Source organism: Streptomyces sp. NPDC002467, assembly GCF_042889825.1.
In the GTDB taxonomy this organism is placed as follows: domain Bacteria; phylum Actinomycetota; class Actinomycetes; order Streptomycetales; family Streptomycetaceae; genus Streptomyces.
The window spans coordinates 552,774-604,982 of sequence record NZ_JBIARJ010000003.1 but is presented as its reverse complement, the minus strand read 5'-3'; the positions used below and the strand labels follow the sequence as shown (position 1 = coordinate 604,982).

The following is a 52,209-nucleotide window of genomic DNA, read 5'->3' as shown; positions in this document are numbered from 1 at the left end:
CCTCTCCGCAGTCCGGTGCCGCTGGCACGAGGCCACCGGCTCCCTCCCCGCACGCCCCCGCCTCGGCGGCCCGCCGTCTCGCTGCCTTCCACTGTCACCAGGGTCCGCCCGGCCGCGCGGACCGACCCTGGGCCGCGCGCACCCGCCCGATCTGGCCGCTGACCACGCCCAACCCCAGCCGAAAGCACTGCGTGCCTCCGTATCCCCTCCGGCCTCCACACGGATCACTACCGCGCCGTCGTCCGGGCGAACGAGCGCAGCGGCGACTCTGCCACCTGGATCCGGTGGTACCGAGCCGGCTGTACACCGGCCCCCACCCGCCATCACCGGTCCGGGAAGGTGGGTGACGCCCGAGGCTACGTCGCACAGAGCGTAGTCGGCTGCGATGTCAGCGGCTCACGCTACCGTCGAGGTGGTACCAGAATGACGTCTGGCCGCGGAGGGGGACACGCGTGGGTGACGTGCAGTGGCCGAACGATCCGATGACTTTCGAGCAGGCGATCGCCGTGCTCCTGAGCTGCATGCATCCGACGCTCCTCCGCGTGGACGGAATCGGCGGCGACGGAGGTCGAGACGCCCAGTTCACCGGCACTGGCGGGCTGCACGTCTTCGAGATGAAGTCCTTCATCGGCAGGATGACGAAGGGCCGACGCGCCAAGGTCGAGAGGTCCTTGACACGCGCTGCTCTGCTCCGGCCCGTCAGCTGGGACGTCGTCGTGCCGATCGATCTCAACCCGGCGGAGTTGGAGTGGTTTGACAGCCTCCAGCCGAAATTCCCCTTCCCTCTCTCATGGCGAGGGGCGACGTGGATCAAGGCTCGGCTTGTCGAGCACCCGGCCGTCCGTCGGTTCTACTTCGCCGACCACCATGCAGAGCTCGGGCACCTGCTCCAGGAGATCGCCCGGAGGAACATCGCCCCGGTCGCCAACGCAGCCGATGCCACCACACGGCTACGACAGCTGTGCGATCGCTTGGCCGAGCTGGACCCGCACTACAACTTCCGAATCACCGCCGGCCCCGGACTGCACACGGGAACAGAAGTCCTCCCTGCCTATCCGGGCGCCGATCGCGACCAGCCGCTCCACATCGCACTCAGCTTCACCGACCCTGACACCCCGGAAGGCCGGCGCGCAGTCTCGGACTTCGAGCGCTGCCGGAGGTACGGCGATCCCATCGATCTGCCTGCGAGCTTCCTGCATCTGTCCGGCCCAGCCTCACTGCTACCGCCGACGAGTTCCGACCGGCTGCGCGTTGAGGCTGTCCCTGAGCCCCGCGACCTCCCCGCCCAGTTGATCGTCACCGACCAGGCAGGCAGACGCCTGGCCGCCCTTGGCCTGGTTATGACGTCCATCCGCTCAGGCACCGATGGAGGAACGCTCACGGGCGCTGACCCGAGCGGAGCCGTCACCTGTCGACTCCGTGTGAACCGCACTACGCGAGAGTCGTCCATCAAGATCGATGTGGAGGTGCCCGAACGCCTGCGCCCTGCGCAGTGGCGGCAGCGCGAGGGCGGCGCATCCGCGGGGAGGGGCAGGGTGGTGATTGCGGCGATGACGCCGACGAGCAGGGGGCCTGCGGCGTCGCCGAGTTCGCAGCCGAGCAGCACGGACGATCATCGACATGTCAGGAGTCGCTTACGCGGACTCCGGCCTCCTCCGGCTCCTGGTGCAACGAGCCATGACTACGGCAAGCCAAGAAAGAGACCTTGACCGCCTGATCCGAGCGCCTCGCCGCCTCTTCTCGATGTCCAGCGGCTCTTCAGCACGACGGCCATGGCGTAACCGAAGCGCTCTCCCGCCTCGGCCCCCACAACCCGGTCCTCCAGGCCGTTCACTCCACGATCACGATCGGCGCACCATCGTGTGCGAGGATGTCCGCGTCCGCCGGGCCACTCGCCGTGTCCTTCCAGACGCGAACGTATTTCACCCTCGGGGTCCATACCCCCAGATCCGCCGTGTCGGCGCCGTAGTCTTGCCAGGTTTGGCCCCGCTCGCCTTCGTTGGCCCACCAGCTGCTTGGCCTGTGCACCCATACGGTGATGGTCGTTACCCAGCGTAGTTCTTGCCGGAACAGATCGTCAGGGTGAGCGGACAAGGTCGGCGCTCGCAGGGATCCAAGTCGGCTCAGGCCCAGATAGGCGAGCGAGTACGCGACCGCCTCCCCGCCTTCGTCCCACTTGTCAGGCGGCACCGTGACAGCGCGGCCCCCGTAGTGCGTCGCGTCGTACAGCGTCGCCTCAATCATCGGGCTGGCGTCGTCTGCCATAGCTCCATTTTCCACCCTGCCCGACTGGCGTACTCCACTGCGGCGGCGCGCCCCTCAGCCCGGCTGAACAGGGTTGATCTCGGTTCGATCGCACTCGCTGATCCGAGGCGGGGCTTTCGGGCGGGGGCACGCGCGGGAGGAGCGGGCATGAGCGCAAGCGAGAAGATCAAGGCCGAGGTCGAACAAGCGATCGGGAAGGCGGTAAGGAAAGCAGCGCATGCCCTGGGCAACGAGAGCACTGCGGCCAAAGGCGCCGCGCTGCAAGGGCCGCTACCTGAAGGAAAAGGGCAAGAACGCTTTCAAACTTTCAAACTCTGACCACGTCAGATCGATCGGCTCGCCGGACGGCGGCTGCCGAGCCGATAGCTGATGCGGGCGCGCACGGCAGGCAGGGCGCGCGAGTGGGCCGTCTAAACGGTGCGGGTGACCGTCACCAGTACGGTGACCGGTTCGGTTGGGGCACGCTCGGCCAAGCGGGCGGTGACTGCAGACCGCACATCCTCGCGAACGCGTCGGGCGACGTCGACGACACGACGGTCGGCGTGCACGATACAGCGCACTTCCACGTGCCACCCTCCTCCCGGAGTCTGCTGGCAACGAATACCGGCCGCCTCGTGGTGCGAGGCGGTGCAAACCGTCATGGGGTGGTAAACGCGGGAGGCTGCTAGTGCCAGCCGGTCGGCGAGCGCAGGCTGGAGCGCCGCAATACCGGGAGCGGCGAGGGCTGCTGCGACTGCCGCCTGCTGGATGTCCTCACGGTGGGATGTGGTCATCGTCCGCTCGGCTCGAGCTGCTCGCCACCCGACGCAAGGGGGAGTTCCAGCACCGCGTTGATTTCCAGGTCGACGACTGTGACGGCCAGACCAAGGGTGTGCTCAGCGGCGTAAAGGACAGCTTGGCGCACCCTTTCAGCGCGTTCTCGCAACGGCTGGTCGAGCGCGGCAGCCACCGTGATGGTGATGGAGTGGCCACCCTCTACGGGGGTCAGGCGGCAGCTGGCAGCTCGGGTGCCGAGTACAGCATCGGCCGCACCGCGCAACACCTTCGCTGCGGCACTCTCGGCGATGCGCAGATTGTGATCGGGGTCGTCCAGCAACAGCATCGCCCCCAGGCGGACCTCCGCCCGGACCGCATTGATGACCCGGATGGCGACGCTGTGGCTGTCAGGCTGTTCCTCGGCCAGCAACGCACGGGTGGCCCGGTCCAGGGCTGCCAGCCCTTCGACAGCCTCTTGGCAGTATGGGCAGCTGCTGCCGTGCGGGTCTGGCGCGTCGGCGAGGTCGCGCGCCTGCTCCCAGGCGCGCCCGAGGGGGCGTCCGCAGGGCAGCAATTCCGCGCCGACCAACCGCTCGGCGTCAGGAATCGGCGGTGCTTCAGTCCCTGCGGCGCCGACGTTCTTGGGCTCGTCGTGGGAGGTGAGGTGCGGGTCGTCTAGCGCCATGGGCGCATCGCCTCCATCAGAACGCGTCGTGCGCGAAAGAGTCTGCCGCGCACTGCTTGTTCACTGCTGCCCACCACATGGGCGATCTCCTCGTAATGCAGGCCGTGGAGCTCCCGCAGGACCCAGCACGCTCGTAGCTCTGGGCGCAGTTCCAACAGCGCTTGCGCCAGGGCAGCTGAAGCCGCGTCCGACTCAGCCACTCGGGGCGGTGAGCTGTCCGCGTCCGCAGCAGCTGGTTCGGAGATGACATCCAGCGGCAGAGGGCGTGGCTGGTGACGCAAGGCATTGAGGCAACGGTTCGTGACAATGCGGTACATCCATGTACCGAACGAGGCTCCGTGGCGGAATTCCGGTAGCCGCCTCCATGCGCTGAGGAAGGAGTCCTGGACGGCGTCCTCGGCATCTGCGCGGTTGCCGAGCAGATGCTGGGCGAGGGCGAGCAAACGGCCACCGTGCCGACGAACCAGGACGGCGAAGGCTTCTTCATCCCCTTCAGAAGCCCGTACCGCCAGGACGCTGTCGTCCAGGTCGTCGGGAGTGTCCCGGTCCGCAGCACCGTCGGCGATCGGCCGCGACGCCTGCCGCAGCGGGAGCTCTGTACCGGGCGCAGGTGGGGGTCTCGTCCGATTGCGCATCCGCCGCTCGCTTTCTGCCGGGAGACGGTCGTCGCGGCCTGCGTACGCACTCCTCGATGGTATGCGGTGGGCGTCCTACGAGCCGGGTGAGGAATCCCCCTGCGACGTGTCTAAAGCATGAGGGCACCGCACCGGCGCCCGGATGGACACCCTGGGGAGGTCCTCATGTCGGACACCATCAACCCCACCGGAGGCGGGAGCACGCCGGGGCGCGGCGGCAAGGCCCTCACGGGCCACACCGGTGCCGGAACAGCTCCAGAGACGCGGGGCCGGACGACCATCGCAGACAGCGTCGTCGAAAAGATCGCAGGAATGGCCACGCGCGAGGTACCGGGCATCCACAGCCTCGGCTCCGGCATGGCGCGCACGATCGGGGCGGTAACGGACAAGGTCCCAGGCGGGCGTCCCAGCGTGAGTCGCGGGGTGAAGGTCGAGGTGGGCGAGCGGCAGGCCGCCATCGATCTCGACGTGGTCGTGGAGTACGGCGTCGCCATCGTGGACATCGCCGCCGACGTACGGACCAGCGTGATCACGGCTGTGGAACGCATGACCGGCCTGGAGGTCGTCGAAGTGAACATCGCCGTCGACGACGTCCACCTGCCCGACGAGGAGGACGACGAGGAAGGCGAGGGCCGCGTGCAGTGACCTCGCAGCCCACGGCGTTCCGCCGACGGGCAAAAAGACGATCGACGTGAAATTCAGGTGAGTGAGATGAGCGCAGCAACCACGGGCCTGCTTGCCGGCATGGCCCTGGGCTTCGCCGCATTCTTCGGCGGCTTCTGGGCGTTTCTGCTCGTGGCGTTCCTGGGCCTGGTCGGCCTGGTGCTCGGCCGCATGTTGCAGGGTGACCTGGATCTCTCCGACTTCACGCGTTCCAAGGACCGGCAGTGACATCGCAGCCTGCCGCTGCTTTGCCCGGCGGAGCAGCAGCCACCCGGCCGGTCCTGCCGGCTGCCGAGCGCGGCGCTACGGTGATCCCGGAAAAGGTGGTGGCCCGTATCGCGGCCCGCGCGGCGTGGGAGGCTCTCGCCACGCAGGCGGACACTTCGTCCGCTCATGTGAAGCTGGCCACTCCGCACGCCTCGGTCACCGTCGGGAGCGGCACGGCCCGGCTGGCGCTGACCCTGGACCTGCCCTACCCGATGGACCTCGCTCGTGCCTCCCGCCAGGTGCAGCAGTACGTCAGCGAGCGGGTCGCTCATTTGACCGGCATGCGCGTCACTGAAGTCACGCTCGCCGTCGAGCACCTGGTCCCCTCCGGCGGCCTGCAAGACCGACGCGTGCAGTGAACCGGTCCGCAGGGACACCGGGAAGGAGAGTCGCCATGAAACGGGACCAATACCCGTCGGCTGAGACGGAGCAGACCACCGCAACAGACGGGGGCACCTCCCGCACGGTGGGGCAGCCGGAAACGCATGCTCCTCCAGGCCCGCGGCCGAAGGTTGGGCGCAGGTGGTCCGAACGCCGGATACCCGCCGCTCTCACCGCTCTGCTCATCGGGGCCGCGGCCGGAACCCTCCTGGTCGACATCGTCAGGGTTCGTGCGGGCCAGCCCGCCGCGGCCTGGCGCACGCGCCTGGCCGACGAACTGGCCACCCGCCCGCTGGACGACATCTGGATACAGATCGGCGCGGCCGTGATCGGCCTTCTCGGACTCTGGCTGATCGTCCTGGCGCTCACCCCCGGCCTGCGACACGAGGTGCCCCTCCAGACCTCCGACGGGCAGATGCACGCCGTGCTGGATCGCGACGCCGCGGCACTCCGTCTGCGGGATGCCGCCATGCGCGTCCCCGGCGTCAGTGCTGCCAGGATCCGCGTCTTCCAGCACCGCGTCGGGGCCCGGGCGGACGTACGTTTCCGTGCCCCCGACGACGTCAGGGCCGATCTCTTGGTCGTTCTGCAGGAGGAACTCGACCGGCTCGCCCTCGCCCGCCCTCCTGGACTTTCCGTACGGGTGCGCCCACGTCGGAAGTGACGTCGCTGAACGACCACGGACGAGCAAGAGACAGGAAACGGCCATGAAAAGGAAATCCGCGGTCAACCGAGTCCTTCTGGCCCTGACAGGCATCGTCCTGCTCGGCTCGGGCATCCTGATTCTGGCGGGCGGCTTCGACGTGTACCGGCGCTGGGAGCTGACGCCGCCCACCGGCTGGCCCATGACCCCTCCCGACGAAGTCCTGCTCGACGCCGCCGATCGCAACAGCTGGACGGATCAAGGATGGTGGTGGCCCGTGGTCATCGCGGTCCTGGTCATCGTCGTCCTGCTCGCCCTGTGGTGGCTGCTGACACAACTGCGCCGCACACACCCCGGCCAGATACCCGTGGGAGGGCCACCCGCTGTGGACGGCGTGGAACTTCGCGAGCGCGCTCTCAGCGACGCTCTGGCCGCCGACGCCCGACAACAGCCCGGCGTCCACAAGGCCCGGGCACGGATGGACGGCTCGGCCAAGCATCCGGAGGCTTATCTCGACCTCACCCTCGCCTCCGACGGCGAGCCCGGTTCCGTCCTCCAAACACTGGGCGACGGCCCGCTTGAACGCGCCCGCCGATCCACCGGGCAGACCCGTCTCCCCGCGACGGTGCGGCTGCGGGTAACTCCGCACAAGGCCCACCGCGCCGACTAAAAGGTCGTCTCAACTGCCTTGAAAGCCAGGCCGACTGCCGTGAGGGTCACGGTGGAGCAACTAGCTAGTGCCAAACCTTCGCCAGAACCGTTGGACCGTGGAGCGCACCTGTGGCATGGCTGTCCGGGTGCCACCGCCTGCACCGTCGATACGAGCGCAAGGCCGACCACTTCCTGGTGGTGCCGGCGTCTGGCCAAGGAGGGGCGGGCTCGTGCCTGTGTCGGCACTCCGCGCTGTTCCCGTCCAGCCACCCGGGAGGCATCCAAATCTTCTAGGGCTCCAGGGGGTATGCCCCCTGGAGCCCTACCGTCCGAGATTTGCTCTCAGCTTTGGGATGTTTCAGTGGTCAGTGCCGTGCGGACGGCGGCTTCGACCCGGGTGGCGGTGTTGGCGTGGCCGCCAGCGTTGGGGTGCACGAGCGTGGCCCGGTTGCCGCCGGAGCAGGTCAGGGTGAGCGGTCCGACGGCGACCTCGCTGGGCCAGTACGAGTCGGCCTCGCCGCAGACTCCCTCCACCCACTTGGTGGCCCAGGGCTGACAGGCGTCGTGGCCGACGCTGGAGGTGGCGGTGTCGACGTACGTGCCGCCGCTCAGCTCCGTGACGGCCTCGATGATCGCGTTGAGGTGGGTGTTCACCTCGCCCAGCCAGGCGATGTCCCCGTGGGTGGCCGAGATCCGCCCGACGCCGTTGACGTCGGCCGCCAGCTCGGTGGTGTCCTGGCGGTCACAGGTGGTGGGGTCCTCCGGGACGATCGTGGGGTATCCGACCGTAATGACCTTGGCGTTGGGCGCCTTCTCGTGCACGGCGCGCAGCATGCCGGCGTACTCCCGGGTGACCCGGTCGTACTTGTCGTAGATCGACTCGGGGTCGAGGAACGGGCCGCCCGCCTCGTAGGAGTCCCGGCAGGGGGTGGCTTCGTCCGGCTGGCCGATGCCGGCGATCAGACAGGACGTGAGGATCTTGCCAAAGGGCAGGCTGTTGCCGCCGACGCCGATCGTGACCACATCGGTGCTCGCGCTCAGCTTGGTCCGGTCCACCTGGGGGGCCACGCTGGGCCAGCCGTCCTCGGGGGCCTGCACCGGGCTGATGGGGGTCTGCCGGGCCGAGGCGATCTCGTTGATGGTGGCGCCGCCGCAGCTGAAGTCGGTCAGCTGCACCAGCCGGCCCGCGGGCGGTTCCGCCGTGAGCCTGCGCTCGACAAGGTTCGGGTACCCGCCCGTCGTGCGGTCGCAGCCGTCACGGTCCGCACTGCCAAGCGCCGGGCGGGGTTCGCCGACGAACACGCCAGCCGTGTACGAGTCGCCGAGTGCCACCCACTCAACAGGTTCCGGCGCCGCCGCAGCACTGGCCGGAATCCCGGCCGCAAGCGACAACGCGGCCAGCGCACCCAAGGCGACCGCCCGAACGGCAGCCCTGCCCCGTGAGGTCCTTGCCGCACCTGCTTGCAGCGTTGACCTCGTCATCTTGATGTCGAACATGCACCTCTCCCAAGGAGGGAACCGAAAGATCAACTACGGAAGGCAGCCAATCAGTCACATTCGGTTACCCACTAGCGGGTGGGTGCACATTCACTCCTCCGATGCCCCAAGTGGCCAAATAGCGGTCAGCGAACGGCCAATTGTGAACCGTCACCTCCCTCTCCGACCTGCACGAGACGCCCCTCCAGCGGCTCAACCATCGGTCGGAGTCACACAGGAAGCGGCCGAGGACCGGCGTGCACGTACGGCTACGAGGCCGTCGACGTCACTGCCGACCTGTCGGCTGTCGCGTTCCAGCCCAACCACCCTCCTGCAGAGAGCGGGTTCGGCCAGCCCACGCCCTCGCGGGGCTGACCTCGGCCTTTCACGCCGTCATGGCGATGCTCGGCCAGGCACAGAACCGCTACGCGGACCCTTCCACCTGGGACCGCCTCCACGCGGAGCACGCCATCCGGTTGCCGAACGACTACCAGACCCTCGTGGACGCGTACGCTCCCATCCAACTCAACGGCCACTTGCCTCTGCATCACCCCACGACCGCATGCTGAAACCTGGGCGATTGGATACAGGACACGGCCCGTGCCTTGGTCCGAGGTTCCCTGGGATGCCCTTGGCCCGGGTACGGACCCTCGCCTGCTTTCGAACTCGCGGAGTTCAACGTCGGTTTAGGGGTACGGCTGAGAGGGCCGACAGAAACGAACGCCGACCCTCCTGAGCGACCAGCCTGGCCCTCATGTCGCGTGCTTCTGCATCGCCCCTACCTTCGGCTGCGGCGAGGGCGGCTTGCTTCATCGGGTTCGGCCTCGTCGTCTTCTTCAGGAACATCCTCCTCGGCATATTCCTCCTCGCCATTGGCGTATTCGTCCTCGGGTTCCTCTTCAGGTTCCTCAGGCCCTTCCTCCTCGGGCTCTTGGCCGTCCTCAAACTCGCCGCCCTCTTCGTCCTCTTCGTACTCCCCTTCCACCTGGTCCTCGTCCTCGTCTTCTGCGTACTCCCCTTCCGCCTCACCCTCGTCTTCGCCGTCCTCGTACTCGCCTTCTTCTTCCAGTGCCTCTTCGTGGGTGACAACAACCTCGCCGTCTCGGATCTCGCCTCGCCAGCCCTCCGGTTCTTCGGTCGTGAGTGAGACGTGCCGCAGAAAGTGCTTGAGGTCCAGGCGCAGGCGGCGGCCTTGGGCGCGCCACAGGTTGCCGGTCTTCTCAAAGAGTCCGGAGGGGTAGTACTCCACTACCACGACGATGCGGGTCAGCGACGGAGCGAGCTCGTGGAAGCTGACGCAGCCGCGGGTGCTTCCCTTCGCGCCTTCGGAACTCCATACGATCCGCTCGTCAGGTATCTGCTCCTGAACTGTGGCCTTCCAGCCGCGCGTCGAGGGCCCGACCTTGAGCTTCCAGTCGCTGGTGGTGTCATCGTTGCGTGAGACGCTGCGAACGCCCTTCGCGAAGCCACTGAAGTCCTCGTATTGCGACCAGTGGTCATACACAGTGCGCAGTGGCAGGCCGACGTCGATGAACTCGACGATGTTGACGACCTTGCCTCCGCTCTTGCGGCCTTTCTTGCCCTTGCCGAAGATTTGGGAGGCGGCGTCGGTCACCTTGTCCTTGAGGCCACTGAGGCCCTGCCCCATCATCGCCTTCACGGGCGAGTCGCCCTGCAGCATCCGCCCCCCGATACCGGCGATGTCAGAGAGTTTCCCGTTGCCTTGCGCCACGTCCGTGAGCTGATCGGTCACTTCCCCCAGCTTGTCCGTCGCCTTGTCTGCAAGCTGCCCGGCTTGGGCTCCCAGGAATGAGGTCAGCTCTTCGAGCAGCTGGTCCATCCCTGACTTCGGTTCTTGCTCGCTGGCGCGTTCCGACTGTGCCATGACCTACCTCCGCGTCGACGGCTTACGGCCTGACGTCTTCTTCGCCGCCGTCTTCCTGTCCGCCGTCTTGCGTGCGGGCGTGCGTGCCGCGGTCTTCTTCGCCGGCGCCGTCTTGCGTGCGGGTGCGCGCGCTGCAGTCTTCTTCTTGGCCGGTGCCGTCTTACGTGCCGGCGGGCGCGCTGCGGACTTCTTCGCCGTCGCCTTCTTGGCCGTCGCCTTCTTGGCCGTCGCCTTCTTGGCTGGCGGCTTCTTGGCAGCGGTCTTGGCAGGCGCGGCTTTCCTGGTCGGCGCGGCCCTCTTGGCGGGTGCGGAACGCGCTGAAGTCTTCTCCGCTGAGCTCTTCTTCGCCGCAGCCTTCTTCGCCGCCGGCCGTTTGGCGGGCGCTGCGGGTTTGGAGGTGCTCGGTCGCCGCGGCCTTCTCGCGGGGGCCTCAGAGCGGGTGCGGGTTGCGGGCCGGGCGCGCCTGCGGGGCGGGGGCTGTTCCTCTTCCTCTTCCTCTTCCTCTTCCTCTTCCTCTTCCTCCGGCTCGTACGCTTCCTCCGGTTCTTCCTCCTCGTCTTCTTCCGGCTCGTACGCTTCCTCCGGTTCTTCTCCCTCCTCGTCCTCCGCTTCCTCCGTCTCCCCGTAGCCGTCCTCGTCTTCGCCCTCGGTTTCGTATTCGTCCTCGTACTCGTAGGGCTCCTCTTCGTCCTCGCTCGAACCGCCACGGGTCAGTTCGAGGGTGCGCTGGTGCAGCGAGTCGGCGAGGTCGCCGAGCTTGCGATTTGCTGCGGCTCCCAGCGCCTTCTTGCCCGCATCCAGGGCCTCGCCCCGCAGCTGGTCGGTGATTTCAGCGAACTGGGGCGTCTCCTTGAGCTTGGTGAGGCCCTGCGTCAGGAGCTGACTCGGCTCGAGGCCGAAGCGGCGGCCGGCGAGGTACGTAGCCACCGAGAATGCGAGGCGGCCCTTCTTGGTGCGCCCCAGTATGTAACCCCCGGCCACGGCGGCCGCGAGCGCGAGTTTGGTCGTGTCCTCCATGAGCTGCATCCCTCCATCTGGACGCTGCGGGCTGTACGTCGCCGCCCAGGAAAACCGGTCCGGGCGCGCGGACTGCGCGGGCTGGTGTTGAGTGCCGGCAGCCGAAGAAACGGCCCCGCTCGGGCGGTCTATACACCGCCTACCCCCGATGCAGGATGTATGTCCCTATATGATGAAATTGTAGTTTTAGCAAGCGGTGTCCCCCAGTGGAGTGACCACATGGCCGCAGCAGAACCCACGCGTCCCAGGAGAGTCCGCCCCCGCCCGTCCGAGGAAGCCGAGGAACGGGAACGGCCGCCGGCCCGCAGCGCTTCCGCCAAACGGCGGTCAGGGGTTCCCGGCGCGTCTGCGGCGATGCGGTCCGCAGCCGGGCAACTGGCCCAACTGCTCGGGAGGGTTCCCGACTCCGTCTCGTCGCTCAAGCCGACCGAGGACGGCTGGGAGGCGCAAGTGGAAGTGGTGGAACTGGAGCGCATCCCCGACACGACCAGCGTGATGGCCAGCTACAAGGTCGCGCTGGATTCGGAGGGACAGCTGATCTCCTACGAACGAACCCGCCGGTACAGCCGAGGCATGATCGACCGGCCGACCTGAAGACAGGCCGCCCGGGAAAGGAGGCGCCATGACCATCGTGCCGCAGGGCGGCAGCAGCATAAGCAGGGGCGGAAGCAGCACAGGTGGCAGCAGCAGCCTCTATGACGTGCTGGAGCTCATTCTCGACCGCGGTCTGGTCATCGACGTATTCGTCCGCATCTCGTTGGTGGGCATCGAAATCATCAAGATCGACGCCCGCATCGTGGTGGCCAGCGTCGACACCTACCTGCGGTTTGCCGAAGCATGCAACCGGCTCGATCTCGAAGCAGGCCGGAAGGCACCCGCTCAGCTCCCCGAGGTCGTCGGAACCATGATGGAAGGCGGCGCCCGCGGCAAGACCAAGGGTGCTATCAGCGGGGCGGTCGAAGCCGTGACCGACTCCCTGTCCAGCCGTTCCGCCAAGCGGGAGGAACCGGAGGAGGAAGAAGTCGAAGAAGAACCTGCCCCCCGGAAGCGGCGCCCCGCCCGCCGCCCGGCACCCCGGGAGAGGGAGTGACCGATGGCGCTCTACGTGTACGCAATCATCGCCAAGGACCATCCCCTCCGCCTCGACGGCATGACCGGGGTGGGTGCCCAGCCCTCACCCGTGCGCGCGGTCACCGCGGGATCCTTGTGCGCAGTGGTCAGCGACATCTCGGAAGAGATCCGGCCCAAGCGCAGAGACCTCCAGGTGCATCAGGAGGTGCTCGAATCGCTCATGGCCGACGCCGTGATCCTGCCGCTGCAGTTCGGTTACCTCGCCTCCGACGATCAGGCCGTCCAGACGGCCCTCGAAGAGAACACGGACAGCTACCTTGCCACTCTCGCGCGACTTGAAGGCTGCGCCGAGTACCACGTGAGGGCATCCCAGGCGGATGAGGACGAGCTGCTGCGCCAGATCCTCCAGGACCTCCCCGAGGCGAGGGAACTCAACGAGCGGATCCGTGCCGGTGCGCAGGACCCGCAGCTGTCCCTCGCGCTCGGGGAACTGGTGGCCCGCGAAGTGCAGGAGCGCCAAGATTCACTGGCAGCGGGACTCGTACAAGCACTGATTCCCTACAGCCGAGAGCACGCCATCCATCCGCCCTCCAGCCCCGACTTCCTCAATCTTTCGCTACTGGTCCCCCATGACCAGACAGAAGACTTCCTGGCAGCGGAGGCCAGCCTCGCACGGCAGATCGAGGGCGGCGTCGACTTCCGGCTCACCGGCCCACTGCCCCCGTACAGCTTTGTTCAGTGACCCTGCGACCTCGGAAACCCAGGACGGAGGACACCAGCCATGGGACTGTTCACACGCCTGTTCACCCTCCCCGTCGCGCCGGTACAGGCCGTCATCTGGGCCGCCCAGCGCGTCGCCGAGAAGGCCGAGGACGAGTACTACGACCCGGCGCCGGTGTGGCGCGAGCTCGCCGACTTGGAGAGGCGCCTGCTGACGGGCGAGATCGACCAGGCCACATTCGACAGTCGGGAGGACGAGCTGATCGACCGGCTCACAGAGATCGCAGAGTTCCGCCGGCAATCTCCCTGACGGGGAAGCGAGGCCGCCATCGTGTCTGAGCCACTACCCGACCGACTCGGTTCCTTCCCGTCCCGAGCCGCCCCGGTGCCGTACGGGCAGAGCACGTCCAGCCTCGCCGACATCCTGGAGAGGGTCCTGGACAAGGGCATCGTCATCGCCGGGGACATTCGCATCAACCTTCTCGACATCGAACTGTTGACGATCAAGCTCCGGATACTGGTCGCCTCCGTGGACAAGGCGAAGGAAATGGGCATCGACTGGTGGGAGCACGACCCCTCGCTCTCGTCGCGTCACACCGGCAGCCCCCTCGAGCAGGAGAACCGCCGACTGCGAGCTGAGTTGGAGGCCCTGCGCCGCGAGCGCCTCGACGGTCAAGAGATCCCGCCGCGCACCACCGATGGGGAACCCGAAAGAGGTACGGGCAGTGGGAGCGAACGGGACCGCCGGCCATGACCACACCCGACGACGCCCTCACCTACGTCTACGCCGCAGTCCCACTCACGGCAGGCCTTAGAGAGACCCTGAAGGGCCTCCGCGGGATCTACGGGTCCCCTGTCCTGCTGGTCACCGCATCCCCTGAATCCAGCGGCACAGCGCCGCCCCTGGCCTTCGCGACCAGCCACGTACCGCGGCGTGACTTCAACGAAAGCGCGCTGAAGAACCACTTCGAGGACTTGGACTGGCTCGAGGATGTCGCCCGCACCCATCACGACGTCGTACAGGAACTCTCCACCCACACCACGGTCCTTCCCCTGCGCATGGCCACCGTCTATCAGGACGACGACCGCGCCGGCCAGGCTCTCGCCGAGCAGCAGGACGCATTCGCCGAAAGACTCGCCCAGCTCACCGCCCACACCGAATTCGGCGTGAAGATCTACCTCGCGCCCACCGGAGCCCATGCCGAGGCCAGACCCGCCACAGACGCCGACACCAATGCTGCCACCACTCCTGGCAAGGCATACCTGCAGCGCCGCAGGGCCCAGCACAACGCCCAGGAAGCCATGTACAGCCAAGCACAAGAGGCCGCCGACATCGTCGGAGCCATCGCCTCCCGATACGCCTCGCAGCACGTGCGACACCCCACCCAGCGCGGCGCCCTGACCGGCCCCGCCGAGAACGTGCTCAACGACGCCTACCTCGTCCCCGACGCGAACGCGGCGCCGTTCCGGGCCGCCATCGAAGAGGCTGTCGGCGTCTTCGACGGCATTCGTGTCGAAGTGACCGGGCCCTGGGCGCCCTACTCCTTCGCCATGCCGCCGGCCGAGCGCCAGTACCCGACCACCGGCGAGGAGCACGGCTCATGACCCTCACAGAGCGCGAAGAGCCGATGCCAGGGCGCCAAGTGGCGCTCGTGGACCTGCTCGACCGGCTACTCAGCGGCGGTGTGGTCATCACCGGCGACATCATTCTGTCCATCGCCGACATCGATCTGGTCCGCATCTCACTGCGCGCTCTCATCGTGTCCGTCAGCTCTGAGAACCGTCCGGTCACCGGCGGCCCAGGCGGCCAAAATGAGTGAAGAGCACCCCACACGGCACCACGACCGGCCGCCGCACCCCGATCCCGGCCTCAAGGACGTCGGCGACTCGATGTCGCAAGCCTTCCGGCTCATTCAGGCACCTCCCACGTCGCACGACACCCCCTCGCACGCGGCTCACCGTATGTACACCGACCGCGACACGGTGGAAGAAGACCTGCTCAAACTCGTCCTCACCCTTGTCGAGCTGCTGCGTCAGCTCATCGAGCGCCAAGCTTTGCGCCGCGTGGATGCAGGAGACCTCACAGATGAACAGGAGGAGGAGCTGGGGGCCACGCTCATGGCGCTACACGACCGGCTGGCCGACCTGTGCGCCCAGCACGGCTATGCGCTGGAGGACCTCAATCTCGACCTCGGCCCACTGGGACCTCTCCTTCCGCGCCGGACCTGACAAGCTCGCAGCTCAAGGCGGGACCTGCGATGCGAGCGATACCCGCTCTTCCCGACCTCGGGCCGTTCGGAGCAGCCCCGTTGGCGACGCGTGCAGCCTTGGGAGACGGTGACAGCAGCGCCGCTCCACCGCGCCGACGGCGCCCGAGACTCGTGCCGATGTACCGGAGCACACCACTAGCAAAGCCGAGGCCCTGACGGCCGGGATGGAGAAGCACCGATGACGAGCCGGCACAACGCCAACGAGTCCTCTTCTCCATCCGGAGAGCCGCCAGAGGCCGAGAGCACACAGAGCGGACCCGGCCAGACTGAGGAGTCGTCGGGTGGAACCGATGGCAAGACCACGGCCAAAGAGAAGGCTGCCGCACTCAAGGAACACACCATCTCCAAAGCCAAGCAGGCGACGGCCCAAGTCCGTGAGAAGGCCGGCCATACGACTGAGCTGGCGAAGAGCAAGACACCCGAGCCGCTCCTGCACACAGCCACCCAGACGGCGGAGCACGTCCGTGATGCCGCATCCCGAGCCGGACACCTCGCTGCCGACAAAACCCCTGACGCGGTCCGTGAAAAGGCAACTCGCGCAGCACACGCAGCGGGATCCAAGTGGACCCCACTGCTTTCGGCGGGGATCGCCCTCCTCGTCTTCCTCCTCATGCGCCGCAGGCGGCGGAACTGCTGAAGCATGAGAGGACTGCAAGGTCTACAAGCGCCCGGCCCGGCCTGCCCGCAGAACGTCGGCCCGGCCGACAGCTCGCTCGCCAGCGGCGCCCAGCGAGTTCCTCCTTGCTGATCGAGGCGATCAGCCAGCGTGAACGACGCTCGGGATACCCCCAGCACCGCGGCGAGCACAGGCAGTGCTCGGACGCAAACACCCGAGTGCTCTCAGAACACGACGACATCGACTCCTGCCCGCTCAGCTGTTCTCGGCACGGAGCGACACGCGCTCTCGGTACTCAACCGACAAGCCACGCACTCCAGCACCGTCACCGCGTTCCTCACCAACAGCCGGCCCCGCGGAGATCAAGTCTCCATGTTGATTCCGTGCGAGCCCGCAGCCAGTCACGCATGAACCTCTGGCACCTGGGGAGAAGTTCAGTGCGCTCTCTCTGTCTGTGAGGGCGCCATGATGGATCGGTACAAAGCTGACGAGCACACGAGGTGGACCATGACCTCGACCCGAGCGGAAAGAAGCCCCGCAGATCCCTCCGCCGAAAGCGCGGACAAGGCGACTCCGTGGAGTGATTTCGACGAGGTCCTAGATCGGATGCGCGGCCTCTTGAATAGCCTCCACCGAGTCGGCAAAGAGACCCGGGCACGGGTGGTGACGCACAGTGACAGTCAGCACGTGGGCCGTGCAGTGCCGTGACGGGCAGGCAGGAACCCGGCGACCCGACGCGCGCCGCTCTTTCGGCCGCGGGTCAGAGCCGTCGACTCGGCCCGACCGGCGGCCGCAGCCACGTGGCCAAGGGCCGCGGCCTCACGCACCAGGCCTTGCTGGACTGATGCCACCTCTCTCATGTCGTGCAGCGCGGTACAGAACGTCGCCACTATGACCCGCCCCTCCCGGGCAGGCAGGACGCGGCCCCGCGACGCCGAGGCGTCGGAGGCCGCGTCCTGATCACCGGCAGACCCCAACGCGGGGCTCGCCGGGCAGGTCAGGTCGTGTCGGGCTTGCCGGGGAGGGAGTCCTTGATACCGCGGGCGCGCTTCTCGGTTTCGCTCATCGCTTCTTTCGCCTTGCCCTTGGCCTCGTCCATCTTTCCCTCGGCCTTCATCCGGTCGTTGCCGGTGACCTTGCCGACCGTTTCCTTGGCCTTGCCCTTGGCCTGGTCCATCTTTCCCTTGTCAGCCATGGTGAACTCCTTTGGATCGCTGATGTGATCAAACTAGGCGAAATCCGCTGATTATGCGCGCCGGGGTCGGCGTTGCTGAGCCGTAAGCGATGCACACCGACCGGGCGCTGAACTCTTTGCCTGGAGTGTCGGTTTCGCATCCTCCGGTCAGGTGTTTCGCCAGCCCGTCAGTCCGGAGGTTCGGGCACAGGTGGCTGTTCGGTGGGCGACGGCGGCTCGGCGGGCGACTGGGTCGACGGCGGCTTGTCCCCGGGGCCGGCGGGGTGCGGGTCGCGGGGTACCGGATCCGGTCCGCTCGGAGTGGGCCCGGGGCCTTCGGATTCCGATTCGGTGGACCCCATGCAGATCACCTCGTTGTACGGAGAGTCCTCGTACGCCCCGCACCTACCCGGTCGGGCGCGGCTCAAGCAGTGTGATCGACGGCGAACGGGCTGGTGTCGAGGTGTGCCAGCAGATCGGCGGGATCCCGGTAGACGGCTCGGGCCCCGGCCTCTTCGAGGTCGCACTGCGGGATACCCCCGCAGAGCAGTCCCACGCACGCGACATCGGCGCGCGTGGCTGCCCGCATGTCCCAGACGGTGTCACCGACGAGTACGGCGCCGCGCGCGGGTGCGTCGGCGAGGTCAAGGGCGTGGTGCACCGGATCCGGTGCGGGCTTGCCCTCGTCGACGTCGTCGGAGCTCGCCGTCGCGGTGATGGCGTCGTCGGCGTCCACGGCCCGCCTGAGAGCGTCGAGCTCGGGGTCCTGGGCGGAGGTCACGAGGACGACCTGCCAGCCCCGTCGGTCGAGCTCGCGCAGGAGATCGGCTGCCGAGTCCAGCGGGGGCAACCGGTCGAAGTACGTGCCGTAGAGGGTGGTGTGGGCGGCGCTGAGCCCGTCGTCCTCGCTCGTGTCCCGGTCTTCGCCCAGCAGATACGCGAGGAGGTCCTCGCCGGGGAGTCCGATCGCGCGGTGGATGTCGTGCATCGCGACGTCGTGGCCCGCCTGCCGCAAGGCCTCCCACCAGCAGACGACATGGAGATGATTGGTGTCGGCGAGGGTGCCGTCGACATCGAACAGAGCGGCACGGTTCATAATCCGCCTCCTGCGAGGCTCGGTGGCCAGGCTCACGACTGAGCCAAGCCGTTCTCACAGCTCCCGCAGCGCCGGAAGCAGAAGCGAGGCGGACCAGTCCAGGAAGGATTCCTGTTGGCCGCCACCGATCTGGACCAGGGCGATCTCGATGAATCCGACGTCGGTGTAGGGGCGTACCGCGTCGACGAAAGCGTCCACGTCGTCGCCGCAGGGCATGGCGGCCGCGACGTCCTCGGGCCTGGTCTGCCGCGATGCCTGGGCGAAGCCCGCGGGGCCGGGGAGTTCCGCGTTGACCCTCCAGCCGACCAGCACCCAGCGGAACTGGTCGTGCGCCCGGGCCACCGCTGCATCGCGGTCGGGGTCGTAGGAGACCGGTAGCTGAGCCACGCTTGGTTTGCCGGAGCCTCCGGACGCACGGAACGCGGTCAGTAGCCCTCTCTCCGGCTCGGTGGCGATGAGCATGTCACCGTACCGCCCTGCGATCCCGCTGGAGCGGAATCCGGAGGCCGCGATCCCGATCGGGGGCGGTTCGGCGGGGAGGTCCCAGAGCCGGGCGTTCTCGACGTCGAAGTGGGTGCCGTGATGGCTGACGTACCCGCCGGCGAACAGGGAGCGGATGATCCCCACGGCTTCCTCGAGCATGTCCAGGCGGACGTGAGCGGCGGGCCAGCCCGCGCCGACGATGTGCTCGTTGAGGTTCTCGCCCGAGCCGAGACCCAGCCGGAAGCGTCCCTCGGACAAGAGCTGCATCGTGGCGGCCTTCTGGGCGATCACCGCGGGGTGATAGCGGAAGGTCGGGCAGGTCACGTACGTCATGAGTGGGATCCGGGTGGTGGCCTGGGCTGCGGCGCCCAGGACGCTCCATGCGTAGGGCGCGTGTCCTTGGGCCTCCAGCCAGGGGAAGGAGTGGTCGGAGATGACGGAGAAGTCGAATCCCGCCCGTTCGGCGCCCATCACGTGGTCGACCGGTTCCCGGGGACCGGCCTGTTCGGTCATCATCGTGTACCCAATTCGCACCATGCAGGGCGCCTAACCGCTCCGGTCCCTATGAAACGTGCGTGCCGGTCCGTCCGGCGAGGCGAGTCCGCAGCTTATGGTCGATCCAGCTGCACGTTCACGCCCGGGCGGTGACGGTCGTGCGCACCAGGTCGCCGAGCACGTCGCTGAGGCGGCCCCGCCGCCGCAGCGCCGCACCCGGTCGAACAGCTCCTCCGCGAGATCGCGGTCTGCTCCACCAAGCCCTTGAGAACGTTTCCCGCTCCGAACACCCGCGCGCACTGCCTCCAGGCTCGATCCTGCTGCTCTACACCGACGGCCTCATCGAACGCCGCGACCGCGACATCGACGCCACCATCCCCCAGCTCTCGGGCCTACTGGCTCGCCATGGAACCGGTCCACTGTCCGAGCTGCTCCGCCGGATCAGCAACCGGATGGCCGACCCGCCTCCCGAAGACGACGTCGTCCTGCTGGCACTGCGCGTTCCCTGACCTCGGTGTCGGTGGCCCGCCAGGCCTGAAACGGCACGCAGCCTTACTCACCCACCCGTCACGCTTCGGACAAGGGTGTGCGCAGCGCGGTGTGCCCTTGGCCCCAGGCTCCGCGGATGTGGGCTGCGAGGCGGTCCTCGAGCAGCACGGTCGCCTCGCAGCCGAACGCGACGTCCGCCTCCAGGGCGGGCTCGTCGGCGAGGAGGCCGCCGATGACCTCGTGGCGTACGACCTGCTCGTGGACGGCGTCGGCCTCCACGTGCTCGGCGTAGAAGTGTTCGGCGGCCGGACCGGCGGCGCAGCGCCGCATGGCCTTGGCCATACGGCGGGAGCCGGGCGACGAGGTGACCTCGACGTACGCGAAGTGCCCTACGAGCGCGCCGCGCAGGGCCCGGTGGAGCCCGAAGAAGGACATCAGGTTCACCGTGGCGAGCAAGGGCGCCGGGGCCCGGTCGAGGTAGCGGCCGTACGTCGGATCCAGTGCAAGGTCGGCCATGAGGTCGGCGAAGAGCTTCGCGTGTATGGAGTCTGCGCGTCCGGCGCCGAACTCGTCGTACTCGACGGCGACCATGGCGGCCTTGGCACGGCCGGTGAGCCGGGGGATGACCCAGGCGTGCGGGTCCGCCTCCTTGAGGTGGTACAGGGAGCGCAGGGCCGCGTACTCGCGCAACTGCCACAGCTCTCCCTCGGTTTCCAGGTAGTGGCTGAGACTGCCGGAAAGGTCGACGGGCTCGACGAGGAGCGGGGCGAACGCGGCCTCGACCGATCGGGGTGCGCCGCACAGCTCGGCCCGCAGGGCGTGAAGGAAGCGCTCTTCCAGGGTCCGCCGCAGCCGCAGCAGGTCCGGATCCCATTCACGTTCCTCGTCAACGCCGTCGAAGCCGCGGTAGTGCAGCTCGTACAGCAGGTAGAGCGCAAGCTGGAGGTCTTCTCCCCATGTGTCGGCCTTCAGGACCGAAGCCGCGCCGTACTCCGGCGGGCCGCTGGACCGCAGGGCATTCACCACCGCGGCGGACAGCTCGCCCCGCCCCTCGACGAGGCGGGGGCCGGCATCGGTCGCCGTCGTGCTCGGTCCGGGAGGGGTCATCGCGGCTTCCTGTCCTCGGGTGGCGAGACGGTGCTCTCGCGGCGGCGGTGGCTGGTGTCGCACCAGGGGTACGTCCGACTGCGGCGGCAGGTGCACACCGCCACCATGAAGCGGTCGGACCGGACGACCACGCCGTCGTCCAAGGCGATCTCGACCGGGCCCTCGACCACGACAGGGCCCTGCGGATCGACGAACACCCGGCGTGCGGGAGCGGTGGCGTGTGCCGGGTCCGGCGCGTCGGCAACCGCCCGGTCAGAGGTGTCGGGCACGGATGATCACCAGTTCTTCCCATTGCTCGGCTCGGCCAGCCAGGCCCTGGCGCTCCAACCAGGCCCGCCGCGAGCGCAGTACGGGGCCCCACGGTATGGAGGCCGTTGCCGTGACCTCGGCAGCCAGTTGCACTCTGTTCAGCCGGTCAACGGTCTCCTCGGCCCCGCACATCGCCGAATGCACCATCAGCAAAGTGCCACCGGGGCGCAGCAGAGCCGGGGCGGCCGAGCAGATCCGGTCGATGACCGTGCGCCCGTCGGGACCGGCGTCCCAGGCGCGTTCCGGCCCGTGTGAAGGCAGTCGGTCCTGTGGGGCGGGGACGTACGGCGGATTGGCGAGGACCAGGTCGAAGCGGCGCCGGGCCGCACGCGCCGCGAAGTCACCGTGCAGCACCCGCAGGGGAAGCCGCCGGCACAAGGCGTTGAGGCGTGCCGTGACTACCGCCGGCCAGGAAACGTCGACCGCCGTGACGTGCGCGCCGCGGCCCGCGGCATGCAGGGCCAGGGCGCCCGTGCCCGTGCCGATCTCCAGCACGTCGGTTTGGGGCCCCAGGTCCTCATGGTCCAGCGCCGCCGCGAGGAGTCGGGTGTCCGCCTGCGGCCGGTAGACCCCCGGCAAGGCGATCAGGCCCGCAGGCAGCGCGCTCCCAGCCACAGCCGAACACGGCATGGCGTACCTCCTTGACCGACCCAGCACGTCCTCCATGACGAATTACAAACCGACAATTGCTGAGACTTTGCGCCTGCCCTCCCATTGCCCAACATCCGGAAGTCCGCAGACTTAGGAGGAACAGACGAAAATCCAATCCCGGCGCATGGTGCGTTTCCTTGCTGAAAAATTCCGGTTGATCACACACGGCAACAAGGGTCAGCGTGCGACCGGTCTTGCGGCAGCGGCCTCAGCCGTCCTCCGCGTCTGCCCGTCCGGAGTCGTCCGGGCGAATCTGCTCTTCACGGCCAATACCGGGGCGCTGGCGCTTGGCACGGTGGCCCCCAGCACCCGCATCGGTTTCCACCCTGCCCGAAAGCCGGACCTCGGCCTCGTCCGCATGACGCCGGACCCCACGACCTCCGCTCGCGCCCACAGCCTCAGCCGGGGACATCCACGGGTAGCGTCTGGACCTCTCTCGGCCTGCCATCATGCCTCCCAAGTCGATGCTGTCCCCAACCGCCTACCCCGCCTCATCGCCCCCACGTCTCCCGACTCGTGAGCGCCCTCGCCTACGGAGTCGGTCGGTACCTGCTAACCAGAGCGGGCCGCGCGCACCGGACAGGACTCTCCGGCATGCACGGCACGCCGACGGTGACGAACGCGCCTAGGCTGGAAGAAGCGTCACAGTGAAATCGGAGGACCTCATGATCGTCCTCGGCATAATTCTGCTTGTCATCGGTTTCGTCACGGGACTCAGCATCCTGTGGACCATCGGCGTCATCCTCGTCATTATCGGAGTCATTCTCTGGATCCTCGGCGCCGTCGGACACTCTGTCGGCGGACGCAAGCACTACTGGTAACAAGTCGCCCACCACGGGTGGTGGCCTCTGCGCGCCCAAATGAAAGGCGGGAGGCGAATTCATGGCCACGCAGTCGAAGTCATCCCAACCCAGGCACGGCGAGCATCCCAGCCCACACAGGGACACCGAACAGCACGGTTGGTCTCCCGATGTCGACGAGCGCGGCGCCGGATAGCCCCGCATCCGCACCATTTCAGCGCATCCGCCTGGTCGCCAAGTCAGGTGGACAAAGGTGCACCGACGGCGCCGCTAGGCCATCAGACCCCACGGCAGTCGTACCCGGAAGCCCCGCCTGAGCCACCCCTCCGGCGCATCCTGGGGCTGCCCCCGCTCTCTCCGCCCCGGCAGAAGGACTTGTCCCATGGCTGTCCGACACCAGTTGGTCCGGCGTCCTCCTCAGGCGGTGTGGGCGGTGCTCGCGGATCCGGAAGCGTACGGAGAGTGGGTGGTGGGGCCCTCCGAGTCCACGCCCCTCGACGGCGCCTGGCCCGCGGTCGGCGCGCGGCTCCGCTACACCGTCCGCCTGGGCCCCTGGTCGCTCGACGGCATCACCACCGTCCGGCACAGCGAGCCGGGCAGGGAGCTGGAACTGGAGGCCTCCTTCAAGTCCCTCGGCACGGCGCGGATCTTCCTCCAGCTCCGGCCGTGGGGCGAGGAGACTCTCGTCGTCTGCGACGAGCACCCCCTGCGCGGCATCGGCGGCACCCTCCACAACCCCGCCACCGAAGCACTGCTCCAGCTCCGCCACCGCGGCATGCTGCCCCGCCTGGCCCAGGTGGTCGAACAGCGACACGGCGAGGTGCGCCATGCCTGACGCGGTCGTGATCGGCGCGGGCCCCAACGGGCTGGTGGCCGCGAACCTGTTGGCGGACGCCGGCTGGAGCGTGGAGGTCCTGGAGGCGCAGGAGGAGCCCGGTGGGGCGGTGCGCAGCGACCGCGGTGTCCATCCGGACTACGTCTCGGACCTCTTCAGCGCCTTCTACCCGCTCGCCGCCGCCTCTCCGGTCCTCGCCCGCCTCGATCTCGCCACCGAGGGCCTGCGATGGAGCCACGCCCCGCGCGTGCTGGCACACCCCCTGTTGGACGGCCGATGCGCGGTGCTCGAACGCCGGGTCGAGGAGACCGCGGCCGGGCTGGAGACGTTCGCGCCGGCCGATGGCGATGCCTGGCGGGCCATGTACGAGGCCTGGAGGTGGGTCGGCCCCGACCTCGTCCAGGCCCTCTTCACTCCTTTCCCCCCGGTCCGCGCCGGCCTCCGCCTCGCCGCGAAGCTCCGCGCCGCACGCGGACTCCGACTGGCCCGGAACCTCGCCCTGCCTGTGCGCCGCCTGGGCGAGGAGGAGTTCGAGGGCGCGGGCGGCCGACTGCTGCTGGCCGGCAACGCCCTGCACGCCGACCTCTCCCCCGAGGCCGCCGGCAGCGGCGGGTTCGGCTGGATGATGTCGATGCTCGGCCAGAGCCACGGCTTCCCGGTCCCCATCGGAGGGGCCGACGCCCTGACCGCGGCGCTCGTCAGCCGCCTCCAGCGCCGCGGAGGCGTGGTGCGCTGCGGGGAGCGGGTCACGACCGTCACCGTACGCGGCGGCCGGGCCGTGGCGGTCAGGACCGCTGGCGGAGAAAAGGTCCGCGCACGCCGGGCCGTGCTCGCCGATACATCGGCGACGACGCTGTACCGGGACCTCGTCGGGCAGGATCACCTCCCGTCCCGCCTCCTGCGGGACCTGGAACGCTTCCAGTGGGACTTCGCGACCTTCAAGGTCGACTGGGCCCTGACCGGCCCGGTGCCGTGGACGGCACCGCAGGCCTCCGGGGCCGGCACCGTGCACGTCGCCGACGGCATCGACGGCCTGACCCGATTCGCCTCACAGGTCGCCATGGGCCACGTCCCCGACGAACCCTTCGCCCTCTTCGGACAGATGACCACGGCGGACCCCAGCCGCTCTCCGGCCGGCACCGAGTCCGCTTGGGCCTACACCCATCTCCCCCAGCGCATCACCTCCGACGCAGGCCCCGACGGCATCACCGGCCGCTGGGACGCCCGCGAACAGGAAACGATGGCGGACCGCATCGAAGCACAAGTCGAACGGTTCGCGCCCGGCTTCCGTGCTCTGATCGGCGCCCGCCGCATCCTGGCCCCGACCACCCTCCAGGCCATGGACGAGAACCTCCACAATGGCGCCATCAACAACGGCACCACCGCCCTCCACCAACAGGCGGTCTTCCGCCCCACCCCCGGCACCGGCCGCCCGGAGACACCGGTCAAAGGCCTCTACCTCGCCTCCGCTGCCGCCCACCCGGGCGGCGGGGTCCACGGGGCACCCGGCGCGAACGCCGCCCGGGCGGCACTCCGGGCCCGGGGCCTGCACGCCCTCCTCCACCGCACAGCCAAGCCGACCTGAAGGCTGCGGCCCGAGAGGCTCCTCCATTGGTGGGCGCATCGTTCGGGTGCACTCGAGGCCGGGGCGGGATGGCCGCGAAGCGGCGGGTAGGCGTCGTATATGAACTCACGCACCCTCGACGCATCTCCCCCGGCTGGCCGGGCCGCACCATTCGACACCGCCTCGGCGTGCTGGCTGAGGAGCCTGGACCGGCTCGAGCGGACAACGGTGGCCGATCCGGCCATCAGGCTGCTGCAGCGGGGAATCGGTTCGCTCCCCCTCGGCGGTGCGCGTGATCTGCTGCACGGCAGGCCTCTGGGGCACCCCTTTCACCCCGTGCTCGTGCAGGTGCCTGTTGGATGCTGGCTGTCGGTCTTGGTAATCGATTTCCTACCCGGGGCACGGAACGCGTCTACCGCCCTGACCGCCGTCGGACTGGCCGGCGTCGCCCCGGCAGCGGTGGCAGGTTGGGTGGACTGGGCGGACCTGCCGCCCGAGCAGGCCCGGGTCGGCCTGGCCCACGCTGTCTCCAACGTGGCGGCAGTGGCCTGCTACACCGCGTCCCTGACGGCACGGCTCCGCGGCCGCTCGACCAAGGGACGACTGTGGGCCCTGGGTGGGTTGGCTGCCGTAGCCGTCAGCGGTGCGCTGGGCGGGCACGTGGCCTACCGACAGGCCGTTGGGGCGAACCCCGCTGCATGAGGAAGCCCCGCCATGCCTGCTCCGTTCCCTCTGATGTTCCGGTGGGCCTCTCCCGCGCCTCCGCGAGCCGGGTCTTCCTTCAGGGAGAGGGGGGCAATGCGGTGTGGTCAGGATGGTGGAGCGTTCGGCGCGTCGTTTTGAGGCGGGCCTCCAGGAGGTGGTCCCGTCCGCCGGCCACCTCGTCGACGATGTCGCGTTCCACCGCGGCGAAGGGCTGGTAGTAGGTGGCGTTGTAGGCCTCGATGATCTGGAACGTCCAGTGCCCCGGGATGACGTTGCGGCCCACGATCTCGCGCTCGACTCGGGCGGCGTGCTCCTCGTGGCCCGCCTCCCGCAGGAGTCGCACCGCGTCGCCGAGCTCGAAGTCCGCGGTTCCGGTCAGCTGGTGGAACCCGTAGAGGTGCCCACGGGCCCGCTCCGTGGTTTCCAGCGCCTTCGAAAGCGCGCCCAGAGCGCGAACGGTCTTCTCGTCGACCCCGTCGGGGACCTGGTATGCCGGATCCATCTCGTGATTGCTGTCCATGGAGAATGTCCTGCCCGGAGAACGCTTCGCCGAGTGGCTGGTTGGGCCGAACAGCGCAAGGGTCCTCCCAGGATGCAATCCGTCGAAGCACCGTCGCGGAATGCACGGTGACCAACACGCTCGGGGCCACGTTGTAGAGCCGCTCGTCATACACGGCGTCGAACGGCCCCTCAGCGCCGGGACCACGAGTGCCAGGTCCACCGCGTCCTGCGAACGGAAAGCACAGCACCAAGCCCGCCTTGAAACCGGAGTCTGCAAGCCGGCGGCCGGCCCGGGTGCCTCGGCCCGTCCGCGCTCACCCAAATGACGATCGAAGTCGTCGATCGGCCGGCCCCTCGGTACGGACTTTGCGTTGCTCACCGGCACCAGTCGGCACCCGCCTCGACAGTGGAGAGGCGACGTCCACGGGCTCCGCAGGACTCATCACCCGACGGACAACAGACCCAATCCGCGAGAGTGGTTCGACCGCCTCATAGATGTCGCGTGCCCGGTCCTCCAGGTCCGGAACGGCAAGCGCTCGTATGCATTGCAGTCGCGGAAGCGGGCAGGTGCTGGACCGCCCCGTCAGCGACGTGCGGAGGACGACCATGAGCAAGACCAGGCTCGCCTCCCGGCCGATCTGAATGGTGCGGCGCCGCTTGCGGGCTGATCGTCGCAGCCCTGCAGGCGCTCTTCGCAGCGGTCAAGGCTGCCGTGGACCGTGATAGGGCGAGTGCCCGGCTCCTGACGAGTACCCGGTCCGTGCAGGGGCCGGTACACCGGGCCTTGGCACACACCGGCGTTGGCACGGGTCCCAATCGGGGTCGACGAATGCGTCCCGACCCATGTCGGATTTTCCGGTCCGCAGTCATGGCGACGGTGATCGGGGGTAGGCGACCGGCGAACGAACGGAGATGTCATGCCACGTGGATCCTCCCCGAAGCGGGAACGTCAGTACGAACACATCAAGGAGTCCGCCGAGCGGCGCGGCGAGTCGCAGGAGCGCGCCAAGGAGATCGCCGCCCGTACCGTCAACAAGGAACGCGCCCAGGCCGGGGAGTCCAAGACCGCTAGCCGGTCGTCCATCGAGGACATGCCCGCGTCGAAGCGTGGCGGCCGGCGCTCTCACAGCGGCTCGCAAGGCCCCACGAAGGACCAGCTGTACAACGAGGCCAGGCAGCGCAACATCAAGGGGCGCTCGCAGATGGACAAAGCCGAGCTGAAGCGCGCTCTGGGCCACTGACGACAACCGCCCACGATCATGCGGCACTTCCGGTTGGTTGTGGGATTTCCCAGCCGCCCTGCCGGCTGGGCGCGCGCGGGCCTGGCCGACCGCTGATGGCAACCGCCGATCCGGACGAAGGCCACCTTGATGAAGGCGCGCAGTCAGCCGACCTGACCCTCACGCCCAGGGGGACTCGTCCGCCGAAACATGGTGCGTGGCGCCACACGAGATCGCGACTACGCCCGCGCCGCTGCGCGGTGAGAGTGATCCCGCCGCCAGGCTTCGCGAGCACCGGCCCGCGAAGGCTCATCACCTGCAGCGGGACGAACCAGGTGTCACCGTGGCCGACCAGCACCGCAGCCTTCGGATCTCGGCAGTCAGCCGGCCTGTCCGGCGCTTGTTGGAGCCGACCGGCCCTGCTTCCCTGCTCGCTGAACACGCGTAGCCAGACGGCCTTCGGGGTTGCGCCGAGTAGCCGGTGGCCGTGTCGGGCGGGCGGACTGGCGGGCCCAAGAGCAGGATGGTCGCGCTCCCCCATCCCTTCCCAGCAGGAGAGGCCACCGTGCTCGAACGCAAGCAGCGCAAGGACCGGACCGAGATCACCTTCGTCCTCCCAACGGACACCCCTCCCGGGCCGGTCAGCGTCGTCGGTGACTTCAACGACTGGAACCCGCACGCCCACCCGCTCACACCCCGGGAAGACGACGCACGGGCGGTCACCGTTGCCCTGCCCAGAAAGACCAGCCATCTTTTCCGCTACCTCGCAGCCGGCGACTACTGGTTCAACGACGAGTCCGCCGACGGACAGGACGGCCCCAACAGCCGCCTGTACACCTGACCCCGGGCCGGACAAGCACATGCGCCGCCTGCGAGGCAGGTATGCGCGGGGCGGCGCGCGGTGGAAGTCAGCCGGCCGGAGAAGGGTCCCGCTCCCTCAGCCTGGCCGCGAACCGCCTCCGGGACCTCGCCTCCCGACCTCAACCCGCACCGGCATCAGCCCGATGCACTCGACGTCGATCTGATCGGCCAGCTCGCACAGCACAGCGGCCAGCGCATGCATGGTCCTCGGATCGAGGTCCGTGCTATCCCCCGTCTCCGCCTGCAGCCACCCGACCGCGACACGCCTCAGCAGATCGGTGACCCCGTCGGCGGGGATCAACAGGGGGCCACCCGAGGTGGAGACCAGCGGTATCGAAGTACTCATCGTGAAGTCACCTCATCCGACTGCACACGGGTTTCTCTGGCGTACGGCCCTCCTGCTTCAGTCCGAAGCCGCTGTGTCCGGCTTCGGCGCTGGTGCCGGCGCGGGCCCGGACACCGGATTCGGCACCGCCGGGTCGACAGGGAACGGCACATAGAAGGCGGAGGGGTGCGGATCCGTGAGGCTCCGGGGGAACGGGTTCGACGGCCAGGTCACCTGACATGACCATGTGCCTGACCCTGGCCGTCTCCGCCCCAGAGAGCGGATACCCGGTTCGAGGCCCGGCACGCCCTCTTCTCACTCGCGTGCCCGTCCGCGTCGTGGGACCGCCCCTCCACGCCACTGCGAGCCGAGGCATCCGGCCTGCGCGGGCACGTGGAGGTCGATGCGTGCACACTGGCAGAACGAGATGACCAGGGAGGCCGAATGTGCTGGGCATCATGGACCACCCGCGGCGTCTTCGCCGGACGGGATGGTGTCGAGACCGGAGAAGCGGGCCCCGCACTGACCGGTGAGCTCGACGTACACACCACCTGGACCGAGGCCGACTGTCTGGCGCACGTCACGGTGCAGTACAGCGGCGCGTCCGACTGGCTCCCGCTCGCGGGAAGCCCCGTAGCGTGCCCCAGCTCGGACGCGAGCCGCGGCCTGCACGACGAAGTCATCCAGTCCATACGCGCCGGAGTGTCGTTCCCTCTGGGCGCCAACACGGCCTTGGCCGACGCCGCCGCCAGGAAGCAGCCACGTACCCCCTGACCGGGTCATGGCCGGTACCAGGTCGTCACTCTGAGTCGTCTCGCGCCAGGCGGAGGGCCAGTTCCTGGAGGATCAGCTGGGTATCGGGATCGAAGCCTGTCGCGTCGTATGCGTCTGCGACAGCGTCGAAAGCGGCGATGAAACCGCTCACCAGGGCGCTCAGTGGGGCTGCCAGCTGGTCCAGGACGGCGCCGCCCACCTCTTCTGCGGAAGCGTCGGCCGGGACCGAGAACTGCTCGGGAATCGTCTCCCCGAGCAGTTCGGAGACAAGGCCTTCCTCGACTCCCCCGCGCAGAGCGGTCAGCGCGGCAATGGCCTTGAGCTTGATCTCGTTCTCGGTCATGGCACGACCCTACGAGCGGAGCCGGCCGCCTTGACGCACGGGACTCGCGCGGCGGTCCTGGTGAGGGCTCTGGCGGCCTCCGCCTCCCCTTACACAAGATCTTCCCTAATATTGCGTTTTTGTCGCCATTGCGGGTAAAGGCTTGATTGGCGCCGCTACGCCACACTGAGCGGCGCTTGGAGGTGAGAGTCATGAGCGCGGGCAAGAAGGCCAAGAACGTTGCGAAGACGACCAAGGGCAAAGTGAAGGAAACCACGGGGAAGGCCGTCGGCAACGAGAGCCTGGAGATGAAGGGGCGGCGCGAGCAGATGGCAGGTGACGCCAAGCAGGCCGCTCAGAAGGCGAAGGACGCGCTGAAGGGCTAGCCCCCTGAGCGGTGCGGAGGCGGTATGCGAGAGAGCCGGCGGGAGGAGTGCTCCCGGCGGCTTTCGCCTGTGGGAGCGACATCCGCGACCCCACCAGTCCTCCAGCGGCCGAACGCGGCGCCACGGTGGTTCCGGCGAAGGCGGTGTCACGCATTGCGGTCCGCGCCACGCAGGAGGCTCTGCCGCAACAAGGGCGAAGACCGCTGCCGTCAAGAGGAACGCCATCGCCAAAGCGAAACAGGCCACCTCGCAGGTCCGGGAGAGGGCCGCCCAGGCGAGTGAGCCGGCGAAGAGCAAGACGCCCGAGCCCCTCATGCCCACAACAGCGGCCCAGACCGCTGCACACGTTCGCGACGCGCGGGGGGCCGGGCATCTCGCAGCCGACATGACTCCCGCCACCGTTCGTGACAAGGCTGCACACGCGGCAGGATCCAAGTGAACCCCTCTACTTTCGGCTGGGTCGCCCTCCCGGTCTTCGCCCTGGTCGGGCGTCGTAGCCGACGGAACCGCTGCAACGCGTAGCGGGTCACATCCGTGGTCACCAGCGTCATCAGCCGCGGGCCGGGAGCCATTCGGACCGGCAACGCTCTCCGATCGGGTGGGGGTGCTTCGTCAGGCGCTCGTGTACTGCCCGCGCAGGGGATCCCTCATTGCCAGGCGGGATGCACCCCGGTCCTGGGTCCTGACAGAACCAGTGAGAGGCGGATGAGTGATGGGACATGGCGGGAACATGCTCGAGGAACTGATGGCGGACCACCGAGAGGTCGAGGAGATGTTCGCCCGGATCCAGGCCATGACCGTGCAGGGGCAGCAACTGCGTGACCTGGTCGACGACGTCACCATCGAGCTGGTGCGGCACTCGGTCGCCGAGGAGCAGTACCTGTACCCGGCGGTCCGCAAATACATTGAGGGCGGCGACCGGCTGGCGGACAAGGAGCTCGAGGACCACGGCCGGGTGGAGAAGATCCTCAAGCGGCTGGAGAAGATGAGCACCGACGATGCGCAGATGAGCCCTGTGCTGCAGCAGCTCATGGACGAGGTCGCCGCCCACGTTGAGGACGAGGAGAACAACCTCTTCCCGATGCTGCGGCGTGCCTGCTCCGCCGAGACACTTCGTGAGCTAGGCGACAAGACGAGGCGGGCCAAGGCCATGGCGCCGACACGCCCTCACCCCTCGGCGCCCACCACCCCGCCGGCGAACAAACTCCTCGCGCCCGGTGTCGGTCTGGTGGACCGGGCCCGCGACTTCGTCACCGGCCGCGGAAAGTCCTGACCGGTCCGGCAACCGGTCAGGGTGCGTGGGGTGGCCGCGCGTCATGCCGCCCCACGCGCCCTGGTCGGGCGGCGTGACGCAGGTCATGTCTCAGCACGCGTCAACGGCCTAGACTGGTCGGTCACGAGCGGGGCAGCGCGGCTCCGTACAGAACAGTTCACCCCCGGCCAGCCGATCCCGGGTGAGCTCGCCCGCAAGGACGATCGCCCGTGCCCGCCGACCTAACTGCGCTCATAGCCGCCTCCGCCCGTTGGCTCCAGGCGGCCTACCCAGCTCCGACGGGTGCGCTCAGTCGCGCGCTGGCCGAGGCCCAGGCCCGGCAGGCCGTCGCGCTCGCGGCATCCCTCTGCTACCCGACCAGCATGGACATCCAGCTGCTGCACCTGCTCGCCCCCAGCGGATCTCACCGGCTGGACTGGCTCACCGGATGCGAGCCGCACCCCGACGACCCCGACACCGCCTGGCGGACCTGGGTCGACGAAACCGTGGTCAGCTGGGCAGCCTGCCTTCTGGCAGACCCCGCCCTGGCCGCACGCGCCCACCAGGCCCTGGCCACGACCGAGCACCATTCCGACGCCGGCAGCCTGCAGCGCCTGACGCACCCGAGTGTCCTCGACAGCGAAGCCGCTGCCCTGCTGCGGCACCCCGACCTTCTCGAAAGCATCGCCGTGCTGCACCGGTCCCAGCTCCTGGAGCGGCTGAACCTTCATGGCGCCGGATTGCCCGGACGCCCCTGAAAGACAGAACACAGCCCAGCAAACCGGCGCCCTACCTATGCGGGTCAGTGCAGGCCGCTACCGCGCCCGCGCAGGAACGCGCGGACCTTCCGCGACGAGTAACCCTCGTCGCCCACCAGCTACACCGCCGCGTCCGGAGCACCCCCGCAAGCGCCGTCGGCATCGTGGGGCCGAGGAGGAGGTAGAACGGCAGGTCAGCAGCGCCTGCGGAGAGGCTGGGGCACGGTCCACGGCATATTCGAGGGTTTGGCGGGCAGGGTGCCGGAGGGGGTTGGACCGCAGAGGAGTCACCATGTCCACTGACGCCATTGTGATGCTCAGGGACGATCACAAGAAGATACGGAAGCTGATCCACACCTACCGTGCCGACAGTGAGCAGGTGCTGAGCAGCGCCGGGGACGGGCCACAGGAAACGGTCACCCCGGGCGAGATCGTGAGAGAGCTGCTGCATGAACTGACCGTCCACACGTTCGTCGAGGATGAGGTGATGTACCCCCAGGTGCGCCAACTCGTTCCGGAAACCGGATCCTTGGTGTTGGAGTTCCACGAGGAACACCATGTGGCGAATGTGCTGGCTGCCGAACTGGAGCGCATGAAGCAGGACGACGAGGTCCTTCGATGCCAAGGCCCGGGTCCTGATGGATGCCGTAGAACGGCACATGGATGTCGAAGAGAAGGAATGGTTCCCCCAGGTGCGTGAGGCGCTGGGCCGCAAGGCTCTTCAGTCCATCGGTTCACGCATGGCCGAAGTCCGGAAGCTTGCTCCCCAGCGCCCGCACAAGCCCCTGCTGCGAAAGCTCGCCGACGCCATGGCTTCCTAGCGCTCGGAGTCGACTCGACGGACGCCATCGTCGAGCCTCCGTGTGGGTCGCCACTGTTTCTGTCTTTCTCTTGGCTGTCCATCACAGCCGGCCTGGCAGGAGACACTCGTGAAGGCCTTGAGACGGCGCATGCGCAGGAGGAAAAGGCGTCGGGCTCTCGCCCGTTGGACGCCTCGCTCCATCATCCGCCGGATGTTCGTACGCATGACGAAGTGGGGCGTGCGAGCGACGATGTGGGGGATGCGACTGGCGCTCCGGCGTTTGTTGCGCGGCGCCTTGCGCAGTGCGCCGTGGGTCTGATGCACGGGCTCGCCGCGATGAAGCGGAATTGTCCGCCTGGCTCCTGCCCCCCGAGCATCCAGGCCGCCCACAGCGTTGGTCATGTGACCCCCGGTCTCACGAGCGATTCCTGCAGCCGGACTTCGCGATGGGTTCAGCGCCGCGAGGGCGGCACGAGGCGCAGCAATGTGTGCAGGACCGCGTCGATCCTGTCGTGGGCCGGTTCCTCGGCGACATGGGTGAGTAGGCGGGTCAAAGCACGCAACAGTGCCGGCGAGGCCATGACGCGAGGGTGGAGGAACGGTCGGAAGCCATGCCGGGCGAAGACGAGATCACCTGCAAGATTGCCCAGACGGTAGTAGCGCCCCCAGCGGCGGTGGATCTCAGCCGGGTACTGCTGCAGCGCGTGTTCCCGCCGTGGCCCGGCCGGCCGGGCCACGGCCAGGGCGATGGTCTCTGCAGCCACCTCCGCGGCTTCCATGGCCTGGGCGATGCCCTCGCCGCTCCACGGGCTGACCATGCCCCCACTGTCTCCGACCAGCAGGAAACCTCGACGGTACTGCGGGCGCCGATTGAACCCCATCGGCAGCGGAGCACTGTGCAGGGGCGAGGCGGCGTTCTCCTCCTTGATTCCCCACTCTGCGGGCAGGCGGGGAAGCCAATGCGCCAGGACTGCCCGCAGGTCCACCGGCCGCCGCTGGGGCAGTGCGCCCAGCCCTACATTGACCCGCCCGTCCCCGAGCGGGAACACCCAGCCGTATCCGGGCAAGTCCTGCCCAGTACCCGGGTAGCGCAGATCCGCCCACAGCTCCAGATACGGGTCGCAGGTGCGCACCGCGCTGCGGTAGTAGCGGCGGGCAGCAGCCGCGACCGGCCGGCTGGCGTCCCGTACGAGTCCCAGGGCCACCGCAGTCCGCGCAGAGGCGCCGTCGGCCGCGACGACGAGCGGCGCCCGGTAGCGAATCGGCTCCCGGTCCGGCCCGCGGAAAGCAGTCACCCCCGTGATGCATCCAGCCTGGTCGACCAACGGGGCCGACACCTTCACGTGCGTGTGCAGGCGCGCTCCGGCGGCCTGGGCGTGCGCCACGAGCAGCTGGTCGAAGTCGTGCCGACTGCGAGTGAGCCCGAAGTCGGGAAGACTTCCCAGGGGCGGCCAATCCAGCTCCACCTGGTTGCCCTCACACACCCACCGAATCCCGCGATTGCGCATCCAGCCCGCCGCGCTGATGTCGACGCCCATCCGTACCAACTGGGCCACAGCGCGCGGTGTCAGTCCGTCGCCGCACACCTTCTCCCGGGGGAAGCCGGACTTCTCCAGCAGCAGCACGTCCAACCCGGCCCGCGCCAGGTGCACGGCGGTGGCGGAACCTGCCGGCCCTGCGCCCACCACGATGACTTGCGCCTCCTCGTCACCCCCACCCTCCGGCGCCGGAGAGCTGCTGTCCGGTGGGGCGTACCCATCCAATGCGCCATCACGCTCGGTGCTCACTCCGTCACTATGCCGCCATCGTGAACGCCCAACCGCGAAACAGGGCCAATCGGCCCCTGCCGAGGCACTCTCCCCAGCGGTGCCGCCAACGCACGGTTCCTCTGGCTGAGGCGGCGCGCCAATCCGGCCGAACGGACGTGAAGCCCGAGCCTATGACTGTTTCCCCCGGCCTCGGGTAGAGGCGTGAATGTATGGAAGGTGCGACATGAGTTCCAGCGAGAAAATCAAGGCCAAGTCGGAGCAGGTGATCGGGAAGGTCGTACGGAAAGCCGCGCACGCCATCGGAAAGGAAGACATCGCGGCCAAGGGCGCTGCTTTGGAGGCCCGCGGCAAGGGCCGGGGCGCGAAGGAGAAGGGCAAGGACGCATTCAAGCTCTGACCCCACGGAGGCCGGTTCGACGCCCGGGCGGGCATTCCGCACGCGCCACGACCGATTGGTCACCGAACTCGTTCGGGGCGCGTATCAGATCCTGGCAGCGACCTCCCCGTTGGCTGCTCCAGCTCGGGGAGATGGCGACGTTCTGGGTTGCCCCTGGCCTGCTCCTCCTGGCTGGCTGCATGGCATCAGGCGAGCAGCCGCCTGGAGATGTTGAGAGCACTCGCCCGCCTTGACGTTCGAATGTGCGGCAGGCGGGCAGACGGAATTGCACGCTGCATGTGCGGGAAGAGGCACGTCATGGGCATCATCGGATGGATTTTGATGGGACTGATCGCAGGAATCATCGCGAAGCTCCTGATGCCGGGCAAGGACCCTGGAGGCTGCATCGTTACGCCACTCATCGGTATCGCCGGCGGACTTCTGGGCGGTTGGCTCGGGAAGGTCATTTTCGGAGTCGACTCCATAGATGGCTTCTTCGAGCTCTCCACGTGGATCGCCGCTATTGTCGGCTCTCTCATCCTCCTGGGCGTCTGGCGGCTTGTAACCCACGCCAAGGATTGAACCCGTCGGCGTGCTTCTCAGTCTCTGGCAGTCTCTGGCCCGACGGACAGGCACTCCGCGCGACCAGACGCCGACCCATACCGACTGGCCTGGATAGGGCTGCGGTCTGCCTGTGCCCTCTTGTTTCGTCGCATGGACATCAGCCAGCGCAAGCCGCCGAAGCCCGCCGACCGCTCTGGCGCGGACGCACGCGAGCACGGATACAGGCACAGGCATGGTGGTCGGTGGTTCAACGACGAGCGCCTGCGGACCGGCGGACCTAAGGACTTATCCTCACACCTGTTGCCAGGCAGCCAAGGCCCACGAGAACACACCGAACAGCAGCAGGCCGGTTGCGACGACGACCAGCAGCCACGGGCCGACGGGGGTCTGAGCGAAGGAGCGGAGCGTGTCATCCAGGCCCTTGGCCTTTCCCGGGTCGTACGACACGGCCGCATACACGAGGATTCCGCCGGCGGCCGTGAACACGGCGCCGAGTGCGATGCCGCCGATGACGCCCAGCGCCTCCACGCCTTGGCGCACGCGCTCGGGCAGGTGACCGATGTCCATCTCCTCTCGGAAGGTGAGCCGGGTGGCGGACACGAAGATCACGATGCCGCCGATGGCGATGCCGATGCCCGCCAGCGCCACAAGCCATTGGCCCGCCGGGACGCCCAGCGCTTGGGCCGTCACGTCCCGCGACTGCTCGTCGCTGGAGCGCCCGCCACCCTTGCCGGCAGCGAAGGACAGCACCGAGAAGGCCGCCACCACGTAGAAGACAGCGCGTACTGCGGACGCTCCACGCTTGGTGAGCTTCCGTCCGTGAGGTCCGGCTGCGCCGAAGATGGCTTCCGAGAGCCGCCACAGCGCCATCGCCACCAGGCCGATGCCGACGACCCACACGAGCACCCGCCCGTAGGGATGGCTCGCGAGCTCGCTGAGCGCCCCCGTGCGGTCGGCCTCCTTCTCGGTGTCCCCGAAAGCGACCTGAAGGGCCAGCAGGCCCACCAGCACGTACAGCACCCCGCGCGTGGCCAGCCCACATTTGGCGGCCACCGCCACTGCCGCGTGAGTGCCGCGCGCCCCCCTTCCGTCGATGGACGCCTCCATGCCTCACCCGTCCTCAAGGTCTCCCACGCCGCGCCTGCCCGCTCTCGCCCGCGCCATGCGAGCTCGCGCGGCGCCCGTCAATCGTCGTCCAACAGTTGAAAGCGCAGTTCACGAGGCGCGAAACGTGCGTCCGGGCAGGCCGGTCTTCGGACCGGTTTCCGCCTGGGTCATCTCCTGGCAGGAGCGCCGTTGGAGGACCCTCCAGGACCGCTCGTCAAAGTCCGGCCGACAGGCCGGCGCCTACCAGCCTTTGACGGCCCCCACAGCGACATCGGTGTCGCCGCGGGTCCCGGCGAGGCTGCGCGCGGAGCCCGCTGCCGAGAGGTCTGAGAGTCGCCGGCGACGTAGTCGTGTAGGGCGTCGAGGGACGGGGCCGAGTACCCGCTGACCATCAATAGGCCCAGACGGACCTCGTTCTCGGTGATGCGCACGTACGCAGCCAGCTCCGCATGGGTGGGGGCGTGTTCCAGGAGGGGCCGCGACGGCTGGCACTTGGTCGGCTAAGGCCCCTTCCTCCACGAGGTCGAGGCGCCCGGCCGCCCCTGGCAGCAGTGCCCAGTCACGCACCCACCCTCACACGACACCGATGGATGGAATCCAAAGGCTGGATCTCGGTCGGCGCGGGATGGTCCGTGGTGGTGTACCACGAGCGTACTGAGACACGAGGTGAGTATCACCGAGCGTGCCACGCTGACCGCAGCCTCCGGATACATCGCGCAAGCGGTCGAGCGCGCCCAGTATCTGGACGAACGGATCTCCGTTGCCCGGGAGCTCCAAGAGGCCATGCTTACCGATCTCCCCCTGGCCAACAGCATCGAGATCAGCGCCCTCTACCAACCGGCCGCGAACGACAACATGATCGGCGGAGACTGGTACGACGCCTACCATGTGCCGCTCTCCTCACCCGGCACGGACCCTTCACTGATGATCACCGTGGGTGACATCACCGGACACGACATGCACGCCGCCACCGTGATGGGCCAGGTCCGAAGCATGCTGCGGCAGGCCACCCTCGACCATCCCCCGTACAGCCCCGCCACCGCTGTGACCGCCCTCGACGCGGCCTGCGCCGTCCTGCCGATCGAAGCCGGCGGCACTTTGGTCCACGCCCGCCTCGATCCCACCCCGCCCGGCACTCCTTGGACCTTCACCTCGTGCAACGCGGGCCACCCACCACCGCTCGTACGCTCCCCCGACGGTCAGGTGACCCTCCTGGAAGAGCACGACGTCCTCTTCCACCAGGCCCTGGAGAACTCACCTCGCACCGAGCAGCAGTACGAACTACCTCCTGGCTCGGCCTTGCTGCTCTACACCGACGGCCTCATCGAGCGGCCCGGCCACGACATCGACTCCGCCATCACACAGCTCGCAGGCCTGCCGGCCCGCCACGGAAGCGGCCGGCTGCCCGGACTGCTCCGCCGGATCAGCAACCGGATGGCCCACCCACCGCCCGAAGACGACGTCGTCCTGCTGGCACTGCGCGTTCCCTGACCTCTGCGTCGATGGCCCACCGCGCTTGACCATCAGATCCCGCCCAACCCGTCACACGTCGGGCAACGGAGTAGGCAGAGCCTCCAGGGCGGGCTCCTCTGCCCCAGGCCGTGCGGGTCCGCCTCTCAGAGACCGCCGTCCCACTGCTCGGGCCAGACGAGCGAGGCCTGTTCCTTCTTGGCCTTCATCTTCTGTTCGCCGGACACGTGTCGCTCCTGTCCTCGGAATCGGTCTTTCGCAGCGTCTGATCCGTTCCCGACGCCCCAAACGTCGCGGGCCGCGACTATCAGTAAGGCGTACCGCTCACGGAGGTGGGCAGGCGCCCTACAGGAGCCCTTTCGGCAGCGGGAGGCGTCATGACCCGACAAGTCCACGAGGTGATGACCGAGAGGCCGGTGACCGTCGAGAAGGTGACCTCGCTCGCAGAAGCGGCCAGGGTCATGCGGGACGCCGGCATCGGGGACGTCCTGGTCGTCGACGAGGGCCGACTGCGCGGCATCCTGACCGATCGGGACCTCGTGATACGTGCCATGGCCGAGAACCGCGACCCAGCCGAGACGACGGTGCAGGCGGTCTGCAGTACCGAACCGATCACCGTCGATCCGGAGGCCGGCGTCGACCAGGCCGCCGACCTCATGCGCCGGCACAAGCTGAGGCGGTTGCCCGTACAGAACGACGACGGTGAACTCGTTGGTGTCGTCACTCTGGGCGACCTCGCCGTCGAACGGGATCCCGGCTGGGCCCTCGCGGCCATCGCGGCCGCCGAACCCGACACCTGAGAGCCGCCGCATCCTCCGTCTTCCGCGCCACTGATGGCCGTCTGCCCCCATGGTCCACATCTCGCATGAGAGAAGCGCGTGGCACGGAAGTCCGAGAGCATCGATATCCGATCAGCGGACCGCCTGCAACCCGTCAGTCGGGGGGGCTCCGGGGTAGCACCGGATCCGGTCGCTCCGGTACAGGGCTGGGTCTCTCGGTGTCAGGCTCCGTCGTCCATTCCACGCTGCTCACGGGGCGGCCGGTCGGTGGGATGGGTGAGCCGGGCGGTGTGGGCAGATGGGCATCTGCCGTAGAGAACCAGCACTCACTGGTTCGGTGCTGGTTCGGTGCTGGTTCTTCTGCGTCCAAGGACGGGAAAGTACAGGTCATAGCGGTGATCGGATGAGTCGTCGTACGACTCCCCGTAGCGGGCCAGCCGGCTCCAGGGCAGGTTGATGCCCGCGGAGCCGTAGGTGCGTACCCGGGCGACGGTGCCCAGATCGAGGACGTCGACGAGGATCTCCTCGCCGGGGCCGGCCTGCTGGCGCACCGTGCCCTCCGGGTCGACGATGGTGCCATGGGCCGGGCGACACGCTGACCCGACTGCTCTTCGAGTACTGGCCCCGCTGCCTGCGCGACGCCAAGGCCGCTGCCCTGGAAAGCGCCCTGACGGAACGTCAGATCGCCGTGTACCAGGGCATCCTCGTCCTGGGACAGATCCAGGGGCACTTCGCGTTGCAGGACCCGCCCCGGCTGCCGGCCTCCGGCTTCGTCGCCATGGAGGACGGCTACCAGATGCAAGTCCTCGCGGGTCGCCGCTCCCGCGCCGAAGTGATCACCGCCCTTCAGGCCTACGCGCGAGCCGTCACGGGCCACGACCTGACCGGCCCCGCCCGAGACGGCTCGGCCTCGACCTCCTGACGTCGTCCGCCACGGACACGGCGAACGCCCCTACCGCAGGCGCGCCCAGCGACGGCAGCAGCGGTAGGGCCGGTGGAAGGCTCAGGGGGCGGCCGGTCCGCTCGTGACGGTCGTCCAGTTCCCGCCGTTCACCGCGTACACCGTCAGTCGACGGTTGACCGTGTCGCCGCTCCCGTCGAAGGCGACGCGGCCGGTGACGCCGTCGAAGCCCAGCCGTGCCACGGCCGGCGGCAGCTTCGTCCGGGCGTCGACGGGGAGGGTGCCGCCATTGGCCGTCACGACCGCCTTCACCGCCTCGATGAGGGACCAGGTCGCGTCGTACGCGTACGGCCCGTACCAGCCGGCCGCTTCCGGATACCCCGCCTTCCCGTACCGGGCGAGGAAGTCCCGCCCCGCCGTCGATTCCTCGGCGGCCACGCCGATGTTGGTCGCGAGGTCGCCTTCGGCCGTCGGGTTCGTCGCCAGGTACTGCTGGTCGAAGATGCCGTCGCCGCCCATGAGGGGGACGTTCGCCCCGGACCGCTTCAGCTGCACGGACAGGGGCGCCGCGGTGTCGTAGTAGCCGCCGAAGTAGACGGCGTCGGCTCCCGAGGACCGCACTCGTTCGGCGAGGCCCGCGAAGTCCCGTTCCGCGGGATGGACCTGCTCCGTGCCGACGACGGTCCCGCCGAGCTTCGTGAACCGGGCCGTGAATCCGGCGGTGAGGGCGGTGCCGTGGGCGCTCGTGTCGTCCACCACGTAGACCTTGGTCTTCTTCGCCTCGTCGTGCAGGTGGCGGGCGGCGAACGGCCCCTGGTCGACGTCCGTGGCGACGGTGCGGAAGTAGGTCGGGTAGGGACGCGCCGTGGTGCCCTTGGCCCAGTCGCGGCCCAGCGTCAGCACGGGGTCGGTGTTCCCCGGTGACACGACGGCCATGTTCGCCTGCGCGAGCGGCGGCACCAGGGTCCTGGCGACGACGGAGTTGAGCGGGCCGACCACCCCCAGCACCTTCCCGTCGGAGACGAACCGGCCCGCGTTGGAGGCGCCCTTCGCGGCGTCGGCCCCGTCGTCCAGGGCTCTGATCTCGAAGGTCACCCCTGGGACGTGCTTGGTTTCGTTGGCCGTCCTGGCCGCCAGCTCGGCCGAGTTCCTCATGCCGACGCCCATGGAGGACAGTCCGCCGCTGAGCGGTGCGTCCACCCCGATCACCACGGTGGTGGAGGAGGCCGCAGACCCGCTGCCGGCCGCCGCGCCCCCACCGCGCGGGGCGTCCTCGTCATGGCTGAGGGTCCAGGTCAGGACGGAGCCGGTGGCGAGCGTGGCCAGCACCGCGGCCAGGAGCACGGAGCGCCGGGGAAGGCGCGCCCGCCGGGGCGACTCCGGCGCGCCGGGGTCCAGGACCGTCGGGGTCCGCGGTGCAGGCGTCGTCGAGGGCGGCTCGACCGGTGTCGTCGGAGCGTCGGGGGGGCCCCCCCGGGGGCCCCCCCCCCCCCCGGGGGCCCCCCGGGGGGGGGCGGGGGCGGGGGGGCGCGGGGGGGGCCCGGCGGGGGGGGGGGGGCGGGGGGGCCCCCCCGGGGGGCCCCCCCCCCGGTACCGGGGTCGCCCTCGGGTCGGGAGCGTTCGGAGAGGCCGGCTCGGGTCGGTGGCCCCGCCCGGCGGCCGCGCGGGGGTCGGGCGCGGAGGACCGCAGTACGGCTGCCAGCATCTCGGCCGCTTCGCCGGCGCTCACGCGCTGCTCCGGGTCCTTGGTGAGGAGCGCGTCCAACACGGGTGCGAGCGGGCCGGCGTGGAGTGCCGGCCGGTGCGGGCGGGTGAAGACGGCCACGGCGAGGGCGTGGAGACCGTCGGCGTCGAACGGCGGGTGTCCCTCGACGGCGTGGTACAGGGTCGCACCGAGTGCCCACAGGTCGTTGGCGGGGGTTGGGCGCTTGCCCTCCAGCTGCTCCGGGGGCATGTAGTGCGGTGTGCCGATGACGGTCCCGCTGTGGCTCAGCTTGGTCGTGGCGTCCGCCAGGTGGGCGATGCCGAAGTCCGTGAGGACGACACGGTCCTTGGTCAGGAGCACGTTGTCCGGTTTGATGTCGCGGTGGACGATCCGGGCCCTGTGCGCCTCGGCCAGCGCGTCGAGCACGGCGGCGCCGATCTCGGCCACCCGCCGCACGGGCAGCCGCCCGCCGCTGCGGATCGTGGCGGCGAGGGACTGGCCGCGGACCAGCTCCATCACGATGACGGGCGCGCCGTCGTGCTCCACGACGTCGTGGATGGTGATGATCCCGGGGTGGCTGAGAGTGACCGCCGCGCGAGCTTCGCCGATGAACCGCCGGAGCAGCGCGGCGCGGTCGTCGTCTTCCATGCCCGGCGGGAAGAGGATCTCCTTGACCGCGATCTCACGTCCGAAGAGGTGCTGGTCGAGGGCGCGCCAGACCCGGCCCATACCGCCTTGGCCGATGCGTTCGACCAGCTGGTAGCGGCCGGCGATGAGTGCGGGATTCTGCTCGATCACGCGCACACTCTAGGTGCTGCTGGGCCGATCAGGTGACGGAAATGTGGCTTGATCACACCCATCGGGAATCTGCCGGGGCCGCCGCGGTCCCCAGCCGGATCGCGGCTCAGGCCAGCAGGTTGACGGCGTGCCGGAACAGGCCGGGGAAGCGTGCCGCGGTGGGGGTGATCAGAGGCGCCAGCCGGGGTTGGTTCCGCGCCCACAACAGGGACCTCGTCAGCGTCCGGTAGCCGCGGGACAGTCGGCACCACGCCCGTTCGTATTCCTGCGGGCGGTCGGCGCTCAAGCAGCGCACCAGTTCGGCGGCTCCGAGCAACGCGAGGCTGAGTCCCTCGCCGGTCAGGGCGTCGACGTATCCCGCGGCGTCGCCCACGAAGAGGACGCGGCCGGCCACCCGGCAGCGTGCGTGCTGGCGGAGGGGTCCGGCGCCCCGGACGGGTGTCCGGCGGGCCGTCGAGAGCCGGGACTCCAGCACCGGGAAACGGGACAGCTGGGCGTCGTAGGGCAGTTGCTCGGACGTCAGGATGGCGATGCCGACCTGCCGCGGGCCCAGTGGCGTGACGTACGCCTCGCAGCCGACCAGTGCACCTCCACCAGGTCGCTCCACGGCTCGACCGCGTAGTGGCGCCGCAATCCGTACCGGGGCGGCTGACGCCTGGGGTCCGGCCGAACGGCCAGGCCGGGCCGGGCCGTGGCCAGACCCGCCGAGATGGGTGCGGGGGCTTCTGGACGGCCTGGCCCCGGGCCGATTCTCGCCGCCCGTTGTTGCCGCAGGCGGCCGTACGGCAGCACCACGGGTGGCCGGGTCGCCCGCGCCGGCGGCCCGCTCAGGATCGGCACCGGGGGACCCGGCTCCCCACGGTTCGTCACCGCTCGCTGCCACAATTGCCCCTCACCTGCCCAGGATGCGGACGATGAAGAAAGCGGCCACCATCACGGCCCCGAGGGCGATGAGGACGAGGAAGACCGAGGGATGCTCCCACATCCCCCCGTCGGGGCGTTCCGGATGAGCGGATCCCGTCGAGCCTTCCGCCTCCGGAGTTTCTTCGGGCGGTACCTTCGGTGTGGACATGATTTCTCCCATGAACGTGCCGTCAGTCAGGTGAAGGGGCCCAGGGCTTGGATGGCCGGCGCTGAGGCGCGGGTGCCGTCCGTCCCCGGGCGGGGCCGTCGAGATGCCCGAGCAGGTCACCGAGGAGGTCTCGTACACACGTGGCGGGATCCGTTCCCCGTTGCAGGGGCGGCGGGCTGCCGACCACGGCTCTGGAAGCAAAACCGGTGTCCATGTGAGGAAGCCGGGCATCCATCACGGCGACACGCCACGTGCGGACCTCTCGCGCCAGGACGCCCAGCCAGCAGGCCAACGCGGCTTTCGACGCGGCGTAGTCCGCGGTCCCGGTCAGCGGGGTGTTGACGATCGCCCCGGTCACGGCTGCGAGGAAGCCGCCGTCGCGGACGACGGGTACGGCGCCTCTGAGTACGGCCATGGGGCACAGGGCATTGACGGTCATGAGGTGTTCGGCGGCCGCGTTCGGCACGGTGGCGGCCGGCCCGAAGCCCGCGACCCCGATGGTGACGAGGACGCCGTCGAGACCGCCGAGCGCGGAGAGCGCCCACGGCCCCGAAGCGGTGCAGGTGTCGAGATCGTAGGCGTCGAGCACGCGGGTCGGGCAGCCCGTGGTGGCGGCCAGGTCGGCGAGGCCCCCGCGGTCACGCCCGGCGAGGGCCAGGCGGACGCCGCGACCGAGGAACTCGTGCACGGCGAGCCGGCCCAGTTCGCCCGTCGCCCCCACCACCAGCACCCGTGCCGCCTTGTCGGCCATGACGACCTCAGCGCTCCGGCAACTCAGCCCGCGGGCGGTCCGCGGCACCGACCTGGGGGTAGGAGGCAGCCGGCTCACGCGCGGCCTGCTCGGGGTGGCGCCGACGCCAGTACGGGTTGTCGTGAGGCAGTCCGCCGCTGACACGGCCGTACATCCCGAACGTCATGACCAGGAGCCCCATCAGGAAACTGAACACGACGTTGGACAAACCGAAGTCCAGGATGTTGCCCCGACGCCCGATGAGGAACAAGTGGACGAAGCCACTGGCCACGAAGATCACTCCGACGGCCGTGTTGACCGTCGAGGCGAGGTTTCCCCCGATTGCCGCGCCGGCCATCAGGAGGAGTCCGAAGAGCACCGAGATCGTGCTCAGCAATCCGTTGGTGGACAGGCCGGCGATGCGCTGTCCATCCGTGCTGAACGCGTCCAGGCCGCCGGCGAAACCGAGGCTGCCGAAGACGAGGAGGATGAGCCCGCACAGGCCGGCGCCGAACCGGTAGACACGGCTGAGGGGGTGGTCCACGGGCAATTCGTCTGTCAGGCGCATGGGCACTCCAGGAGGATCACGTCGTCACGTCCCGAGAAATCCAGGATGACCAGTGCCGCCGGAGGAGAAAACTCGCAATGTTCTTGCACCGATTCTCCCGCCATGACAAGTCGCGTAGACGGTGTCGCACTCGGTGTCTTGTTGCCCCGGCGGAGACGGACCCGTGAGGACGACGAACCCGGCCCCGCTCACCAACCGGCAGTGCCCGTACCGCCTTTGAAAGGCCCCAGGATTTCGTCGGTGATCCAGCCGCCGTAGAAGTCACCGGGCTGGGCCTTCACGCGCTCGCCTCCGACCGTGCAGAGATCCACCCGACCCGCGTAGAACGCGAAGTGGCGGGCGATGCTCCGGTATCCCGGCGAGGGGTCCTCATAGCTCCAGGCGACGTCGTGCACCGTGTGGCCGTTCATGACCAGCGTCCAGTACGTGGCCACCCCCTTCCACTCGCAGACGGTCACCCGATGCCCACGCGACAGCAGATCGGTGCGCACGTCGCCGTGCGGCACGTAGTAGACGGGCGGATGGCTCGTTTCCAGGACGCGCCGGCAGGACCAGGAGTCGGCCAGCACCACTCCCCGGTGCACGATCACCACGTGCCGTGCATCCGGCTCCACACGTGGTGGTCGCGGATACTCCCAGACCGATTCCGTCGGCAGCCGCCCGTGCGCGCGCCGAGAGTCGCTCATCGCGTCGCCTCCACCATGTCAGCCGGGTTCCCCGGGGCCCGCGCCGCCGTCGTCAGCGAGGTGTTCCGCGGCTCGGGTGATGTTGCGGGCCATGCCGCCGAAGACCACGGCGTGGAAGGGGGACACGGTCCACCAGTAGAGGTGGCCGAACAGGCCGCGCGGGTGGAACAGGGCCCGCTGGCGGTAGCGGGAACCCGTGCCGTCCGGGTCGACATACATTTCGAGCCAGGCGAGACCGGGCAGGCGCATCTCCGCGCGCAGCCTCAGCAGGCGGCCCGGTTCGATCTCCTCCACCCGCCAGAAGTCCAGGGAGTCGCCGACCCGCAGTCGGGTGGCGTCGCGGCGGCCGCGGCGGATGCCGGCGCCGCCGACCAGCCGGTCGAGCCAGCCGCGTACCGCCCAGGCGAGCGGAGCGGAGTACCAGCCGTTCTCGCCGCCGATGCCCTCGACGATGCGCCACAGCTCGCGGGGGCCCGCGGAGGTGTCCCGGGACCGGTGGTCGGCGTAGAGGCTGCCGCCCGCCCAGTCGGGGTCGGTGGGCAGCGGATCGCTGGGCGCGCCCGGCAGTGAGGCGTTGGACCAGCGGGTGGCGACGTTGGCCTCGCGGACCCGTTGCAGGGCCAGTTCCAGGGAGCGGTCGAAGCAGATGGGGTATCCCGGCGCGTCGGGTACGTACCTCGTGATGTCGCGGTCGCGGCAGACCACCTCGTGTCGCAGTGACTCGGCCAGGGGCCTGGCCAGCGCCCTGGGGACCGGGGTGACCAGGCCGATCCACAGGCTGGACAGCCGCGGGGTGAGCATCGGGACCCGCAGGATCAGCCGTGGCGGCAGCTCGGCGACCTCGGCGTAGCGGCGCATCATCTGTTCGTAGGTCATGACGTCCGGCCCGCCGATGTCGAAGGTGCGGTTGACCTCTGCGGGCATGCGGGCGCTGCCGACGAGGTAGCGCAGGACGTCCCGGACCGCGATCGGCTGGACGCGGGTACCGACCCAGCTCGGGGTGACCATGGCCGGGAGCCGTTCGGTGAGGTACCGCAGCATTTCGAAAGAGGCGGAGCCCGAGCCGATGACGACGGCGGCGCGCAGCACCGTGGCGGGGACGGGCCCGTCCAGGAAGATCTCGCCGACCTCGGCACGGGAGCGCAGGTGTGGGGAGAGGGCCTGGGCGGGCTCGTCGGCCGGGACGAGGCCGCCGAGGTAGACGATGCGGCGGACGCCTGCGACCTGGGCGGCCTCGGCGAAGGTGCGCGCCGCGTCACGGTCGCGTTCCTCGAAGCGCGGGCCGGTGTTGAGGGAGTGGACGAGGTAGTACGCGACGTCGATGCCCTCCAGGGCGGCGGCGGTGCCGGCCGCGTCGGTGACGTCCCCGCGGACCGTTTCGACCCGGCCGGCCCAGGGGTGGCCGCGCAGCCTTTCGGGTGAGCGGGCCAGGCAGCGGACCCGATGGCCGACGTCCAGGAGCTCGGGCACCAGGCGGCCGCCGATGTACCCGCTCGCACCGGTGACCAGGCAGGACAGCGGCACCTGGGGCTCTTGCGGCGTGGTGTCCACGGCAGCCTCCGTTCCCGTGGCCGCACTGGACGGTCTGCGGCCGACGCCTTTCCTTCAGGATCACCCGGTTCGCGCGGATATTCCGGTCGGAGGCCACGTGCGGGGCCCGCTGACGCATACCGGCGTCCCTTCCGCTGTCAGGGTGGGCTCCCGCCCTGACGTCGGCCGGCGCGCAGCACCTGTTCGATGTCCTGGAGGCGGTCCAGCCCCGTTACGGCCCTTGCGGTGCGGGGGTTGGCGGCCAGCCGGGTGCGGTGGCGGTGGACGAAGGACCAGTAGCCGGTGGTGTAGGGGCAGGCCCGGTCGCCCGTACGGTCGGCGGGCCGGTAGGCGCACCCTTCGCACAGGTCGCTCATGCGGTGGATGTAGGCCCCCGCGCTGGTGTAGGGCTTGGTGGTCATCATGCCGCCGTCGGCGTACTGGGACATGCCGATGACGTTGGGGAGCATCACCCAGTCGTAGCCGTCGACGAAGCAGCGGTGGAACCAGTCGGTCACGGCACGCGGATCCCAGCCTCGCTGGAGCGCGTAGCTGCCCAGGAGCATGAGCCGGGGGATGTGGTGGGTCCACCCCGTGTCGCGGACCTGCGCGAGGACCGTGGAGAGGCAGCGTGCGGCCACGGCGTCGGCGTCGAGTTCGAGGAACCACTCGGGCAGGGGTGCACGGTGCCCCAGGGCGTTGCGGTGGCGGTACTCCTCGCCGAAGTACCAGTACGCGTGCCACACGTACTCGCGCCAGCCCGCGACCTGCCGCACGAAGCCCTCCGCGCTCTGGACGGGTACCCGTCCGGCGCGCCAGGCGCCCTCGGCGGCGGCAACCACCTCGGCCGGATCGAGCAGTCCCAGGTTGAGGGAGGAGGACAGCAGGCTGTGGCTCATCACGGGGTCGCCGGCGAGCACGGCGTCCTCGTGCGGACCGAAGCCGGCCAGCCGGTGGTCGACGAACCGGTGCAGCGCGGCCAGTGCCTCGCGGCGCGAGGCGGGGAAGGCGCGCGGCCCGTCGCGGCCGACGAAGCGGATGCCCTCGTCCCGCTCCCACCGGTCGAGGTCAGCCCGTACCTCCTCGTCGATGTCGCTCTCACGGGGCCGGTACGGTGCGGGAGCGCCGAGGGTGCGCAGGCCCGATGGAGGCGGCTCCTGGTTCGCCTGGTCGTGGTTCCAGCGCCCGCCGGCGGGCCGGTCTCCGTCCATGAGGAGGTCGAGTTCGCGGCGCATCCACCGGTAGAAGTCCTCGTGCCTCAGCCGCTCGCGCCCGCCGGCCCAGGAACGGAAGGCCGCCCCGGGCAGGAGGAAGCCGCGCGCGGGGAGCACCCGTACCCCGTCCATCGAGGCGACCAGGTCGTACGCGGCCCGCGACGTGGGGTGGTGGACGGTGACCGGAGCACCGCCGACGGCCTGGCGCAGACCCTCCGTGTAGGTCTCGGCGCGCACGTAGCAGGCACGGTCCCCGAGTTCGGCGGCACGGTGGCGCATGGCGGAGAGCACCAGGTGGGCCTTGGCACGGTGGAAGCGGCGGCGGCGGAACACCGAACGGGCCTCGATCATCACCACCGGCGCGCCTGCGGCCGGGCCCGGCTCGCCTGGAGTCAGGAAGTGAGGACCGAGCTGGTCTCCGAACAGCCAGTGCCACGCAGTCATCGCATCCCCTCGCCCAGCTCGACGAACGCTCGCACTACCTATACAGCCGCTCGCTCCCGGTGCGCGGTATCAGCACGGCGTTGGAGTCGCGTCCCCGTCGGGGCGCATCCGTACCCCGCGCCTACGGAGAACACATGGACGTGACACGTGTCCTGCACCGGTGGAGGCGAAGATGGAAGGGAACGGGGGCCGCGGCCCCGGGGCCGGCGTGACGACCGGGGGCCTCGCGCGGGAGCTCGGCATCTCCCCCACCACGTTGCGTTCCTGGGACCGTCGCTACGGATTGGGACCTGCGACGAGGGTCGAGGGACGTCACCGGCGATGGACGGCCCCGGACGTCGCGATGGTCCGGGAAATGTGCCGTCTGACGGCTGAAGGCGTGCCCCCGGCCGAGGCGGCCCGCGCCGCGAAGGCTCACGCCGCAGAGGTCCACGCGTCCGGACCGGGGCCGGTCACGGCGCCCCTCCATCGGGCACGGATCGAGCCGTCGAACGGTGGGGACGATCCTCTCGGAGAGGCACCGCCGCCAGGGGACCCGCGGCGGCGCGGCCGGGGGCTCGCCCGGGCCGCGGTACGCATGGACGCCGAGGCCGTGCACAAGCAGATCATGGCCTCCATCGAAACGTACGGCCTGATCGCCGCGTGGGACGACGTGCTGATGCCGACCCTGCGATACGTGGGGCGCAAATGGGAGTCGTCCGAGGACCGGTACGTGGAGGTGGAACACATGCTGTCCTGGCACATCTCCGCAGCCCTGCGATACGTCTACGCAGACTCCATGACGCGCTGCAGACCGCAGGACGCACGCCCGGTCCTGCTGGCATGCCTGCCGGGCGAGCAGCACACCCTTCCTCTGGAGGCGCTCACCGCCGCCTTGAGGGATCGCGGCCAACGCGTCCTGATGCTGGGCGGATCGGTGCCGGTCGAAGCCCTGGAGGGTTCCGTGCGCCGAGTCGCTCCGGCGGCCGTCGGTCTGTGGTCGCAATCCCGGAACACCGCCGACCTTCCGATGGCGCGTCACCTCGCGGCACTTCGCTGGGGGATGCGCGGCGCCCGGACCCGCAGCCACGTCCTGCTGTGCGGCCCGGGATGGGGGCTGCGTCCGGACCCGGAACTCCTGCGGCCGCACGGGTTGGGGGACGCTGTGAGGATCATGCTCTGCGCCAACCGCCCGGCCGGAGAAGCACTTCCCGAAGGAGAACGGACGCCGCGTTCCGCGCGAACCGAACCCACAGGCGCATCCGAACGCGGTACCAGGAGCGAAGAGGTCATCGCATGACATCCCCCATGCGGCTTCGCGATCGCATGGGGATGCGACTCTCCCTCTCAGAGGAGTGATCATGATCGTCAAGAAGCTGCACGAGGTCGGGGTCACGAGCGAACACGCCTATCTGGCCGCCACCGCGTCGATCGGGCTGTCCCTCGCGTCCTGGCTCACCTCCAGCAGGAACGAGGGCCTGGAGCGCGCCGATCGGTGGGGCATCTTCGTCGGGGAATGGGCCCCCACGTTCTTCGGCCTGGGTCTCGCTCTGGCGCACTACGAGGAGCGGGACCGGGTCCGCGGCAGCGGGTCCACGGGCGAAGGCCACGAGATGTGACCTCGGCCGCGCTTGCGGCCACTTCGTGGACCGAAGCGGTGGCTCGACGGCCCGTCCGGACGACCGGACGGGCCGGCGGGCAGATGGTTCAGCGATTCGCCCAGGCCGCCGCCTTCCGCAGTACGGCGGCACGGCCGCGCTCCGGCACCGTCCACAAGGTCTGCCCGCAGAGGCCCCAGCGTTCGAGCAGTGCGTTGGCGGCCTGGAAGCCGGTCGTGGCCGCCCGTTCCATCAGGGCGACAGGAAGGTCCGTGCGTACGGCATCGCCCGCGACCACCAGGCCGGGATCGGAGGTACGGACGGTGGGGCGGTCGACGTAGCCGCCCACCGGGAACAGCGGGCAGTCCTCGCGCCATTCGTGACGGACGTCGACCACCGTCGCGGCGCGGGTCTCCGGGTACACGCGGTGCAACTGTTCGACGAGTCTCCGCTCCTCGGCGGTGCGCTGCGCACGCGGGTCGACGGCGTAGGCGTGGAGTTCCACGACGGATCCCCCGGCGCGTGCCGCCCAGCGGGCGGCCTCGTCCTCCCACCGGTTCAGCACGCTGATGTTGTCGAGGCCGCCGAAGCCGCTCGTTCCGAGGAACCCGGGCCGGTCGGGGGCGACGGGCCGGTCGAGCCAGAGCCGGGTGACCAGGAAGGGCGGAGCGCAGCGCAGCCGCGCCACGCGCTCCCGCCAGGCGGGGTCGCCCAGCGCCTGCGAACGGGCGACCAGGGACCGCAGGCCGGTGGCGTCGAGGGCGAGGACCACTGCGTCGTGTTGGCGCTCTTCGCGGTCTGCGGCCACTGCGAACCCTCCGCCATGGGCGGGCTCGACGTGCTCGACCGTGCTCCCGGTACGCACCTCGGCGCCATGCCGCTCCAGGTATCCGGCCAGGGGATCCCACAGCGCGGCCGGGTAGGGCGAGCGCGGCACATCGAACGGCAGGCCCTCGGCAGAGCCCAGGAAGTAGATGTGGAACATCAGCGCCATCTCGGCCGCCGACAGCTGCCGCGGGTCGGCGAAGAAGCTCCGGGAGAAGACTTCGAAGGCCAGGTGGCGGGCCCGTGCCGGGAATCGGATGGCCTCCAGGAAGTCGTAGGCGCTGACGTCGTCGAGCCGCTGGTACACGTCGGGCACGCGGACATCGAGGAGGGGCAGGGCCTTGGCCGGGTCCATGGCGCGCAGATCCCGCAGCCGGAAGGACGGGCTCAGCGCGACGAAGCCGAGCGCACTCCACGGCGGGGTGCGCGGCACGTGCCGGAAGCCGTCGCGCAGCCCGTCGGCGTGCAGCAGCGGATAGTCGGGCAGTCCGTGCAGGCGGGCCAGGGCCGGGTCCGTACGGCGCAGCAGGCCGCGCAGGTTGTAGTACTGCCGGAAGAAGGCGTGGAAGCCGCGGCTCATCGTGACGGTGCTGCCGTCGCGCAAGCGGGTCGGCCAACCGCCCGCGCGGCCGCCGAGGTAGGGCTGACGTTCGTACAGCGTCACCTGCACGCCCCGTTCGGCCAGCGCGGTGGCTGCGGCGAGGCCGGCAATCCCTCCGCCGATCACCGCTGCCGTGGGCCTGTCCTCTGCGTACCGGGCTCCCGGGTGGGCGTGCAGGACGCGTGCCCGCCGGTCCCTGCCGCGGCGTGCGGCGGGTTGCCGGCGCACGGGGCCGGTCATCGGTGGTCTTCCGGTCGAGCGGCCACGAAGGTGTGGGCGATGCCCGTCTGCCAGCCCGGCAGTGGCAGGGCTCGGACCTTGTCGAACCCGGCTCCGCGGAGGCGTGCGGCGAACCGGTCGGCCGGATCGAAGCGGACGACGCTGCGCCATAGGTGGCGGTACAGGGGCCCGTCCCCCAGCAGGGTCGCGACGGGCTGCACGATGCCGCGGCACACGAGCGTCCACACGGCGCGGTCGGTGCGGCGGCCGCTGAGACTGTACTCGTGCACCGCGAGCCGGCCACCGGGCCGCAAGACCGCGCGGACTGTACCGAGGACGGCGTCGGGATCGGTGACGTTGCGGA

67 protein-coding genes and 2 pseudogenes (2 of these 69 running past the window's edge) are annotated in these 52,209 nt (G+C 69.3%); 39 read left to right on the top strand and 30 right to left on the bottom strand.

Annotation, left to right across the window (positions count from 1 at the left end):
- Both ACFYYJ_RS09455 and ACFYYJ_RS09450 read left to right on the top strand, forming a co-directional pair.
- Positions 1-376 carry the final stretch of a DnaB-like helicase N-terminal domain-containing protein gene (locus ACFYYJ_RS09455; RefSeq protein WP_389130370.1) on the top strand. It extends 989 nt beyond the left edge of the window, so the window shows 376 of its 1,365 coding nt (coding positions 990-1,365); the start codon falls outside the window, past its left edge; it ends in the stop codon at positions 374-376.
- Positions 377-452: 76 nt separating this feature from the next.
- Positions 453-1,709, top strand: a complete 1,257-nt coding sequence (locus ACFYYJ_RS09450; protein WP_389130368.1) for a hypothetical protein — start codon at positions 453-455, stop codon at positions 1,707-1,709.
- A 121-nt stretch (positions 1,710-1,830) separates the two neighbouring features.
- Here ACFYYJ_RS09450 and ACFYYJ_RS09445 read toward each other — a convergent pair whose 3' ends face one another.
- Entirely contained in the window at positions 1,831-2,265 is a 435-nt protein-coding gene (locus ACFYYJ_RS09445) for a hypothetical protein (protein WP_389130365.1), read from the bottom strand.
- 147 nt (positions 2,266-2,412) lie between these two features.
- Here ACFYYJ_RS09445 and ACFYYJ_RS09440 point away from each other — a divergent pair, with 147 nt between their 5' ends.
- Positions 2,413-2,583, top strand: coding sequence for a hypothetical protein (locus ACFYYJ_RS09440; protein WP_389130363.1), 171 nt, complete (start codon positions 2,413-2,415; stop codon positions 2,581-2,583).
- 92 nt (positions 2,584-2,675) lie between these two features.
- On the opposite strand, the gene ACFYYJ_RS09435 is transcribed toward ACFYYJ_RS09440, so the two are convergent.
- Genes ACFYYJ_RS09435 through ACFYYJ_RS09425 form a run of 3 tightly spaced genes read right to left on the bottom strand, consistent with a single transcriptional unit; the run spans position 2,676 to position 4,341 of the window.
- Complete coding sequence (locus ACFYYJ_RS09435) at positions 2,676-3,038, bottom strand: hypothetical protein (RefSeq protein WP_389130360.1); 363 nt, start codon at positions 3,036-3,038, stop codon at positions 2,676-2,678.
- The gene (locus ACFYYJ_RS09430; RefSeq protein ID WP_389130358.1) at positions 3,035-3,706 is read right to left on the bottom strand and encodes a hypothetical protein; all 672 of its coding nucleotides are present in this window, start codon (positions 3,704-3,706) and stop codon (positions 3,035-3,037) included. Before ACFYYJ_RS09430 ends, ACFYYJ_RS09435 begins: the two co-directional genes overlap by 4 nt.
- Complete coding sequence (locus ACFYYJ_RS09425; RefSeq protein WP_389130355.1) at positions 3,697-4,341, bottom strand: RNA polymerase sigma factor; 645 nt, start codon at positions 4,339-4,341, stop codon at positions 3,697-3,699. Before ACFYYJ_RS09425 ends, ACFYYJ_RS09430 begins: the two co-directional genes overlap by 10 nt.
- A 165-nt stretch (positions 4,342-4,506) precedes the next feature.
- Between ACFYYJ_RS09425 and ACFYYJ_RS09420 the strand changes: the two genes are divergently transcribed.
- The 6 genes and pseudogenes from ACFYYJ_RS09420 to ACFYYJ_RS09395 all read left to right on the top strand — a co-directional run.
- The gene (locus ACFYYJ_RS09420) at positions 4,507-4,986 is read left to right on the top strand and encodes an Asp23/Gls24 family envelope stress response protein (RefSeq protein WP_389130352.1); all 480 of its coding nucleotides are present in this window, start codon (positions 4,507-4,509) and stop codon (positions 4,984-4,986) included.
- A gap of 66 nt (positions 4,987-5,052) precedes the next feature.
- Entirely contained in the window at positions 5,053-5,232 is a 180-nt protein-coding gene (locus ACFYYJ_RS09415) for a hypothetical protein (RefSeq protein WP_384591635.1), read from the top strand.
- Positions 5,229-5,630 carry an Asp23/Gls24 family envelope stress response protein gene (locus tag ACFYYJ_RS09410; protein ID WP_389130349.1) on the top strand — a complete coding sequence of 134 codons (402 nt, stop codon included), beginning with the start codon at positions 5,229-5,231 and terminating at the stop codon, positions 5,628-5,630. Before ACFYYJ_RS09415 ends, ACFYYJ_RS09410 begins: the two co-directional genes overlap by 4 nt.
- A gap of 35 nt (positions 5,631-5,665) precedes the next feature.
- A complete protein-coding gene (locus ACFYYJ_RS09405; RefSeq protein ID WP_389130347.1) occupies positions 5,666-6,316 on the top strand; it encodes a DUF6286 domain-containing protein in 651 nt (216 codons plus the stop codon).
- Positions 6,317-6,359: 43 nt separating this feature from the next.
- Positions 6,360-6,965 carry an alkaline shock response membrane anchor protein AmaP gene (gene amaP / locus ACFYYJ_RS09400; RefSeq protein WP_389130345.1) on the top strand — a complete coding sequence of 202 codons (606 nt, stop codon included), beginning with the start codon at positions 6,360-6,362 and terminating at the stop codon, positions 6,963-6,965.
- 73 nt (positions 6,966-7,038) lie between these two features.
- Positions 7,039-7,240, top strand: a pseudogene (locus ACFYYJ_RS09395) (hypothetical protein); the annotation flags it as partial.
- Positions 7,241-7,288: 48 nt separating this feature from the next.
- Here ACFYYJ_RS09395 and ACFYYJ_RS09390 read toward each other — a convergent pair.
- Entirely contained in the window at positions 7,289-8,278 is a 990-nt protein-coding gene (locus ACFYYJ_RS09390) for an SGNH/GDSL hydrolase family protein (RefSeq protein ID WP_389130342.1), read from the bottom strand.
- Between the two features lie 539 nt (positions 8,279-8,817).
- On the opposite strand from ACFYYJ_RS09390, the gene ACFYYJ_RS09385 reads away from it, so the two are divergent.
- On the top strand, positions 8,818-8,991 hold the full coding sequence (locus ACFYYJ_RS09385; RefSeq protein WP_385359635.1) for a hypothetical protein: 174 nt from the start codon (positions 8,818-8,820) through the stop codon (positions 8,989-8,991).
- A 209-nt stretch (positions 8,992-9,200) separates the two neighbouring features.
- Here the strand turns inward: ACFYYJ_RS09385 and ACFYYJ_RS09380 are convergent, their stop codons facing one another.
- Positions 9,201-10,307 (bottom strand): SRPBCC family protein, encoded by a 1,107-nt coding sequence (locus ACFYYJ_RS09380; protein WP_389130338.1) that lies wholly within the window; start codon positions 10,305-10,307, stop codon positions 9,201-9,203.
- A gap of 3 nt (positions 10,308-10,310) precedes the next feature.
- A complete protein-coding gene (locus ACFYYJ_RS09375) occupies positions 10,311-11,324 on the bottom strand; it encodes a histone protein (RefSeq protein ID WP_389130335.1) in 1,014 nt (337 codons plus the stop codon).
- Between the two features lie 219 nt (positions 11,325-11,543).
- Between ACFYYJ_RS09375 and ACFYYJ_RS09370 the strand changes: the two genes are divergently transcribed.
- The 9 genes from ACFYYJ_RS09370 to ACFYYJ_RS09330 all read left to right on the top strand — a co-directional run bounded on the left by ACFYYJ_RS09370 (position 11,544) and on the right by ACFYYJ_RS09330 (position 16,022).
- Positions 11,544-11,918, top strand: coding sequence for a gas vesicle protein (locus tag ACFYYJ_RS09370; RefSeq protein ID WP_389130332.1), 375 nt, complete (start codon positions 11,544-11,546; stop codon positions 11,916-11,918).
- 28 nt (positions 11,919-11,946) lie between these two features.
- On the top strand, positions 11,947-12,414 hold the full coding sequence (gene gvpJ, locus ACFYYJ_RS09365; protein WP_389130329.1) for a gas vesicle protein GvpJ: 468 nt from the start codon (positions 11,947-11,949) through the stop codon (positions 12,412-12,414).
- A gap of 3 nt (positions 12,415-12,417) precedes the next feature.
- Positions 12,418-13,137 (top strand): GvpL/GvpF family gas vesicle protein, encoded by a 720-nt coding sequence (locus ACFYYJ_RS09360; protein ID WP_389130327.1) that lies wholly within the window; start codon positions 12,418-12,420, stop codon positions 13,135-13,137.
- A gap of 39 nt (positions 13,138-13,176) precedes the next feature.
- Positions 13,177-13,425: a gas vesicle protein GvpG gene (locus tag ACFYYJ_RS09355; RefSeq protein ID WP_385359620.1), complete on the top strand. Its 249-nt coding sequence runs from the start codon at positions 13,177-13,179 to the stop codon at positions 13,423-13,425.
- A gap of 21 nt (positions 13,426-13,446) precedes the next feature.
- Positions 13,447-13,869 carry a gas vesicle protein gene (locus tag ACFYYJ_RS09350; protein WP_389130324.1) on the top strand — a complete coding sequence of 141 codons (423 nt, stop codon included), beginning with the start codon at positions 13,447-13,449 and terminating at the stop codon, positions 13,867-13,869.
- On the top strand, positions 13,866-14,720 hold the full coding sequence (locus ACFYYJ_RS09345) for a GvpL/GvpF family gas vesicle protein (protein ID WP_389130321.1): 855 nt from the start codon (positions 13,866-13,868) through the stop codon (positions 14,718-14,720). Before ACFYYJ_RS09350 ends, ACFYYJ_RS09345 begins: the two co-directional genes overlap by 4 nt.
- Positions 14,717-14,935 carry a gas vesicle protein gene (locus ACFYYJ_RS09340; RefSeq protein ID WP_384591592.1) on the top strand — a complete coding sequence of 73 codons (219 nt, stop codon included), beginning with the start codon at positions 14,717-14,719 and terminating at the stop codon, positions 14,933-14,935. Before ACFYYJ_RS09345 ends, ACFYYJ_RS09340 begins: the two co-directional genes overlap by 4 nt.
- Positions 14,928-15,344 (top strand): gas vesicle protein K, encoded by a 417-nt coding sequence (locus tag ACFYYJ_RS09335; RefSeq protein WP_389130319.1) that lies wholly within the window; start codon positions 14,928-14,930, stop codon positions 15,342-15,344. Before ACFYYJ_RS09340 ends, ACFYYJ_RS09335 begins: the two co-directional genes overlap by 8 nt.
- A 219-nt stretch (positions 15,345-15,563) precedes the next feature.
- Positions 15,564-16,022 (top strand): hypothetical protein, encoded by a 459-nt coding sequence (locus ACFYYJ_RS09330; RefSeq protein ID WP_389130316.1) that lies wholly within the window; start codon positions 15,564-15,566, stop codon positions 16,020-16,022.
- 976 nt (positions 16,023-16,998) lie between these two features.
- Here ACFYYJ_RS09330 and ACFYYJ_RS09325 read toward each other — a convergent pair.
- From ACFYYJ_RS09325 to ACFYYJ_RS09315, 3 genes are all read right to left on the bottom strand, one after another.
- Entirely contained in the window at positions 16,999-17,196 is a 198-nt protein-coding gene (locus ACFYYJ_RS09325) for a CsbD family protein (RefSeq protein ID WP_384726306.1), read from the bottom strand.
- A 403-nt stretch (positions 17,197-17,599) separates the two neighbouring features.
- A complete protein-coding gene (locus ACFYYJ_RS09320) occupies positions 17,600-18,271 on the bottom strand; it encodes an HAD family hydrolase (protein ID WP_389130312.1) in 672 nt (223 codons plus the stop codon).
- A 54-nt stretch (positions 18,272-18,325) separates the two neighbouring features.
- Positions 18,326-19,291, bottom strand: a complete 966-nt coding sequence (locus tag ACFYYJ_RS09315) for an LLM class F420-dependent oxidoreductase (RefSeq protein WP_389130309.1) — start codon at positions 19,289-19,291, stop codon at positions 18,326-18,328.
- 38 nt (positions 19,292-19,329) lie between these two features.
- On the opposite strand from ACFYYJ_RS09315, the gene ACFYYJ_RS09310 reads away from it, so the two are divergent.
- Positions 19,330-19,758, top strand: coding sequence for a SpoIIE family protein phosphatase (locus ACFYYJ_RS09310; protein WP_389130307.1), 429 nt, complete (start codon positions 19,330-19,332; stop codon positions 19,756-19,758).
- 58 nt (positions 19,759-19,816) lie between these two features.
- Here the strand turns inward: ACFYYJ_RS09310 and ACFYYJ_RS09305 are convergent, their stop codons facing one another.
- From ACFYYJ_RS09305 to ACFYYJ_RS09295, 3 genes are read right to left on the bottom strand one after another with little or no spacing between them, the layout of a single operon-like run.
- Entirely contained in the window at positions 19,817-20,845 is a 1,029-nt protein-coding gene (locus tag ACFYYJ_RS09305) for an iron-containing redox enzyme family protein (protein ID WP_389130304.1), read from the bottom strand.
- Positions 20,842-21,114, bottom strand: coding sequence for a CDGSH iron-sulfur domain-containing protein (locus ACFYYJ_RS09300; RefSeq protein WP_389130301.1), 273 nt, complete (start codon positions 21,112-21,114; stop codon positions 20,842-20,844). The genes ACFYYJ_RS09305 and ACFYYJ_RS09300 overlap by 4 nt, the downstream gene beginning before the upstream one ends.
- Entirely contained in the window at positions 21,098-21,784 is a 687-nt protein-coding gene (locus ACFYYJ_RS09295) for a HemK2/MTQ2 family protein methyltransferase (RefSeq protein WP_389130298.1), read from the bottom strand. Before ACFYYJ_RS09295 ends, ACFYYJ_RS09300 begins: the two co-directional genes overlap by 17 nt.
- A gap of 686 nt (positions 21,785-22,470) precedes the next feature.
- On the opposite strand from ACFYYJ_RS09295, the gene ACFYYJ_RS09290 reads away from it, so the two are divergent.
- The 4 genes from ACFYYJ_RS09290 to ACFYYJ_RS09275 all read left to right on the top strand — a co-directional run bounded on the left by ACFYYJ_RS09290 (position 22,471) and on the right by ACFYYJ_RS09275 (position 25,706).
- Positions 22,471-22,626, top strand: coding sequence for a DUF6131 family protein (locus ACFYYJ_RS09290; protein WP_385359591.1), 156 nt, complete (start codon positions 22,471-22,473; stop codon positions 22,624-22,626).
- A 361-nt stretch (positions 22,627-22,987) separates the two neighbouring features.
- Positions 22,988-23,440, top strand: a complete 453-nt coding sequence (locus tag ACFYYJ_RS09285) for an SRPBCC family protein (RefSeq protein WP_389130295.1) — start codon at positions 22,988-22,990, stop codon at positions 23,438-23,440.
- Positions 23,433-25,025, top strand: a complete 1,593-nt coding sequence (locus tag ACFYYJ_RS09280; RefSeq protein WP_389130292.1) for a phytoene desaturase family protein — start codon at positions 23,433-23,435, stop codon at positions 25,023-25,025. The genes ACFYYJ_RS09285 and ACFYYJ_RS09280 overlap by 8 nt, the downstream gene beginning before the upstream one ends.
- Positions 25,026-25,124: 99 nt before the next feature.
- A complete protein-coding gene (locus ACFYYJ_RS09275) occupies positions 25,125-25,706 on the top strand; it encodes a DUF2231 domain-containing protein (protein ID WP_389130289.1) in 582 nt (193 codons plus the stop codon).
- A 79-nt stretch (positions 25,707-25,785) separates the two neighbouring features.
- On the opposite strand, the gene ACFYYJ_RS09270 is transcribed toward ACFYYJ_RS09275, so the two are convergent.
- Complete coding sequence (locus ACFYYJ_RS09270; RefSeq protein WP_385359582.1) at positions 25,786-26,229, bottom strand: hypothetical protein; 444 nt, start codon at positions 26,227-26,229, stop codon at positions 25,786-25,788.
- A gap of 898 nt (positions 26,230-27,127) precedes the next feature.
- Between ACFYYJ_RS09270 and ACFYYJ_RS09265 the strand changes: the two genes are divergently transcribed.
- Together ACFYYJ_RS09265 and ACFYYJ_RS09260 are read left to right on the top strand one after the other, a co-directional pair.
- Positions 27,128-27,451: a plasmid stabilization protein gene (locus tag ACFYYJ_RS09265; RefSeq protein ID WP_385359580.1), complete on the top strand. Its 324-nt coding sequence runs from the start codon at positions 27,128-27,130 to the stop codon at positions 27,449-27,451.
- Between the two features lie 544 nt (positions 27,452-27,995).
- Complete coding sequence (locus ACFYYJ_RS09260) at positions 27,996-28,271, top strand: isoamylase early set domain-containing protein (RefSeq protein ID WP_389130286.1); 276 nt, start codon at positions 27,996-27,998, stop codon at positions 28,269-28,271.
- A gap of 96 nt (positions 28,272-28,367) precedes the next feature.
- Here the strand turns inward: ACFYYJ_RS09260 and ACFYYJ_RS09255 are convergent, their stop codons facing one another.
- Positions 28,368-28,637: a DUF6213 family protein gene (locus tag ACFYYJ_RS09255; RefSeq protein WP_389130283.1), complete on the bottom strand. Its 270-nt coding sequence runs from the start codon at positions 28,635-28,637 to the stop codon at positions 28,368-28,370.
- Between the two features lie 423 nt (positions 28,638-29,060).
- Here ACFYYJ_RS09255 and ACFYYJ_RS09250 point away from each other — a divergent pair, with 423 nt between their 5' ends.
- Complete coding sequence (locus tag ACFYYJ_RS09250; RefSeq protein WP_389130280.1) at positions 29,061-29,390, top strand: hypothetical protein; 330 nt, start codon at positions 29,061-29,063, stop codon at positions 29,388-29,390.
- A gap of 25 nt (positions 29,391-29,415) precedes the next feature.
- Here ACFYYJ_RS09250 and ACFYYJ_RS09245 read toward each other — a convergent pair whose 3' ends face one another.
- Complete coding sequence (locus ACFYYJ_RS09245; RefSeq protein ID WP_389130277.1) at positions 29,416-29,733, bottom strand: hypothetical protein; 318 nt, start codon at positions 29,731-29,733, stop codon at positions 29,416-29,418.
- 191 nt (positions 29,734-29,924) lie between these two features.
- On the opposite strand from ACFYYJ_RS09245, the gene ACFYYJ_RS09240 reads away from it, so the two are divergent.
- The 4 genes from ACFYYJ_RS09240 to ACFYYJ_RS09225 all read left to right on the top strand — a co-directional run bounded on the left by ACFYYJ_RS09240 (position 29,925) and on the right by ACFYYJ_RS09225 (position 32,808).
- A complete protein-coding gene (locus ACFYYJ_RS09240) occupies positions 29,925-30,098 on the top strand; it encodes a CsbD family protein (protein ID WP_384731616.1) in 174 nt (57 codons plus the stop codon).
- A 712-nt stretch (positions 30,099-30,810) separates the two neighbouring features.
- Positions 30,811-31,371 (top strand): hemerythrin domain-containing protein, encoded by a 561-nt coding sequence (locus tag ACFYYJ_RS09235; RefSeq protein WP_389130273.1) that lies wholly within the window; start codon positions 30,811-30,813, stop codon positions 31,369-31,371.
- Between the two features lie 209 nt (positions 31,372-31,580).
- Positions 31,581-32,108 carry a hypothetical protein gene (locus ACFYYJ_RS09230; RefSeq protein ID WP_389130270.1) on the top strand — a complete coding sequence of 176 codons (528 nt, stop codon included), beginning with the start codon at positions 31,581-31,583 and terminating at the stop codon, positions 32,106-32,108.
- A gap of 292 nt (positions 32,109-32,400) precedes the next feature.
- Positions 32,401-32,808, top strand: coding sequence for a hemerythrin domain-containing protein (locus ACFYYJ_RS09225; RefSeq protein ID WP_389130267.1), 408 nt, complete (start codon positions 32,401-32,403; stop codon positions 32,806-32,808).
- A gap of 554 nt (positions 32,809-33,362) precedes the next feature.
- Here ACFYYJ_RS09225 and ACFYYJ_RS09220 read toward each other — a convergent pair.
- On the bottom strand, positions 33,363-34,673 hold the full coding sequence (locus tag ACFYYJ_RS09220; RefSeq protein WP_389130517.1) for a geranylgeranyl reductase family protein: 1,311 nt from the start codon (positions 34,671-34,673) through the stop codon (positions 33,363-33,365).
- Between the two features lie 229 nt (positions 34,674-34,902).
- On the opposite strand from ACFYYJ_RS09220, the gene ACFYYJ_RS09215 reads away from it, so the two are divergent.
- Positions 34,903-35,076, top strand: a complete 174-nt coding sequence (locus ACFYYJ_RS09215) for a hypothetical protein (protein WP_389130265.1) — start codon at positions 34,903-34,905, stop codon at positions 35,074-35,076.
- A 297-nt stretch (positions 35,077-35,373) separates the two neighbouring features.
- Positions 35,374-35,637, top strand: a complete 264-nt coding sequence (locus tag ACFYYJ_RS09210) for a GlsB/YeaQ/YmgE family stress response membrane protein (protein ID WP_385359560.1) — start codon at positions 35,374-35,376, stop codon at positions 35,635-35,637.
- A 273-nt stretch (positions 35,638-35,910) separates the two neighbouring features.
- Here the strand turns inward: ACFYYJ_RS09210 and ACFYYJ_RS09205 are convergent, their stop codons facing one another.
- A complete protein-coding gene (locus ACFYYJ_RS09205; RefSeq protein WP_389130262.1) occupies positions 35,911-36,726 on the bottom strand; it encodes a DUF1206 domain-containing protein in 816 nt (271 codons plus the stop codon).
- 666 nt (positions 36,727-37,392) lie between these two features.
- On the opposite strand from ACFYYJ_RS09205, the gene ACFYYJ_RS09200 reads away from it, so the two are divergent.
- Together ACFYYJ_RS09200 and ACFYYJ_RS09195 are read left to right on the top strand one after the other, a co-directional pair.
- Positions 37,393-38,217, top strand: coding sequence for a PP2C family protein-serine/threonine phosphatase (locus ACFYYJ_RS09200; RefSeq protein WP_389130260.1), 825 nt, complete (start codon positions 37,393-37,395; stop codon positions 38,215-38,217).
- A gap of 356 nt (positions 38,218-38,573) precedes the next feature.
- Entirely contained in the window at positions 38,574-38,996 is a 423-nt protein-coding gene (locus ACFYYJ_RS09195) for a CBS domain-containing protein (RefSeq protein ID WP_389130256.1), read from the top strand.
- Positions 38,997-39,301: 305 nt separating this feature from the next.
- On the opposite strand, the gene ACFYYJ_RS09190 is transcribed toward ACFYYJ_RS09195, so the two are convergent.
- On the bottom strand, positions 39,302-39,526 hold the full coding sequence (locus ACFYYJ_RS09190) for a hypothetical protein (protein WP_389130253.1): 225 nt from the start codon (positions 39,524-39,526) through the stop codon (positions 39,302-39,304).
- 137 nt (positions 39,527-39,663) lie between these two features.
- Between ACFYYJ_RS09190 and ACFYYJ_RS09185 the strand changes: the two genes are divergently transcribed.
- Positions 39,664-39,897, top strand: a complete 234-nt coding sequence (locus ACFYYJ_RS09185; RefSeq protein ID WP_389130250.1) for a hypothetical protein — start codon at positions 39,664-39,666, stop codon at positions 39,895-39,897.
- An 81-nt stretch (positions 39,898-39,978) separates the two neighbouring features.
- Here ACFYYJ_RS09185 and ACFYYJ_RS09180 read toward each other — a convergent pair whose 3' ends face one another.
- The 9 genes from ACFYYJ_RS09180 to ACFYYJ_RS09140 all read right to left on the bottom strand — a co-directional run bounded on the left by ACFYYJ_RS09180 (position 39,979) and on the right by ACFYYJ_RS09140 (position 48,623).
- A complete protein-coding gene (locus ACFYYJ_RS09180; protein ID WP_389130247.1) occupies positions 39,979-41,220 on the bottom strand; it encodes a branched-chain amino acid ABC transporter substrate-binding protein in 1,242 nt (413 codons plus the stop codon).
- Positions 41,153-42,379, bottom strand: coding sequence for a serine/threonine-protein kinase (locus tag ACFYYJ_RS09175; RefSeq protein WP_389130244.1), 1,227 nt, complete (start codon positions 42,377-42,379; stop codon positions 41,153-41,155). Before ACFYYJ_RS09175 ends, ACFYYJ_RS09180 begins: the two co-directional genes overlap by 68 nt.
- 106 nt (positions 42,380-42,485) lie before the next feature.
- Complete coding sequence (locus tag ACFYYJ_RS09170) at positions 42,486-42,986, bottom strand: NAD(P)/FAD-dependent oxidoreductase (protein WP_389130241.1); 501 nt, start codon at positions 42,984-42,986, stop codon at positions 42,486-42,488.
- 285 nt (positions 42,987-43,271) lie between these two features.
- The gene (locus ACFYYJ_RS09165) at positions 43,272-43,451 is read right to left on the bottom strand and encodes a DUF6480 family protein (RefSeq protein WP_389130238.1); all 180 of its coding nucleotides are present in this window, start codon (positions 43,449-43,451) and stop codon (positions 43,272-43,274) included.
- Between the two features lie 22 nt (positions 43,452-43,473).
- Complete coding sequence (locus ACFYYJ_RS09160; protein ID WP_389130236.1) at positions 43,474-44,202, bottom strand: SDR family NAD(P)-dependent oxidoreductase; 729 nt, start codon at positions 44,200-44,202, stop codon at positions 43,474-43,476.
- Positions 44,203-44,209: 7 nt separating this feature from the next.
- A complete protein-coding gene (locus ACFYYJ_RS09155) occupies positions 44,210-44,749 on the bottom strand; it encodes a DUF4383 domain-containing protein (RefSeq protein ID WP_389130233.1) in 540 nt (179 codons plus the stop codon).
- A gap of 188 nt (positions 44,750-44,937) precedes the next feature.
- Positions 44,938-45,435, bottom strand: coding sequence for a DUF427 domain-containing protein (locus tag ACFYYJ_RS09150; RefSeq protein WP_385363317.1), 498 nt, complete (start codon positions 45,433-45,435; stop codon positions 44,938-44,940).
- A gap of 18 nt (positions 45,436-45,453) precedes the next feature.
- Positions 45,454-46,986, bottom strand: a complete 1,533-nt coding sequence (locus ACFYYJ_RS09145) for an SDR family oxidoreductase (RefSeq protein ID WP_389130229.1) — start codon at positions 46,984-46,986, stop codon at positions 45,454-45,456.
- Positions 46,987-47,123: 137 nt separating this feature from the next.
- Entirely contained in the window at positions 47,124-48,623 is a 1,500-nt protein-coding gene (locus tag ACFYYJ_RS09140; protein ID WP_389130226.1) for a cryptochrome/photolyase family protein, read from the bottom strand.
- Between the two features lie 172 nt (positions 48,624-48,795).
- Here ACFYYJ_RS09140 and ACFYYJ_RS09135 point away from each other — a divergent pair.
- From ACFYYJ_RS09135 to ACFYYJ_RS09125, 3 genes and pseudogenes are all read left to right on the top strand, one after another.
- Positions 48,796-48,975 (top strand): annotated as a pseudogene (locus tag ACFYYJ_RS09135) (MerR family DNA-binding transcriptional regulator); the annotation flags it as partial.
- Positions 48,976-49,230: 255 nt separating this feature from the next.
- Positions 49,231-49,902 carry a B12-binding domain-containing protein gene (locus tag ACFYYJ_RS09130; protein WP_389130514.1) on the top strand — a complete coding sequence of 224 codons (672 nt, stop codon included), beginning with the start codon at positions 49,231-49,233 and terminating at the stop codon, positions 49,900-49,902.
- Between the two features lie 61 nt (positions 49,903-49,963).
- Entirely contained in the window at positions 49,964-50,221 is a 258-nt protein-coding gene (locus ACFYYJ_RS09125; RefSeq protein ID WP_385127243.1) for a hypothetical protein, read from the top strand.
- 88 nt (positions 50,222-50,309) lie between these two features.
- Here the strand turns inward: ACFYYJ_RS09125 and ACFYYJ_RS09120 are convergent, their stop codons facing one another.
- Together ACFYYJ_RS09120 and ACFYYJ_RS09115 are read right to left on the bottom strand one after the other, a co-directional pair.
- On the bottom strand, positions 50,310-51,866 hold the full coding sequence (locus tag ACFYYJ_RS09120) for an FAD-dependent oxidoreductase (RefSeq protein ID WP_389130222.1): 1,557 nt from the start codon (positions 51,864-51,866) through the stop codon (positions 50,310-50,312).
- On the bottom strand, positions 51,863-52,209 hold the final stretch of the coding sequence (locus tag ACFYYJ_RS09115; RefSeq protein ID WP_389130219.1) for a class I SAM-dependent methyltransferase. Its footprint extends 373 nt past the window's final position; the window shows 347 of its 720 coding nt (coding positions 374-720); its start codon lies off the right edge, out of view; it ends in the stop codon at positions 51,863-51,865. The genes ACFYYJ_RS09120 and ACFYYJ_RS09115 overlap by 4 nt, the downstream gene beginning before the upstream one ends.

Coding starts and splice junctions, on each gene's coding strand:
- ACFYYJ_RS09425 (WP_389130355.1), bottom strand. CDS start 4,341: ATGCGCAATCGGACGAGACCCCCACCTGCGCCCGGTACAGAGCTCCCG.
- ACFYYJ_RS09440 (WP_389130363.1), top strand. CDS start 2,413: ATGAGCGCAAGCGAGAAGATCAAGGCCGAGGTCGAACAAGCGATCGGG.
- ACFYYJ_RS09290 (WP_385359591.1), top strand. CDS start 22,471: ATGATCGTCCTCGGCATAATTCTGCTTGTCATCGGTTTCGTCACGGGA.
- ACFYYJ_RS09415 (WP_384591635.1), top strand. CDS start 5,053: ATGAGCGCAGCAACCACGGGCCTGCTTGCCGGCATGGCCCTGGGCTTC.
- ACFYYJ_RS09405 (WP_389130347.1), top strand. CDS start 5,666: ATGAAACGGGACCAATACCCGTCGGCTGAGACGGAGCAGACCACCGCA.
- ACFYYJ_RS09385 (WP_385359635.1), top strand. CDS start 8,818: ATGGCGATGCTCGGCCAGGCACAGAACCGCTACGCGGACCCTTCCACC.
- ACFYYJ_RS09120 (WP_389130222.1), bottom strand. CDS start 51,866: ATGACCGGCCCCGTGCGCCGGCAACCCGCCGCACGCCGCGGCAGGGAC.
- ACFYYJ_RS09150 (WP_385363317.1), bottom strand. CDS start 45,435: ATGAGCGACTCTCGGCGCGCGCACGGGCGGCTGCCGACGGAATCGGTC.
- ACFYYJ_RS09215 (WP_389130265.1), top strand. CDS start 34,903: ATGAGTTCCAGCGAGAAAATCAAGGCCAAGTCGGAGCAGGTGATCGGG.
- ACFYYJ_RS09420 (WP_389130352.1), top strand. CDS start 4,507: ATGTCGGACACCATCAACCCCACCGGAGGCGGGAGCACGCCGGGGCGC.
- ACFYYJ_RS09325 (WP_384726306.1), bottom strand. CDS start 17,196: ATGGCTGACAAGGGAAAGATGGACCAGGCCAAGGGCAAGGCCAAGGAA.
- ACFYYJ_RS09225 (WP_389130267.1), top strand. CDS start 32,401: ATGTCCACTGACGCCATTGTGATGCTCAGGGACGATCACAAGAAGATA.
- ACFYYJ_RS09140 (WP_389130226.1), bottom strand. CDS start 48,623: ATGACTGCGTGGCACTGGCTGTTCGGAGACCAGCTCGGTCCTCACTTC.
- ACFYYJ_RS09285 (WP_389130295.1), top strand. CDS start 22,988: ATGGCTGTCCGACACCAGTTGGTCCGGCGTCCTCCTCAGGCGGTGTGG.
- ACFYYJ_RS09210 (WP_385359560.1), top strand. CDS start 35,374: ATGGGCATCATCGGATGGATTTTGATGGGACTGATCGCAGGAATCATC.
- ACFYYJ_RS09330 (WP_389130316.1), top strand. CDS start 15,564: ATGACGAGCCGGCACAACGCCAACGAGTCCTCTTCTCCATCCGGAGAG.
- amaP (WP_389130345.1), top strand. CDS start 6,360: ATGAAAAGGAAATCCGCGGTCAACCGAGTCCTTCTGGCCCTGACAGGC.
- ACFYYJ_RS09355 (WP_385359620.1), top strand. CDS start 13,177: ATGGGACTGTTCACACGCCTGTTCACCCTCCCCGTCGCGCCGGTACAG.
- ACFYYJ_RS09250 (WP_389130280.1), top strand. CDS start 29,061: ATGTGCTGGGCATCATGGACCACCCGCGGCGTCTTCGCCGGACGGGAT.
- ACFYYJ_RS09160 (WP_389130236.1), bottom strand. CDS start 44,202: ATGGCCGACAAGGCGGCACGGGTGCTGGTGGTGGGGGCGACGGGCGAA.
- ACFYYJ_RS09445 (WP_389130365.1), bottom strand. CDS start 2,265: ATGGCAGACGACGCCAGCCCGATGATTGAGGCGACGCTGTACGACGCG.
- ACFYYJ_RS09125 (WP_385127243.1), top strand. CDS start 49,964: ATGATCGTCAAGAAGCTGCACGAGGTCGGGGTCACGAGCGAACACGCC.
- ACFYYJ_RS09370 (WP_389130332.1), top strand. CDS start 11,544: ATGGCCGCAGCAGAACCCACGCGTCCCAGGAGAGTCCGCCCCCGCCCG.
- ACFYYJ_RS09255 (WP_389130283.1), bottom strand. CDS start 28,637: ATGAGTACTTCGATACCGCTGGTCTCCACCTCGGGTGGCCCCCTGTTG.
- ACFYYJ_RS09380 (WP_389130338.1), bottom strand. CDS start 10,307: ATGGCACAGTCGGAACGCGCCAGCGAGCAAGAACCGAAGTCAGGGATG.
- ACFYYJ_RS09265 (WP_385359580.1), top strand. CDS start 27,128: ATGCCACGTGGATCCTCCCCGAAGCGGGAACGTCAGTACGAACACATC.
- ACFYYJ_RS09340 (WP_384591592.1), top strand. CDS start 14,717: ATGACCCTCACAGAGCGCGAAGAGCCGATGCCAGGGCGCCAAGTGGCG.
- ACFYYJ_RS09435 (WP_389130360.1), bottom strand. CDS start 3,038: ATGACCACATCCCACCGTGAGGACATCCAGCAGGCGGCAGTCGCAGCA.
- ACFYYJ_RS09320 (WP_389130312.1), bottom strand. CDS start 18,271: ATGAACCGTGCCGCTCTGTTCGATGTCGACGGCACCCTCGCCGACACC.
- ACFYYJ_RS09155 (WP_389130233.1), bottom strand. CDS start 44,749: ATGCGCCTGACAGACGAATTGCCCGTGGACCACCCCCTCAGCCGTGTC.
- ACFYYJ_RS09130 (WP_389130514.1), top strand. CDS start 49,231: ATGGCCTCCATCGAAACGTACGGCCTGATCGCCGCGTGGGACGACGTG.
- ACFYYJ_RS09235 (WP_389130273.1), top strand. CDS start 30,811: ATGGGACATGGCGGGAACATGCTCGAGGAACTGATGGCGGACCACCGA.
- ACFYYJ_RS09305 (WP_389130304.1), bottom strand. CDS start 20,845: ATGACCCCTCCCGGACCGAGCACGACGGCGACCGATGCCGGCCCCCGC.
- ACFYYJ_RS09315 (WP_389130309.1), bottom strand. CDS start 19,291: ATGGTGCGAATTGGGTACACGATGATGACCGAACAGGCCGGTCCCCGG.
- ACFYYJ_RS09345 (WP_389130321.1), top strand. CDS start 13,866: ATGACCACACCCGACGACGCCCTCACCTACGTCTACGCCGCAGTCCCA.
- ACFYYJ_RS09295 (WP_389130298.1), bottom strand. CDS start 21,784: ATGCCGTGTTCGGCTGTGGCTGGGAGCGCGCTGCCTGCGGGCCTGATC.
- ACFYYJ_RS09280 (WP_389130292.1), top strand. CDS start 23,433: ATGCCTGACGCGGTCGTGATCGGCGCGGGCCCCAACGGGCTGGTGGCC.
- ACFYYJ_RS09165 (WP_389130238.1), bottom strand. CDS start 43,451: ATGTCCACACCGAAGGTACCGCCCGAAGAAACTCCGGAGGCGGAAGGC.
- ACFYYJ_RS09430 (WP_389130358.1), bottom strand. CDS start 3,706: ATGGCGCTAGACGACCCGCACCTCACCTCCCACGACGAGCCCAAGAAC.
- ACFYYJ_RS09270 (WP_385359582.1), bottom strand. CDS start 26,229: ATGGACAGCAATCACGAGATGGATCCGGCATACCAGGTCCCCGACGGG.
- ACFYYJ_RS09375 (WP_389130335.1), bottom strand. CDS start 11,324: ATGGAGGACACGACCAAACTCGCGCTCGCGGCCGCCGTGGCCGGGGGT.
- ACFYYJ_RS09240 (WP_384731616.1), top strand. CDS start 29,925: ATGAGCGCGGGCAAGAAGGCCAAGAACGTTGCGAAGACGACCAAGGGC.
- ACFYYJ_RS09245 (WP_389130277.1), bottom strand. CDS start 29,733: ATGACCGAGAACGAGATCAAGCTCAAGGCCATTGCCGCGCTGACCGCT.
- gvpJ (WP_389130329.1), top strand. CDS start 11,947: ATGACCATCGTGCCGCAGGGCGGCAGCAGCATAAGCAGGGGCGGAAGC.
- ACFYYJ_RS09195 (WP_389130256.1), top strand. CDS start 38,574: ATGACCCGACAAGTCCACGAGGTGATGACCGAGAGGCCGGTGACCGTC.
- ACFYYJ_RS09275 (WP_389130289.1), top strand. CDS start 25,125: ATGAACTCACGCACCCTCGACGCATCTCCCCCGGCTGGCCGGGCCGCA.
- ACFYYJ_RS09335 (WP_389130319.1), top strand. CDS start 14,928: ATGAGTGAAGAGCACCCCACACGGCACCACGACCGGCCGCCGCACCCC.
- ACFYYJ_RS09360 (WP_389130327.1), top strand. CDS start 12,418: ATGGCGCTCTACGTGTACGCAATCATCGCCAAGGACCATCCCCTCCGC.
- ACFYYJ_RS09205 (WP_389130262.1), bottom strand. CDS start 36,726: ATGGAGGCGTCCATCGACGGAAGGGGGGCGCGCGGCACTCACGCGGCA.